Below are 57,102 nucleotides of genomic sequence, written 5' to 3' on the forward strand. Positions count from 1 at the left end.
TCTTGGCGGTGCTGGTGCGGTTCCTCTCAATCTAAATTCCACTCCACCTGTTCCCGTTCTGATGGTTGGTTTGCAGGGGTCTGGTAAAACCACCACCTCTGGTAAGCTGGCCCTGCGTCTTAAAACGCGTGAACGTAAAAAGGTTCTGCTCGCTTCTCTGGATACACAGCGCCCTGCAGCACAGTTGCAGCTTGCGCAGTTGGCAGAACAGGTTGGTGTTACCTCCCTGCCGATCGTGGCCGGGCAGACGCCAGTAGAAATTGCCAAGCGTGCCCTCGATACAGGGCGGCGCGAAGGTTATGATGTCGTTATCCTCGATACCGCCGGTCGTCTTTCCATAGACGAAGCGTTGATGGACGAGGTGCGGCAGATTCGTGATGTCACACACCCGGCAGAAACCCTGCTGGTTGTAGATGCCATGACCGGGCAGGATGCCGTAAATACCGCCAAGGCCTTTAATGAGGCTGTGGGGGTAACCGGCGTTGTGATGACCCGGATGGACGGTGATTCCCGCGGTGGTGCAGCGCTTTCCATGCGCGCCATTACCGGTGCTCCCATCAAGCTGATTGGTACGGGTGAAAAGCTGGACGGGCTGGATGAATTTTATCCAGAACGTGTGGCTGGCCGTATTCTTGGCTTGGGTGATATTGCTGGGCTTGTTGAAAAAGCCGCCGATACGCTTGATCAGGAAGAAGGTGAACGCCTCGCCCAGAAGATGATGGCGGGCAAGTTCGATCTGGATGACTACGCATCCCAGATCCGCCAGATCAACAAGCTAGGGTCTATTTCCGGTATTCTGGGCATGCTCCCGGGTATGGGTAAAGTTAAGGAAGCTTTGGGGGACAAGGATCTTGATACCTCGATCCTGAAAAAGCACCTTGCCATTATTTCTTCCATGACCAAGGCAGAGCGTAAAAACCCTGCCATTATCAAGGCATCGCGCAAAAAGCGTATTGCTGCCGGGTCTGGATCTACAGTTCAGGATGTTAACAAGCTGCTCAAGCAGTTTGATATGATGTCCTCCATGATGAAGCGCTTCAACAAACTGGGCTTGAAAGGTCTCATGCGCCAGGGAATGTCCGCGCTCATGCCGAAAGGAATGGGAGGGGGAGGGCCGCCAGGTGGACCTGGTGGCAATCCTTTCCGCTAAGGCGGTCTATTTCTCGAAGCAGTTTTTCGGGTTTTTTATTTTTGGGTCTGGAGTAACTCCGAATGAGTCTTAAAATTCGTCTTGCCCGCGCAGGTGCCAAGAAGCGTCCGTACTACCACATCGTTGTGGCAGATAGCCGCAGCCCGCGTGATGGCCGTTTCATTGAAAAGGTTGGCGCTTACAACCCAATGCTGCCTTCTGATCACGCTGAACGCGTGCGTCTGACAGAAGAACGCATCAAGCATTGGCTGTCTGAAGGCGCGCAGCCGACAGATCGCGTGGCACGCTTCCTTGGTAACGCAGGTCTGGCACCTAAGCCCGCTTATCGTGAACAGCCTAAAAAGTCTGCTCCGAAGAAGAAGGCACAGGCACGCGCTGCTGAAGCCGCCAAAGCTGCTGAAGCCGCTGCTGCCTAAAGCCTGAAACCATCATGTGCTCAAACCTCATTCTGATGGGCGTTGTTGGTAAACCGCATGGTGTGCGCGGCCTTGTGCGTGTGCGCGCTTATGCGGAAAACCCGCAAACGCTGGAGCAGTGTGGGGCATTGCAGGATGATCAGGGCCGTCAATGGTTCCTCAGTTGGCGTGGGGCGGATAGCGTGGCCGAATTGCGGGATGCCAATGGCACACCGCTGGCCGATCGTGATGCCGCGCAGGCGTTGGTGAACACCAGCCTGTATGTGCCGCGCGCCGCTTTGCCGGAGCCTGAGGAAGAAGAATTCTACCATGCTGATCTGATTGGCATGGAAGCGTTTGAAAACGGTCTTTCTCTTGGTCGTGTTGTGATGGTGCATGATTATGGAGCTGGCGCCAGTCTGGAACTGAGTGATGGTTCTCTTGTTCCGTTTACCCAGGCCTGTGTGCCTGAGATTCATCTGAAACAACGGACAATCACAGTGGTGCGCCCCGAAGAGGTTTCGGGCGAAGAAGGACGCGGCGTTGGTAAACGGCAGAAAACAGAGGTGCAGCCATGAACTGGCAGGCCACTGTGCTCACGCTGTTTCCTGAAATGTTTCCGGGCCCACTGGGGCTTTCCCTTGCAGGGCGAGCGCTGGAAAAAGGCTTGTGGACATGTCGGACGGAAGATCTGCGGCAGCATGGTCTGGGCCGGCATCGTGCAGTGGATGATACACCGTTTGGTGGTGGTGCAGGTATGGTTATCCGCCCGGATGTGGTGGATGCCGCTTTTGCTGCCTCTCAGGCACCAGCAGATGTGCCGCGTGTGTATCTTACACCTCGTGGGCGGCCGTTAACGCAGCAGGATGTGCGGCGTTATGCGGCTGGTTCTGGGGTGTTGTTGCTGTGTGGTCGGTTTGAAGGTGTGGACGAACGTGTGCTGCAAGCGCATGACGTTGAGCAGGTATCCATCGGAGATTACATTCTCTCGGGTGGGGAAACTGCCGCACTGGTGTTGCTGGATGCGTGTGTGCGTCTGCTACCCGGCGTGATGGGGTGTGAGGAAAGTGGCGTAGAGGAAAGTTTTTCCGAAGGGCTGCTTGAATATCCGCACTATACCCGTCCTGCCGAATGGGAAGGGCGCGCTGTGCCGGAAATCCTGCTTTCGGGCAATCATGCCGCCATCGCGGCCTGGAGGCAGAAGCAGGCAGAAGAAATAACGCGGGAAAGAAGGCCGGATCTGTGGTCTGCCTGGCTGGCTCGCAAGGAAAGAAACATGGCTGAAGCTGTGGGCGGGGCCGCACAGACAGACCATTTTGGGGTTTGAGGAAGGATACCGACATGAACATCATTCAGCAGTATGAAGCTGCAGAAATTAAGCGTCTGACAGCAGAGCGCGCTGTTCCGGAATTCGAAGCCGGTGATACGGTGCGCGTTTCCGTTAAGGTGCAGGAAGGTGAACGTACCCGTCTGCAGGCTTTTGAAGGCGTTGTGATTGCCCGCTCCAACAAGGGCCTGAACAGCAACTTCACCGTGCGCAAAATTTCCAATGGTGAAGGTGTGGAACGTGTGTTCCCGCTGTACGCACCTACGGTTGCAGAAATCAAGGTTGTGCGTCGTGGTAAAGTGCGTCGTGCAAAGCTGTACTACCTGCGTGGCCGTAGCGGTAAGTCTGCTCGTATTGCAGAACGCCCGCGTGAAGTGGTTGCTCCGGCAGCCAGCTAAAACCATATAACCGTTCACATCGGTCTGATATGGTTTTTAAAACCCGACTGGCCTATGTCAGTCGGGTCTTTTTGATATATAGGCATACCGCAACAGCATTGGCCCAATAGGTGAGCTAATGCACGTAGCGTAAGAAATATAAAGGAGGAGGGGCATGGGCCCGCGTACGTTGTTCGACAAGATCTGGGATGATCACGTCGTTGAAACTCTGCCGGACGGCACCTCTATTCTTTATATTGACCGGCACCTTGTGCACGAAGTCACCAGCCCGCAGGCTTTTGAAGGCTTGCGTCTGGCAGGGCGTAAACTGCGCCACCCGGAAAAGACTGTGGCTGTGGTTGACCACAACGTGCCAACGTCTGACCGTACCCAGCCGATTGAAGAAGCCGATAGCCGCAACCAGATTGAAACACTGGAACGCAACGTTAAGGAATTCGGGGTTCCGTATTTCCCGCTGCTTTCTGCCAATCAGGGTATTGTGCATGTTGTCGGGCCAGAGCAGGGGATCTCTCTACCTGGCATGACCATTGTGTGTGGTGATTCCCATACCTCTACACATGGTGCGCTGGGTTCGCTCGCTTTCGGTATCGGTACGTCGGAAGTTGAGCATGTGATGGCTACGCAGACTATTCTGCAGCGTCCGGCCAAAAACATGCGCGTTACGGTTGATGGCACGCTTGGTGCTGGCGTTTCGGCCAAAGATATCATGCTGGCTATTATCGGGCATATCGGCACGGCTGGTGGCACAGGGCATGTAATCGAATTTGCAGGTTCCGCCATTCGTGGGCTGGACATGGCAGGGCGTATGACGCTGTGCAACATGGCAATTGAAGCCGGTGCACGCGCAGGTATGGTTGCGCCAGATGAAACCACATTTGAATATGTGCGTGGCCGTCCGTTTGCCCCCAAGGGCGAAGAGTTCGATAAGGCCGTTGCTTATTGGAAAACGCTGGCTTCTGATGAAGGTGCGCATTTCGATAAGGAAGTGACGCTGCGGGCAGAAGATATCAGCCCCAGCCTGACATGGGGCACAAGCCCGGAAACAGTGCTGCCCATTACGGCCACCGTCCCTAACCCTGCTGATGAAGCCGACGAAGCCAAGCGCACCCAGATGCAGCGCATGCTGGACTACATGGGGCTGGAAGCCGGGCAGAAAATTGCTGGCACACCGGTTGATGTTGTTTTCATTGGCTCTTGCACCAATAGCCGTATTGAAGATTTGCGTGCCGCAGCGCAGGTAGCTGCTGGCCGCAAGGTGGCTGAAGGCGTGCGCGCCATGATTGTGCCGGGTTCGGGCAACGTAAAGCGGCAGGCGGAAGAAGAAGGTCTGGACCAGATTTTTCTGGATGCAGGTTTTGAATGGCGTGAGGCCGGGTGCTCCATGTGCCTTGGTATGAACCCGGATCGGCTGACACCGGGCCAGCGTTGTGCTTCTACATCCAACCGTAATTTTGAAGGACGTCAGGGGCCGGGCGGTCGCACACATCTGCTGTCTCCTGCCATGGCCGCGGCTGCTGCTGTGACAGGGTGCCTGACTGATGTAAGGGAGCTGGCATAATGGAAAAGTTTACAACTCTGTCGGCCATTGCGGCAGCTCTGCCAGAAGCCAACATTGATACAGACAAAATTATTCCGGCCCGGTTTCTTAAAACCACGCAGCGCACAGGTTTGGGCAAAAATGCCTTTGATGCCATGCGCTATCTGCCAGATGGTAAAGAAAACCCGGATTTTGTGCTGAACAAGGAACCGTGGCGCAAAGCCGAAATCCTGATTACCTATGATAATCTGGGTTGCGGTTCATCGCGTGAGCATGCGCCTTGGGCACTGCTGGATTTTGGTATCCGGTGCGTGATTGCGCCTTCCTTTGCAGATATCTTCTTCAATAACTGCTTCAAGAACGGCATTTTGCCGATCCGCCTGCCGCGTGAAATCTGCGATCAGCTGATGGCAGATGCCAGCATGGGCAGCAATGCCCGCCTTACGGTTGATCTGCCGCGGCAGGTTATTGTGCGGCCAGATGGGCCGGAAGTGCCTTTTGAAATCGACCCGTTCCGCAAGCATCTGCTGCTGGAAGGGCTGGATGATATTGGCCAGACACTTCAGCACGAAACAAATATCGAAGGGTATGAAAACCGGGAAAACCGGGACAAACCCTGGATGCCTTCCATTCATATTGATTGATTATTCTGGAGCTGCATGATGACTGCACAGAACACAGCCATAAAACTTCTTGTTCTGCCGGGTGACGGTATTGGCCCCGAAATCATGCGGGAAGTCCGGCACGTTATTGATTGGCTGGAAAGCCGCCGTGGCCTGTCCTTCGATATTACAGAAGATGTGGTTGGTGGTGCTTCTCTGGCAGAATACGGTGTGCCTATCCGTGATGAAGTGATCGAGAAGGCATGGGCTGCGGATGCTGTGCTGTTTGGCTCGGTAGGTGATCCGAAGTGGGCGCATGTCGGGTTTGAAAAGCGCCCGGAAGTGGCCATTCTCAAACTGCGGCAGGAACTGGGGCTGTTTGCCAATCTGCGCCCCGCCAAAGTTTTTGATGCACTGGTAGATGCCAGCACGCTTAAGCCGGATGTGGTGCGTGGTCTGGATATTATGATCGTGCGTGAAACGGTGGGTGGTATCTATTTTGGTAACCCACGTGGCATTGAAACCCTGCCGGATGGCAGCAAGCGCGGCATTAACACAGAAGTTTACACCACGGCAGAAATCGAGCGTGTAGCACGTGTGGCGTTTGACTTGGCACGCAAGCGGTCTAACCGTGTGTGCTCTGTTGAAAAATGCAATGTCATGGAAAGCGGCCTTCTGTGGAAGGAAGTGGTCACAGACGTGCATGCCAAAGAATTCCCGGATGTGGAACTCTCTCACATGCTGGCTGATAACTGCGCCATGCAGATGGTGCGTAACCCGCGCCAGTTTGATGTGATTGTGACCGGCAACCTGTTTGGTGATCTGCTGTCTGATCTTGCATCCATGCTGACAGGCAGCTTGGGTATGCTGCCTTCTGCAACGCTGGGTGCTGTGCGTGAAAATGGCAAATTCCCTGCGCTGTATGAGCCCATTCATGGCAGTGCGCCGGATATTGCCGGGCAGGGCATTGCAAACCCAATTGCGCAAATTCTGTCTTTTGCCATGTTGCTCCGTTACTCCCTGAACAAGCAGGAAGAAGCAAACATGATTGAGCAGGCAGTTTCCAACGTTCTGGAAAGCGGTTTGCGCACGGCTGATATCATGAGCGAAGGCATGGCGCGCGTTGGCACATCTGTGATGGGTGAAGCCATTGTGCGGGAGCTGGATAAGCTCCAGAAATAACGCTCTTAGTCAGCGACAAGTTAAAAGGCCGTTCCACTTTAGGTGGGGCGGCTTTTTTTTATGGGCGGCAAGTTATGGAAATATAGCAGACACAAAAAAGGCCGGAACATCCATAGGATGCCGGCCTTTTTTGGATAGAAGGATGGAAAGGCTTAGAAGCCTTCGCGTTCCAGACGCTTACGTTCCATCTTGCGAGCACGGCGCACGGCTTCTGCCGCTTCACGGGCCTTGCGCTCAGACGGCTTTTCGAAGTGCCGACGCAGCTTCATTTCACGGAAGATTCCTTCACGCTGCATTTTCTTCTTGAGCGCTTTAAGAGCCTGATCGACATTGTTGTCACGGACGAGAACGTGCACTTGGTCTCTAACCCCTGTTTCAGAAAAATCCGGGTAACCCGGTTTTTTGTAGATTATACGGAACCGGAACCGTCGCGGCCTTGCGGGGCGCCGATTCCTTTGTTGGCGGCCTCTATAACACGGCCTTTAGACAAGATACAATTTGTTCTTTCGTGTTTAAAATGCACTTCTGAGTGCTTTTATTGTGCAACCTCCATAGAAATGGGGTGAAAAATGGCAGTTCTTGCAATAGCCCGCATGGGGCACCCGGTTTTAAGGCAGCCCGCGCAGGAGGTGCCAGACCCTACAGCCCCAGATATTCAGCGCCTGATAGCGGATATGCGCGAAACTCTGGAAGAAAGCGGTGGCGTGGGGTTGGCTGCGCCGCAGGTTTTTGTTTCCCAAAGGCTTTTTCTTTACAGCGTGCCGCTTGCCCGGAGTGAAGGGGAGGATGATCCATCTTTGCCCGTGCAGGCCTTGATCAACCCGGTTTTAAAGCCGGTTGATGATGAAAAGCTGCTACGGACGGAAGGCTGCCTTTCCCTGCCAGATCTGCGAGGGGAAGTGCCGCGCTATAAGCGGATATGGTATGCCGGGTTTGATCCGCATGGGCAGAAGGTTGAAGGCATGGCCACCGGGTTTCGGGCGCATGTCATGCAGCATGAAATGGATCATCTGGATGGAATCCTCTATCCCATGCGGATGACGGATATGAGCAAATTTGGGTTTGCAAAAGAACTTACACGGTATGGGGCGTAAGGCATGAGCACGGGTGCAGGTAAGATAAGTCAGGCTATTTCATTGGCGGTGGCCACTCTGGCCGCTGGCATTATGCCTGCGCCGTTGGAGCGTGATCCTGCGCGGGATGAAATCCTGCGCAAGATGGCCGCCGTGGCCGGGGAGCAGGGCTGGGGTAAAACTGTGCTGCTGCAAGTGGCAGGCCCAGATGCAGATCTGCTGTTTCCCGGTGGCAGTGCAGAGCTTGTGGAAGCATGGTTCGACCTGTGTGACAGGGATATGCTGGAAGCCATGTGGGATACGGAAGAAGAGTCTCGCTTAAGCCAGCGTGTGCGGCAGGCGCTGCTGTTTCGGCTTCCGGTGGATGAGGCTGTCCGTTCAGCTACGCGTAAAGGCCTCTCTGTTCTGCTGGCCCCGTGTGAGGGAAAAGCACTGCGCCGGAGCATGATGCGCACTATCAATGCCATCTGGCAGGCTGCGCAGGATGACTCCTCGGGGCTAACTTACGTGACCAAGCGCCTGAGCTTGGGCGGTGTGTATGCCTCTGTGCTGCTGTACTGGCTGGCACGAGGTGATAATGAAGCCACTTTGGCAGCCTTTGTTGATAGGCGCTTGGCAGATGTTCTGCGCTTTGGGCGCATTAAAGCCCGTATGGGCGGTCTTCCCTTTATGGCCCGCGCATAAAGAGGAGCCTGCACGCGTATGTCTCTACCTCATGAAACAGCAGGGGCAGATCTGCTCTTTCTGCGGGAAGAACAGTTGCGTCTGGCGCAAACCCTTATGTTTCTGGCATCGCGCGATATGGCGCAGGCTATTGAGCCAGTTCTGGAAGAAGACGGCCTAGGCCACGCACATTATCGGGTGTTGCAGGTGCTGGCATTTAGCCCCGGTATCCCGGTCAGCCGCCTGCAGGCAGTGTTGGGGGTGACAAAACAAAGCCTTGGCCGCACCATGCATGAACTGGAAGCAAGGAAGTATCTGGAAAGCCAGCCGGGGCGTCAGGACAGGCGCCAGCGTCTGCTTTTTTTAAGCCCGGAAGGCAAAGCGGCAGAAGCCAGATTGTTTGCGGTTGTGCGCCAGCGCCTTGTGGCTGCGTATCGAGAGGCAGGTGGCGCAGCCGTGGAAGGGTTTCGGCGCGTGATGCGTGGAATGTTATCCGAACAGAGTCGGTCTGTATTGAATGAAGATGCAGCAGGCAAAAAAGGAGGGCGGCATGGAGCATGAGCGCGAGAGTGTGGAAGAAGATGTCGCCCCGCATGTTATTGTGGTGGATGATGATCCGCGGTTACGGCGGTTATTGCAGCGCTACCTGTTTGAGCATGGTTTTCGGGTCAGCGTAGCAGCCAGTGCAGCAGAGGCACGGCAGACGCTAGAAGGCATTCAGCCGGATGCCATGGTGCTGGATGTAACCATGCCAGGTGAAAACGGCTTGGAACTGACACGTGCACTGCGTGATGAAGGGCAGGAACTCCCCATTCTGCTTCTTACGGCACGCGGAGAACCAGCAGACCGTATTACGGGGCTGGAAGCCGGGGCAGACGATTATCTCGGTAAACCTTTTGAGCCACGCGAACTGCTTTTGCGCTTAAAAGCCCATTTGCGGCGGCATCAACCCGCTCCGGCAACGGATAATCTGCGTATCGTGCGGTTGGGTGATAAGGAGTTTGATCCCGTTCGGCTTATTCTAAGTGGCCCTAATGGCACCATTCATCTTACGGGAGGTGAGGCCGCTCTACTTTCCGTATTGGCGCGCAGGCCCAACGATGTGTTCTCGCGCGAGGAAATTGCCAAGGCGCTGGATATGGCGGAAATCGGGGAACGCGCCGTAGATGTGCAGGTAACGCGCCTGAGGCGGCGTATTGAGCCTGACCCCAAGGAGCCACGATACCTGCATACCATCCGTGGGCGTGGTTATGTGCTTAAACCGGGGCTGTAAGACATAAATCATGCGGCGCAGCGGGCTAAAGCTTTTTCCATCCTCATTCTGGAAATCACGCAGGGTGGAAAAATCCATGCGGCGCGTGCTTCCGCGTTCGCTTCTGGCGCGGTCCTTGCTGATTGTGTTGATTCCCTTGCTGATCACGCAGGGCATCGCGCTGGAAGTTTTTTACGGCAATTTTCTACAAGTTGCCTCGCGCCGTCTTTCAGATTCGGTCACATCAGAAATTGTGCTCTCATTAAACGCCTTGGAGCGTTTAAAAAAACCGGCAGACAGGCAGTGGTTTGTAGAGCAGGCCCAGCAACATCTGCAGTTGGTGGAATCGTGGCATTCTAATGCACGACTTAGGCGTTTTGGCTCCACCCACGTGTTGGGGCCTATGGATGAAGATCTGGCTCGTGCGTTACGAGCCTCTATCAGCTACCCGTTTTTCGTAAACTGGCGAGAAGACCCCCACACAGTCAAAATTTCCATCCAGTTACCTGATGGTGTGCTGGATGTAGAGGCTCCGCGTAAAAGGCTGGATATGGGGCAGATCTGGCTGTTTGTGGCGTGGGCGGTTGGCAGTTCCTTGCTGCTGTTTGTGATTGCCAGCCTGTTCATGCGCAATCAGGTGCGGGCTATACGGCGGTTGGCTCACGCGGCAGAGCAGTTTGGGCTTGGGCGTGATATTGGCCCTATTCGTCCCGCAGGGGCGCAGGAAGTGCGCAAAGCGGCTGTGGCCTTTAACCGCATGCAAGACCGGATTTACCGCTTTGTTTCGCAACGTACGGGGGTTTTGGCTGGTGTATCGCATGATTTGCGCACGCCACTTACCCGCCTGCGGCTTTCTCTGGATATGATGCCCCGTACCGGCATGGTGCGTGCAGAGGATATTCAGCCCGATGTTGAGGACATGATTGGTGACGTGGCGGAAATGGAGCACATGATTGCCAGTTACTTGGCCTTTGCACGCGGGGAAGGGACCGAAAATGTTACGGACACCGAAATAGAGCCTTTTTTGGAAGATGTGGCTGCCGCAGCCCGGCGCGCTGGTGCGCATGTTTTCTCGGTGCGTGTGGCGCCGGGGTTGCGGGTTCATATGCGGCCAGATGCCATGCGGCGTGCATTAACCAATTTGGTGGATAATGCACGCCGCTATGCAAAGCATATCAATTTAAGCGCTCAGGGCCGATCAGATGGCGTTGTGGTGATGGTAGATGATGACGGGCCGGGTATCCCTCAGGAGCACCGTGGTAGCGTTCTACGGGCTTTTGAGAGCGGGCGTGGGGGTGGAACCGGGTTGGGGCTTACAATCTCACGCGATATCGTGCGTGCGCATGGCGGAGAGATGGAATTGCTGGATTCCCCAATGGGTGGTTTGCGCGTCAGGCTGTTCCTGCCGCGCTAGACCCACGGGTGATTACAGAGAGTTGCCTGAACCAAAGTGGCCTGGGCCCTGGTTGTTCATGCCCATGCCGCCAGCACCAGCCGAGCCAGCGCCCATCATGTTCTGCATGGGGTTGTAGCGGCCCACATTCCCCAGAATTTGCTGGAGGATGTTGATTTTTGTGCCCGGTGTGGGGGTGATGCTGTTGATCATGGCCACAGAGCGGGAATCTTTTTTGTTCAATGTACGCAGGCTTTGCAGGTTACCTGCATCATCAAACTTCAGCACCACAACCTGCTGCTTGCCGATTCCCGGAAAATCCATGGGAATCAGATATGTGCTCATGGAAATATAGATCCATGTATTGTCATCAAAGGCCCCTTTTGTGGTGGGGGAGCCTAGCAGATCCAGCGCATCGGCCCGTGTGCTGGCGCCGGGAATAAGCTGGTTGTAATCATCCGCTTCAATCAGGGAGCCACGAGGCGTTGGCGTGGGCCCAAACACGGCGCAGCCAGAAAGCGCTATCACTGCTGCCAGTGCGCCACAGGTGTTACGCAGGCGTGATATTTTATGCTGGCGTGGCTGCTTCATTCGGTTGGGGCTTCCCTAAGCATAACATTTAAGGCATCCGCACATCGCGGCCATGTAACAGTCGGATGCCTCAAACTGATACGAAGCGTCAATTACAGAATGGTTTTTTCCATCCGTTTTTGCACTTTACCCCCTTTAGCTTTCCTTCAAAAAGCCCCAATTAGAAAAAGCGTTGCAGGTGGGCTTGTGCCCGTAAGTGTATGCGCCCCTGTAAACGATCTTCCTCTGCCAGCTCAGGAGGCTGCCATGTCTGAAAAACCAGAATTTTCCCGCCCAATGGCATTGCGCCGAATCGGAGGGCAGGAAACTTCAGTGACGGTGGAAGCAACAGAACAGGAATGCGCAGCGATTGCCCGCCGCCTTGGTTTGCCAAAAATTACACTTTTTCGCTGCCGGTATCTGCTTAAGGCAGACAGGCACAGTGTAGTGGAGGCAGAAGGTGCGCTGGCTGTCCATTATACGCAGACCTGCGTTGTCAGCCTTGAAAACTTTGAGGATGTTCTGGCAGGAGCATTCAATGTTCGGTTTGTGCCTTCTGAACGGTTTGTAGAACCGGATGAGCCTGATCTGGATGCAATTGATGAAATTCCGTATGAAGGTCAGGACATAGATCTGGGTGAAGCCGCGGTAGAGCAGTTTGCTCTTGATCTGGACCCATACCCACATGCGCCGGAAATTGATCTGCCAGAAGGCCTTGTCCTGAGCGAGGAAGAGGCAGAGAAGCTTCTGGAAGAAGGGGAGCAGGATGAAAAGCAGAACCCCTTTGCGGCCCTGTCTCGGCTAAAACCGGGCAAGGCCTGATCTAGGCGCGGTACGGGTTTTCTTTCTGGATTGCTTGCGAAAATGCTTGCCGTCTGCTAGAGGCCCCGGCTCAGTCTGGTGATAAACCTGTGTTGTTGTCTGGTGGGGTGAAAAAACACGCTGCCAGGCGTTTTTAAACCGTTTTTCAAGAGGGGGCTCGGGCTCATGGCTGTACCCAAGAAGAAAACCTCGCCTTCACGTCGTGGCATGCGTCGCAGCCATGAAGCTCTGAACGTGGAAGCTTTTGCTGAATGCTCTAACTGTGGCGAACTGAAGCGCCCGCACCATGTGTGCAGCCATTGTGGCCATTACGATGGTCGTGAAGTGGTTGCTTCCGGTAAGGCACTTAAGGTTGCTGTCCGCGCTTAATAGCGTGGGTTTGCGGTAAAACGCGCATTACAGCGTGATGCGCGTTCTGTGGGAGCAAGGCATCTGCGGTATGGCAGAGAAGCAGGCATGAACAAGACCGAGATTCCAGATAATTCCCTTTCTGAACAGGACGAGGTGTTCAGCCTTGCCGTGGATGGAATGGGAGGTGATGGGGCTCCGGAAGTTGTTGTCGCCGGGCTCGCCGCCGCCGCTGAACGGCACCGAGGCATCAAGGTGCTGCTGCTGGGGGATGAATCCCAGTTGCGGCCTTTGCTGGCAAAGTACCCCAAGGCTGCATCCATATGCACTATCTCGCATACGGATCAGTCTATCCCAATGGATATGAAGCCAACATCTGCTTTGCGGATGCGGCGATCGTCCATGCGCCTTGCCATGGATGCCGTGGCAAGTGGCCGCGCCCGTGGTGTGGTTTCTGCTGGTAACAGCGGTGCCATGCTGGCTTTGGCCAAAATTGTTGTCAAAACCCTTCCGGGTATTTCCCGTCCCGCCATGGCGGCCATCAGCCCTACCATCAAGGGTGATGTGGTCATGCTGGATCTGGGTGCGAATGTGGCGTGTGACTGGCGCAACCTTGTAGAGTTTGCCGTAATGGGTGAAGCTTTTGCCAAGGCTGTGTTAGGGCTGCCTGCGCCCTCTATCGGGTTGCTCAATATCGGTTCGGAAGAGCTGAAGGGTGATGAAAAGCTGCGTGTAGCAGCAGAAGCCCTGCGAGAAAGCCCATTGGCTTCGCAGTTCCACGGGTTTGTGGAAGGGCATGATATTACCGCAGGCACAACCGATGTGGTTGTGACTGATGGCTTTACCGGAAATGTCGCGCTTAAAACCGGGGAAGGGGTGCTTAAAATGGCAACCACTCTCCTGCGGCGCGTATTTAAGCGTGGTATTGTTTCCAAAATTGGATATCTGCTTGTGCGTCCGGGTTTGGAACGCATGAAGGAATGGCTTGATCCACGCCGTTACAATGGGGCCGTTTTTGTGGGCCTGAACGGTGTGGTTGTTAAGTCTCACGGCGGCACGGATGCAGAAGGATTTGCCGCAGCGGTTGATGTGGCAATGGATATGGTGACGCACGGATTTAATGACAGTATTCGTGACCGTCTCTCCCATATGAGTGCACTTCTCTCTCCCCAGCAAAATGCGGAGGAGCGCGAGCCAGCGGTTCCCGTTTCCTGATTGGTGCAAGACTGTCTGATCAGTAGCGGCATGTTGGGTCGCTACCGCATGCTGTTGGCTGATAATGAAAGAACGGTTTATGGCGAAACGTTCGCTTCTGGTAGGGTTTGGCGGTTTCCTGCCAGATCGGGTTGTCAGCAATGCAGAGCTGGCAGAACGTCTTGAAACATCAGACGAATGGATCAAAACCCGCACAGGTATCACCCGCCGCCATCTTGTTGGGCCGAATGATACGGCAGCCAGCATGGGGGCAGAGGCTGCACGGCGTGCTCTGGATTATGCTGGGCTGACGGCTGACGATATTGATGCGGTTTTTGTGGCAACAGCCACGCCAGATCAGGCTTTTCCCGCAACGGCTGTGCGTGTTCAAGCTGCATTGGGCATGAAGCAAGGCTTTGGCTTTGATATTACAGCTGCGTGCTCAGGCTTTATTTTTGCGCTTTCCACAGCAGATGCGTTTATCCGTTCCGGCCAGATTCGGAATGCGCTGGTTATCGGTTCTGAAGTGTATTCCCGCATCATGGATTGGGAAGACCGCACAACCTGCGTGCTGTTTGGGGATGGTGCCGGTGCCGTTGTGCTCTCTGCTTCGGATGAGCCGGGTGATCGCGGCATTCTTTCCACGCATTTACATTCCGATGGCACAGCAGGAGACCTGTTGTATGTGGATGGTGCCGTGGGGCAGCCGGATAAAAGCGGACATCTGAAAATGAGCGGGCGCGATGTATTCCGCCATGCCGTTGGCAAGCTTTCATCCTCTGTAGATGAGGCATTGGAAGCCGAAGGTCTTTCTTACGCAGATGTAGATTGGCTGGTGCCGCATCAGGCCAATATCCGCATTATTGAAGGCGTTGCTAAAAAGCTGAACCTGCCTGCTGAACGGGTGGTGGTCACGGTTGATCGGCATGCCAATACATCGGCCGCATCTGTGCCGTTGGCATTGGATGAAGCCGTGCGTGATGGGCGTATCCAGAAAGGTGACCTGGTTTTGATGGAAGCCTTGGGTGGTGGCCTGACATGGGGTTCCGCTCTGGTAAGGCTATAATTTCAGAACATATTGTAAGCACAACTGCGTGAATGAATTGACGCGGCGTGTAAGCGTGTTACTTTATTTTTATGGAAACTGTCACACGTGCATCCTTGATAGAGCAGATCTATCAGCAGGTTGGCCTGTCTCGTAAAGAATCCTCCGTTCTTCTGGAAGATGTTCTGGAGACGGTGATGGACGCTCTTGAACGCGGCGAAAGTGTTAAAATCAGCGGATTTGGCACTTTTTCTGTGAGGAAAAAAGGCCAACGGAGCGGCCGTAATCCGAAAACGGGTGAGGAAGTTCCGATTTTGCCGCGTTCGGTCTTGGTCTTTCGTCCGAGTCAGCTTCTGCGCGCTGAAGTAAACCACGAAACGCTAGATGCAGAAGCGGAGCATGATCATGACTGATGAGGCGCAGACTTTTTCCGAAACAGGGGGAGAATCCTCTTCTCCCACAGCGGAAAATGTAAGCACGAATTCAGCGCCTTCAGAAAAAGGGCCTTTTGCGTTTCGCACAATTAGCGAAGTGGCAGATGAGCTTCATGTGCCGCAGCATACGCTTCGGTTGTGGGAAACACAGTTTCATCAGGTTCGGCCATTAAAGCGTGGTGGTGGCCGCCGGTATTATCGGCCTGCCGATATAGAGCTTTTACGGCATATTGCAGATTTGCTTTATACTCAGGGCTATACCATCAAAGGTGTGCAGCGGATTCTACAAAACGGTGGAGTGCCTGCTGCCGAAACACCTGCGCCTGAAGCAATCCAACAAGATGAGGCTGAAAAGCAGCCAGAAACTGCCGTAGAAGCAGTTGAGTCATCTGAAGTTGCAGCAGAAGATTCTGAAATTGTAGAAGATTCTTCTCAAAAAGTAGTTGCTGTGGATGATAATGCATCCACAATCCAGCCAGAGCCAGAGCCAGAGCCAGAGCCAGAGCCAGAGCCAGAGCCAGAGCCAGAGCCAGAGCCAGAGCCAGAGCCAGAGCCAGAGCCAGAGCCAGAGCCAGAGCCAGAGCCAGAGCCAGAGCCAGAGCCAGAGCCAGAGCCAGAGCCAGAGCCAGAGCCAGAGCCAGAGCCAGAGCCAGAGCCAGAGCCAGAGCCAGAGCCAGAGCCAGAGCCAATAGTGGTTGCTGAAGATGTTCAGGATGCCACAGATTTGTCGCCAGAAATGGAAGATGCAGTGGTTACATTTGCATCTGTTGAGCCGCATCCGCATATGACGGAACTGGTAGAACAGAACCGTCAGTTGCGTCAGGATCTGGCAGATGTGCTGGTGGAGCTGGAAGAGTTCCGTAAAAAGCTGGTTTCTTAAAAAATTGTGTCTGGGGTGGGTTGTGTTGCAGAAAGCCTCCTGCTAAACACCACTCCACACTTAACGGGCAGTAGCGCAGTCTGGTAGCGCATCAGTCTGGGGGACTGGGGGTCGTGGGTTCGAATCCCGCCTGCCCGATATTTTCTCTGAAAAATCAGTGTTGCAGAACAACCCAAAAGCCTAACTGGCTTTTGGGTTGTTTCCGTATGCCCACCGGCACCACAGAAGATTCAGCGCAGCCATAGCAGCCGGGCCAATAAACAGGCCAATCAGGCCCCATGTTTCTGCACCGCCCAGAATACCCAAAAGTACCCAAAGGAAAGGCAGCTTGGTGCTGCCGCCAATAAGGGCAGGGCGGATAAAATGGTCAGCCGTAAAGATAATCACAGCGCCAATACAAAAGGTTGTAATGGCAGCAACGGAGCTACCCTGCACCAGAATAAGCAGGGACACCAAACCAACAGCTATCATGGCGCAAAAAGGGATCATGGCTGCTACAGCTGTAATCACGCCGAATAGGGCGGGGTGTGGTGCATGGGCAAATACATAAACAACGCCTAGCAGCAGGCCTTCCCCAATACCTACCAGCACCAGCCCTTGAACAGAGCCGTGAATGGACGCAACAATCTGGCGGCCAACGCTTTCTCCACGTTTACCAAAAGCGCGGCATGACACTACGCGGCACTGGCGGATAACGGAAAGCCCATCCTTATAAAGAAAAAACAGGGTAAGGATGGAAAAGCAGAACAATGTGGCGCGATGCGCAACCTGCGAACCCACGGCACGTGTAACTGCCACGCCTTTGCTATCCAGATTGCCCAACATGCCAGAAAGATCACGTGGGTCTGAAAGATGGGCCTCCCACCATTTGCTTATGGCGGCGCTGCCAAAAGGCAGGCGGTGAATGGCATCGGGCACAGGCACCCCATATTCACGCGCGTGAGATACCCATTCCAGTGCGCTCTGGGCCTCTCCTACAGCTTCCAACGTTACAAGTGTAAGCGGTATAACAAATAGCAATGCCATGGCCGCTGTAAACAACAGGGGCAAAAGTGTGCCAGATGCCGCATGGGGCCATTTATTGCAGGCGCGCGTATAAAGCGGCCATGTGGCAATGGCAAAAACGCTTCCCCACGCCAATGCAGGCAGAAAGCCCTGAATTGTGTAAACGGCTACCCCTACAATAAACAGCGCCAGAACTGTACGCGCCATTTCCTGCCCCCGGCGAGAACGCTGGCTTGGTTTGATAAGAGAGCACCGTGGTGAATCCGGAAGAAATTGTGATGGCAATGAATCAGGCATATTCCGGTGTGTTCTCCTACGGGTTCCGCAATAACATTTTATCTTCAGCATACCTTATATGCTGGGGGCGAGCATAAGCTTAGTTATCAAACCATATCGCGCTATGGCGGCCGTGCCTATGCCATAACCAGATATGCCGCATAAGGATCATATTCCCGTATCTTTTTCTGACACTTTCGTTAGTGTCGCGCAGTTTCCTGCGGCGTAGTAAGAACTGATCCTGTCATGCTCAAAAATTTCCTTACCGTTGGCGGCTGGACAATGCTCAGCCGTGTTCTTGGTCTTGTTCGCGATCAGCTTCTGGCTGCCTTTATGGGGGCGGGGGCATTGCAGGACGCCTATCAGGTTGCTTTTCGTCTGCCCAACATGTTCCGGCGTCTGTTTGGTGAGGGCGCATTTAACGCAGCATTTGTGCCGTTATTTTCTTCTGTGCTGACGCGGGAAGGTAAAGAAGAAGCGCAGCTTTTCGCGCGCAGAGCATTAGGTGTCATGCTGGTCTGGCTGTTGTTTTTATGCGTGCTGGGCGAAATTTTTATGCCGCAGGTTCTTAAGGTTATCGCCCCCGGTTTTTTGCAAAGTGGAGAGAGATACGGTCTGGCAGTCAGCCTGAGCCGTATTACTTTTCCTTATCTGGTGTTGATTTGTGCAGCAGCTTTATTGGCTGGCGTTCTTAACGGCTTGCACAAATTTGGCGTGGCTTCGGCGGCATACTTGGCTTTCAATGTGGTGGGTATTGCAGCCATTCTGCTGGCTTCGCCCTTTTTGCCGAATGTTGCCTATGCTGCAGCGTGGGGGGTGACGGCATCTGGTGTTGCGCAACTGGGGTTGTTGTTCTGGGCATGTGAGCATGCGCATTTTGGCCTTACGCCTTTGTGGCCAGCTCTTACGCCACGCATTCGCCTGTTATTGCGCCGCATGGTGCCGGGGTTGATCGGCAGTGGTGTTGGGCAGATTAACCTCACTATTGATACCATTATTGGTACGCTGCTGCCCGCAGGCAGTGTTTCGCTCATGTATTTTGCAGATCGGATTAACCAGTTGCCTTTAGGGGTTCTGGGGGCCGCTGCCGGTACCACGCTGTTGCCTGTTCTGACGCGCCATTTAGCTGCGGGAGAAACAGACGCAGCCCATGCAGCACAAAATCGGTCCATTGAATATGTGTTGCTGCTGACACTTCCGGCCGTAGCTGGTTTGTTGGTATTGGCCGGGCCGATCATGATTGTTCTGTTCGGTCACGGGTCTTTCACCGAGCATGATGCGCTGCTTTCGGCACAATCCTTGCGGGCTTATGCTATTGGCTTGCCCGCTTTTGTGATGGTGAAGGTGCTCTCTCCGGCATTTTTTGCACGGGGTGATACGCGCACGCCGGTTTATATTGGTATTGGCGTTCTACTCCTTAATTTTGCGCTCAATCTGCTGTTTATGAAGCCGCTGGTTCATATGGGGCCGCCTTTGGCGAGCAGTCTGGCTGCATTTATCAATGTGGCTGTGTTGGCGTTTTTGCTGCGGCAAAAAAATGCCTTGCTTCTTGCACCAGAAACATTGGGCGGTATTGGCCGGGTGGGGCTGGGTGCTGCTGTTATGGCCGTGCTTCTTGTTGGGGTGGAAACCTTGTTGCCGCTGCCAGCGCATTTTCTCATGCGGTTGATATGGCTGACAGTTATGGTCGGGGTTGGTGGCGTATTTTATGCCGGTATGTTGCATATGCTGGGGGTTATGGACTTGGCAGATGTACTGGCAGGCCTACGCAGGCGTTTAAACCGTAAACGCGCCTGACCAATATAAAGAATAAGGGGAGCCGGGAATGGTTGAGATTGTTCTGGCGCATCAGGTAGATCTGGCAACATGGCGGGCTGCTACGCGCCATTATGTGCAAAAGCAGGTGCTCCCTGAAAGTATAAGCTGGCGTGTTGCGGGCAAAGGGGAAACACCTTGGAAGCTGCAAGCGCCAGATTCTGCAGATAATGATGAACCTCTTAACCTTCCGCGCAAGTTGGTGACAGTAGTGCTGGAAGCACTGCAGGCGCATCAACCTGAGCGTTTCGCACTTTTATATCGCGTTGTTTATCGTTTTACGCACGGTTTGCTGGATATGGAGGATATGCGGGAAGACCCGGATATCCAGCAGCTTCGAGAGCTTGTGCAAAACGTTAAACAAGAGACAGAGCAGTTTCGTCTGGCTTTTTCGACATTTAGTAATCAACGCCAAAGTAAAAGCCTGCATTACACGCCGCAGAATTATATTGTGGAAGCAAACGGACGCTTCTGCATAGAGCGCGACGCCCAACCGTGGGAGGTTATTACGCCTTACCGGCGTATGTGGTGGGATGGAAACCAACTCCATTTCGCTATGGGTGAGGCAGAGGCCGCGCATGTATCTGCTGATATGTGGCAGAAAGACGGGCAGGGTATCTGGCAGGGGTACCCCAATATTGTGCTGGTACCGACGTTAGAAGATGTTGCGCAGGCATCTTCTCTCGCCTCTTTGTCTGCAGAGGCTATGGATTGTCGAGCCTGCTCCTTATGGCAACCCGCCAACCGCACGGTTTTTGGGGAAGGGGTGGAAAATACGCCCCTTATGTTTGTTGGAGAACAGCCGGGAGATCAGGAAGATCTGGCAGGCCGTCCATTTGTGGGGCCTGCGGGGCAAGTGTTTGATAGAGCACTGGAAGAGGCTGGCATTTCACGTAATCACGTTTACGTGACAAACGCTGTAAAGCACTTTCGCTTCACATGGAGAAACAACAGGCGCCTGCATCAGAAGCCCGATCAGGAGTCTATTGAGGCCTGCCGAATCTGGTTGGATGCAGAGCGTAAGCTCGTACACCCCAAACTGATTGTTATGCTGGGCGTTACGGCAGCGCAAAGTCTTCTCAAGCGGCCCGTTACCATCTCGCGCGAACGCTCTCGTATTTTTCAGTTAGATGAGCAGTGCTCCGGATTGGTAACTGTGCACCCATCCTACTTGCTGCGTCTCCCGAATGAAGAGGCGAAGGCGCGTGAATACACTCGCTTTGTAGAAGACTTACGCTTGGCGCAGAGCTTTATAACGCAATAATCAGACTGATGACCTTGAACGCTTGCTGCCTGCAACAGGCTTGTTCAGGCGCTGATGGAGCTCTTTACCTGTTTTAAAGAAGGGAACGAGCTTTTTGCCAACCTTTACCTGCACCCCTGTTTTGGGGTTGCGGCCAATGCGTGGGTCACGCTCTTTTACAGAAAATGCACCAAACCCACGTAATTCTACGCGGCTACCTTCGGCAAGGCTGCTGGTAATGGTGCCAAATACAATATTTACAAGTCTTGTTGCTTCTTTCAGCTGAAGATGCGGGTTTTTCTGCATCAGGGCTGTAATCAGCTCGGATCTGGTCATCTTAAGTTCTCCCACCCGGCTGTAGTGTGTACAATAATTATACTCAGAACATTCCGTAATGATGAAGAAGACGTCAAGATAGAAAAGTCTGACGGTATGAACCAGAGAAATACCGCCAGACTTTTTTAGCAATCAGTTTCTGCAAATTTTATGCTGCAGGGGACTTCTTGCTGCGGCGGCCACGGCCACCCTGTTCTTCTTCATCCCCAGCGGCATGAATTTTACGGCCAAGGCCGATTTCACGCGCAAGGGTGGAACGACGTTCTGCATAGTTAGGAGCAACCATCGGGTAGTCTGCTGGCAGGCCCCAACGTTCACGGTACTGTTCAGGCGTCATGCCATAAGCGCTCTGCAGGTGGCGCTTGAGCATCTTCAGCTTTTTCCCGTCTTCCAGACAGATGATGTAATCAGGAAATACTGAACGCTTTACCGGCACTGCTGGTTGCAGTTTTTCCGGCTCATTCTGCGGATGTTCAGCAGTTTTCAGCGCCTGATAAATATCACGGATCATGCCCGGGATAAGTGCAGGGTCTGTCTGGTTGTTGGAGACGTGTGCGGAAACGATCTCTGATACCAGATCAAGAAGGGGAGAGTAGTCCTGGTTCTCACTCATGATAAATCCAATAGGAATTTGGTGTGAATATCTGCACTCCATACTCCCTTAACTGTAGTTTGTGAATGGTGAACTCACAATTTCGGCGCATAATTGACCATAAAAGAACATTATTCAAAGCAATGCCTGAAATTTTGCGCGTTCCAAATAATAAACAAACGGTAATATTTGGCGGGTCTGTAATCGTCCGTTCGGGTTTATTGTTCTGCTTGGTGGTATGTGCTCGTTTTATGTAAACGCAGAAATATCATTTCCGGTTCCAATAAATATGTGGCGCTATGATTTTTGAGAATGTTTGGTTTTTACATAATATCCAAGTAAAATATTATAATAATGGATAAATTGAATAAATATTACATGTATGTCTCAGGAAAAAACAATCATACAAGTGATCGGAATATTTTGGTGAATAAAGGTGGTTGAATATAAAAATAAAAAGCCCGCCCTAGAGAATAAGGGCAGGCTTTTTTATTGTGCGATATTTGGTAACGAGATGATGTTTACCGAATACCCAATTCACTCATTAGAAAATCGCGGAAAACAGCAACGCGTTTGGAGCTGCGGAGCTCTTCCGGATAAACAAAATAAGCGTCTACAGTTGGAGTGGTGATTTCCGGCAGGATCTGAACTAGATCCGGAAATTCTTTTGCAGCGTAAGTCGGGATGGACCCAATGCCCAAGCCTGCAGCAATAGCAGAGGCCATAGCAGCCATGCTGTTAACTTCTAGCCGGGCAGTCTGTGTGCTGCCATCGGTGCGGCAGGCCTGTGCCAGCCAGTTAACATGCGCAACCGGAGGATGGTGTTCACCAAACAGCACCAACTGGTGTTCTTTGATCTCCTCCAGAGATTTCGGCATGCCGTATTTCTCGATATAGAGAGGGGCAGCAAAAATTGGCAGGCTAAAATCGGCCAGATGGCGTTGAATCAGGTCTGGCTGTCTGGGTGCATGCATACGCACCGCTACGTCAGCCTCCCGCATGCCTAAATCAAGATCATTATCTTCCAAAATCAGGCAGATATCTATTTCAGGGTTATCTGCTATAAAGCGATGAAGCCGCGGCATAAGCCAACAGTTACCAAAGCCGGTGGTTGTGGTTACGCGCAGCCGCCCGGCTGCCTTTTCCTTACTTTCGGTCAGCAGTGTTTGCGTCATTTCCAGTTTGGAAAAGACTTCGCGCACGGTTTTATGAAGTGTTTCACCCTGTTCCGTCAGGATCAGGCCGCGGGCGTGCCGATGAAAGAGAGGAACCTGAAGGACGTCTTCCAGCGCGGAAATCTGCCGTGATACGGCAGATTGGCTAAGGTTGAGCACATCCCCCGCGTGGGTAAAGGAACCGGCTTCTGCCACTGCATGGAAAACCCGGAGTTTGTCCCAGTCCACGCATGCCTCCTGCAAATTGAATGAAGTTACAAAAACACAGCCGTGTTTTATGCGGTGTATTACGTGCAGGAATTGGCCCCCTTGGTCAAGGGATGAAGCCGTTTTCTGTTAAGTTATCAGGCTAAACCTGCAAGATAACGTTCCGCATCCAACGCTGCCATGCAGCCAGTTCCTGCGGCTGTTACGGCTTGGCGATATGTTTTGTCCTGCACATCCCCCGCGGCAAAGACTCCGGGTACAGAAGTGCGCGTGGTGCCGGGTGTGGTTTCAATATACCCTTCAGCATCCAGTGTAAGTTGATCGCGGAAGATAGCGGTGTTGGGGGCATGGCCGATGGCAATGAACACACCATCTGTCGGGATTGTCTGTTCGCTTCCATCCTGCGTGTTCTTCAGCCGTACGCCGCACACTGTTTCTGGCGTGCCATCGGCCAGAATATCTTCCACAACACTGTTCCAGATAACGGAAACCTTGGGATTGGCAAAAAGTCTGTCTTGCAGAATCTTTTCAGACCGCAAGCTATCGCGCCGGTGCACCAAGGTTACGTGCGCAGCATGGTGGGTGAGATACAGGGCTTCTTCAACAGCCGTATTGCCGCCACCTACAACCACCACATTTTTCCCGCGGTAGAAAAAGCCATCACATGTGGCGCAAGCAGAAACACCAGCGCCTTGGAGACGCTTTTCACTTGGTAGACCCAGCCAGCGAGCCTGAGCACCAGTAGCAACAACAACGGCGCGCGCTTTGTAAATGGTGCCCGAATCACCCGTCAGAAGGAATGGTGAACCCGCTTTGAAATCAACAGATGTAATAATGTCGTATTCAATGCGCGTGCCCACATTCTGTGCCTGTTCAGCCATTTGTTCCATCAACCAGGGGCCTTGTATGGCTGTGGCAAAACCGGGGTAGTTTTCAACTTCTGTTGTAATGGTGAGCTGGCCACCCGGTTGCAGCCCGGCAACCAGAACAGGAGAAAGATTGGCACGTGCCGCATAGATAGCAGCAGTATACCCGGCCGGTCCTGCGCCAATAACGAGCAGATCAGTTGTAATGGTTTCAGCCATATTGGCAGCGCTCCCGCATATGGAAATCCCGCGTACAGGCTGCTGTAATGGGGGCAGTCTGCACGTAACTGTTGGAAGCATATGGCTGCCGCATGGGTTTTGGGCAAGGGCGCGTATCTTTAGGTGTTTGCCGCCGGATGTGCTGCATGGCATATACTCGCGCGAGTTGAATTGGGGTGCATGCCTCTTGTGCAGGATGGATCAGGAAACGTGACAGATCTGGACGCAGTTGATCTTCGCATTGTGGCAGAGCTTCAGAATGATGGCCGCATGACCAATGTGGAGCTGGCCCGCCGTGTCGGTATTTCCGCACCTCCATGTCTGCGTCGTGTCCGGCGTTTGGAAGAAGAACGCATTATCCGTGGCTATCATGCAGAACCCAATGCTGCGGCTTTGGGCTGGCCCATTACCTTTTTTGCGTTGATCGGTCTGGAAAGCCAGAAAGAGGCCATTCTGTGCAGTTTTGAGCAGCAACTGGCCCAATGGCCAGAAGTGCGCGAATGCCACATGATCCGCGGTGGTGGAGATTTTCTTGTTCGTTTGATTGCGCGTGATGCCGCGCACGAAAACCTGCTGACCCGCCAACTGACAGAAGCACAGCACGTGATACGTGTGCAAACCCTGCAAACTATCCGCACAAGTCTGGAGCGTTGGGGCGTGCCTGTGCAGGTTGAGGAGGAAGGGCAGGCCCCGTGATGGACCATCAAGCGGTTTCAACTGAAACCGTTGTAAAGGGGCCGGATATTAGCGTGGTTGTGCCATGCTATAACGAATCGGCAAATGTAGTGCCTCTTGTCAAAGCTCTGGAGCAAGCGCTGACGGGCAGGCGGTGGGAAGTTATCTTTGTAGATGACAACTCGCCCGATCATACCAGCCAACGTGTGCGCGATCTGGCGCGGAATGATGCACGTGTGCGCGGCATTTGCCGCATAGGGCGCCGGGGGCTTTCATCCGCTGTTATTGAAGGCGCGCTTTCTTCATCCGCGCAGGTTGTGGCGGTGATGGATGGAGATCTCCAGCATGACGAATCACGCCTTGGTGCACTGATAGATGCCGTTCTGAACAATACATGTGATGTTGCTGTGGGGAGTCGGCATGTTGAGGGCGGCAATAATGCTGGTTTGGCCAATGCGTGGCGGCATGTGTTGTCTGATGGCGGCATCTGGCTTGCACAACGTGTCTTGCCGGTAAAGCTGACAGATCCGATGAGCGGTTTTTTTGCGTTAAGGCAAGAAACATTCGCCGCAATTGCCCCGCGTTTGTCTGGCACAGGTTTTAAAATCTTGCTGGATTTATTGCTTTCTGCTCCCACCCCCCTGCGTGTGCAGGAGGTGCCTTGCGGGTTTCGCCCACGTGTGGCGGGGGAAAGCAAGCTGGATGCATTGGTTATGCTCCAGTTTGCCGCACTCCTTTTGGATAAGTTTGCCAAAGGTTGGGTGCCTTTGCGGTTTGTCGCCTTTTGCATGGTCGGGCTGGCAGGCGTTGGCACGAATTTGGTGGTTATGCAGTGCGCGCGGTTGGCAGGGGCGCATTTTTCCTTGGCACAAGCCATTGGCACTGTTGCCGCCATGATTCTGAATTTCTTTCTGGATAACAATTTCACCTATCGTGACAGGCGCTTGCGTGGTTGGGCGTGTATGCGTGGGCTTGTTCTCTTTATGTTGGTGTGTTCGGTTGGCGCATTGGCAGATGTGGGTATTGCCCGCATGATTTACGGCCAGAATCATATGCTTAATGAGGCCAGTCTGGCGGGTGCTATTCTTGCTGTGGTGTGGAATTACGCCATGTCTTCAACCGTTGTCTGGCGCTCGTGATCGTAAAAAGTGCAAACCACACGCGTGGTATATGGATGTGCCTGATAGCGCTGGGGCTGCTTACATTGCTCCGGCTCATTCTGGCCGCATGGATTCCGCTTTCTCCTGATGAGGCTTATTACCGCCTCTGGGCCTTAGCTCCGGCAGCGGGGTATCTTGATCATCCCCCCATGGTGGCGCTGTGGATGCGCATTGGCATGTTTTTTGCGGGAGATGCCGCAGAAGGCCTGCGTTTTATGGGGCCTATTTCTGCGGGTATCGGAACGATTCTATTGGTGCAGGCTGCACAGCAATGGCTTCAATCTCCAAAACTGTTGGCGGAAAGTTCCAGCAGGTTCGTAACAGGTCTTAAACCCGGCATTGTGCTTAACAGCACATTGGCCGTGGGGCTGGGCACGCTCATCATGACGCCAGATACCCCGCTGGTGTTTTTTATGGCCCTGCTGTTGTGGAGCGTGAGCAATCTGCTTTCTGGTAAGCATCCAGCATTCTGGTTGCTGGTGGGGCTTTCTGCCGGGCTGGGGTTTGATAGCAAATATACGGCGCTTTTACCTGTAGCTGGCTTGGGTATGTGGTTGCTGGCAACGCATGCCGGCAGACAATGGTTACGCACGCCGTGGCCTTGGCTTGGTGCAATGGTGGCGGTGATATGCATGGCCCCTGTGGTGGAGTGGAATGCCACGCATCATTGGGTCAGCTTTCTCAAGCAGGGTGGTCGGGCAGGGGATTGGCAGCCCACTCGTATGTTCACCTTTATGGGGGAATTGCTAGGCGGCCAGGTTGGTTTGGCATCTCCGCTTATCTTTGTGTTGTTTGTGGTGGCCATAAAATATTTGCTTAGGTTACGGGATCAATTTGCCCAGTTATTGCTGTGTATGATTTTGCTGCCCATGGCTGTTTTTGTGCAGCACGCTATAGGCGCGCGCGTGCAGGCAAACTGGCCTGTTGTGTTGTATCCAGCTCTTGCCTTGTCTGTGGTGTGCGTACCGTATCGGTGGTGGAAAGCAGCCTGCGTGCTTGGCGTTGCCATGTTTGTTGTGGTGGTCGGGCAGGCTTTGTGGGCACCCGCACATCTTTCGCCTCATTTTGACATGACGTTGCGGCAAATGGGCGGCTGGCCCGAATTTGTCCAGACCGTAGAAAAGCAGATTCCGCCAGATAGTCAGCTGATTGCAGATGAATACGGGCTTGCGGGTGAGCTTTCTTTTTACGCTCGGAATCGCAAAGTGCTGGCGGTCGAGTCGAGATGGCAGTTTTTTGCGTTTCCACACTCTACATGTGGGGTGGAGGGCTATTTACTGCGGAGCCGCAGGCGGCATGATCAACCTGATGCGGCGCTTTTTGATGTTCTCGCACAATATCCAGATATTACACGCAGCCGCCGTGGTGCCGTGGCCGATAGTTACGCCCTTTATCGTGTAAGATTGCGCTGCTTGGAAAACGATGCGGTGCGGGAAGATACTGCAATATTACCTGCCAATAAGCGTTAGGCATGTAGGTGCTAGCTTGGTGTTGTTTGCAGCAGGCAGGCAAGGCAGGATACGCTGGCTACAGTTTATTTAGCCAAGAATAACAGGAAACATACCTCAATGGCATCATCCTTACAGGTTGCGGTTCAGATGGACCCTCTGGAGCACGTTAATATCCATGGGGATTCAACCTTTGCGCTTATGCTGGAAGCTCAGAAACGTGGGCATACCTTGTATGTGTATGAGGTGAATTCGCTGGCATTGGGGGAAGGAGCGGTGGAACCAGAGCAGTCTTCCAAAACCCGTGTAACGGCTTTGATGCGCCCAGTGACAGTTCGGCGGGAAGAAGGAAACCATGCCACGTTTGGTGCGCCAACACGCCAGTCATTGGGGGATATGGATGTGGTGCTGATGCGCCAGGACCCGCCTTTTGACATGGCATATATTACAGCCACACACATGCTGGACCACGTGCATGGTATTGGTCCGGGCAAAGCCTTGGTGGTGAATGATCCGCGCTGGGTGCGTGATAGCCCTGAAAAACTCTTGGTCACCCATTTTCCAGATTTAATGCCGCCAACCCTGGTGACGTGGGATATCGAACAGATTCGGGCATTCCGGGCCAAGTGGCACGATATTATCGTGAAGCCGCTTTTCGGGAATGGCGGGAGCGGGGTTTTCCGTATCCGTGAAGATGACCAGAATCTGAATGCGTTGCTTGAAATGCATTTTGCGCGCTCGCGCGAGCCGTTGATGATTCAGCGTTATGAACCTGCCGTAACGGCCGGAGATAAACGTATTATTCTGGTGGATGGGGAACCCATAGGTGCAATCAACCGTGTGCCATCGGGGGAAGATCACCGGTCAAACATGCATGTGGGCGGTGTGGCCAAACAGATTGGGCTGAGTGAGCGTGACCGTGAAATCTGCACGGCTATTGGCCCGTTTCTGAAAGAACATGGCCTGATTTTTGTGGGAATAGACGTGATTGGCCAGTATTTGACAGAAATTAACGTAACGTCTCCCACTGGCCTTCAGGAGCTGGAACGCTTTGATGGTATCAATGGTGCAGGAGCAATCTGGAACTGCATAGAGCGTAAGCTGAACGCAGCGTAAATTTTTAGCCTTTGTTTTGCTTGTGGGAGTCATCCTGTTTGTCGGTAGCTTCCAGATCTGCCAGTGGCGTGTCTTTCCCAAAGCGGTTGTCCAGCCATTCATATATCGGGTCTCGGAAGTAGTAGATGAAAATGCTGGCCCATATGGCGAGAGAGACGATGGCGAGAAGAATTTGAAACATAGCTCTATATTAACACTATCTATTGCACAGTTGCAGCGTAAAAGGAGTATATGCCCTTACACAAGGGCGCTTTTGTGGCGCGTGCCTTGTGCAGAAGAGGAAGACCTTTTGTGGCTCTTGAAGAAATGTCCACCAGCAGGCAGAGAGAGGACATGAGTGACGTTCTCCAAAATTATCCTTCCGGCGGGGGGGATAATCCCGCGCCTCCTCCTTCCCGCTCGGCACTGGATGCGGAGGCTGTCAAAGCAGCCTATCGCCGGTGGGCAAATGTATATGATGTTGTTTTTGGCGGCATCTCCCGGTTTGGGCGTTTGCGTGCTGTAGAAGCCGTAAACGGTCTTCCCGGCACGGATGTGCTGGAAGTAGGGGTGGGCACCGGCTTGGCACTGCCCCATTACCGGCCAGAAAAGCAGATTACCGGCATTGATCTTTCAGCCGATATGCTGGCCAAGGCGCGTGAGCGTGTGCAGCGCGATAAGCTGACAAACGTGAACGGCCTGCTTGAAATGGATGCCGAAGATACGAAGTTTGAAGATGCTTCCTTCGATATCGCCGTGGCCATGTTTGTGGCTTCTGTCGTGCCGCATCCACGCCAGCTACTGCGCGAACTCAAACGCGTTGTGCGCCCCGGCGGTTATATTCTGTTTGTAAATCACTTTTTGGCACCAGGTGGTGTGCGTGGCGCTGTAGAACATGCGCTGGGCCGGGCATCTCACTCCTTGGGGTGGCATCCTGATTTCGCAATGCAATCATTGTTGCCTGATGAGGATATACGGCGCGCCTATATTCAGCCTGTTCCCCCATTAGGGCTGTTTACTTTGGTCACGCTAGAAAATCTGCCTGCATAACCTGTGCGCTCCTGCCAAGGCAGGGGCGTTTCTTCTGCGTGGCAGAAAATGGCATTTGCGCGTATGTAACATTAATATGATGGAACAGTTTTATGCCGTGCCACGCGCCAAGGGCGTAGAGCTGCATGATGCCAGTAAGAAATTGGAAATTGGAGCATGATGGTCGCCCATAACCAGAGCCAACAGAATGAGACATCTGGAAATGGCATGCGTGTTGCCAGAAAAGGAAATGGTACAGGCGCCGCTTACGTGGTGCTGGCCGCTCTGGCAGCATTAGCTGGCGGAGGTGCTTCTACACTTTCTGAAATGGGCATTATGCCTGCTACGGCCGGATGGCATGCTGTTGTGCAGGCTCATCCTGTGCTTATGCTTTTATATGTTGTTGTTCCGGCGCTGCTGGGTGGTTTTGGTTCCCTGTGGCTTCCGCGTGCCGTGCAGCGTTCAGGCGTATTGCTACCCCGGATGAATGATGCCGGTTTTCTGTGTGTGTTTGCTGGGGCGGCGCTCACAGTTACAGGGGCAGAGCTTAAAACTGCCACCTTGCTGTGGTGTGCGGGCACGTTAATGACGAGCATGGCCCTGCTGGTAACCGTGTTTGATAGCCGTGCCGATATGGCAGAGCGCAAACCGTTCTCTCCTTTTGTATGGGGGGAAATGCTGGCAGCCGCTGTTATGCTGCTTACCGTGCCTGTGATGGCCGGGCAGATTGTAAAACACTGGCACGATGCTGCAGCGGTAAATGTAGAAAGCTTTGCTGGCCCCGTGGGGCTGGTGGTGCTGCTTGCCGGTTTTGGTGTGGTGTTTGAAATTAGCGCTCGCGTTGGCAAGTTCTCTGAAAAACCTGTTGCATTCATTATGGCTGCTGCCGCTGCGTCTGGCGTTGTGGCGTGGACCAAAAGCGTTTTTATGCAGGGTACTGAAAGTGCAGGCGCTATGCAGGTTGGCAGCGCCATGCTGGCTTTGTGCTCCTTTGCAGCTACCTGTCTGGCAGTGCTGTGGTTGGCGGGTGCATGGAATGCCCGTGCCTCGCTGCGTGTGCCGTTGCTCTGGGGCTTGGGCTTTATGGGGGTGGTTTCCGGCGGTTGGCTTGTGCAACTGGTGCAGGGAAGTGGCCTGCATTCTGCACTTCAGCTTGGCGCGCTGTATGTTGTGTGCGGTGGTTTCTATCTGTGGCGCGGTGAGGAATGCGGATATTGGTATCCGCAACTTATGGCGTATCTGCATTTTACCAGCACCGCTGTAGCTACAGCGCTGGTGTTTGTGCCGGGTGCACAAATGGTAAGTGGTGCATTTTTTGGCTTGGCAGCCCTCTGCTTTATTGGTGCCGTGGTGATGAGCTTTCGGCGTAACCAGCAGACAACTGCACAGTGGGCCGCAATTTCTGTTCAGGATTCCAAGGGATACCGGGCATGAGTGACAGCGTGGCAACAGCTTCCCTAGAAGCAACAGCAGAACGTCGCCCTCGGTTTAAGGCCGATCAGGTTGGCACCCGTGCGCGGGATTGGATTCAGCTGTTAAAGCCACGTGTGATCTCGCTGGTTGTTTTTACAGGTGCAGCAGGCATGATTGTTGCACCGGGCCACATGAATTTCTTTGTGGCGTTGGTGACCATCTTTTGCATTTGCATGGCCTCGGGTGCGGCTGGTGCTATCAATATGTGGTATGACCGCGATATTGATGCCGTAATGCAGCGTACCATCACCCGTCCTATTCCGGGTGGGCGTATTCCAGAAAATGAAGCATTGGCTTACGGGGTAGGGCTTTCCTGTCTTTCTGTATGCTTAATGTGGATGGCAACCAATACGTTGGCTGCCGGTATTCTGGCGTTCTCCATTTTCTTTTACGCCGTTATCTACACAATGTGGCTTAAGCGTTCCACGCCGCAGAATATTGTGATTGGTGGTGCAGCAGGGGCTTTCCCACCCATGATCGGGTGGGCCGCAGTAACAGGCCATATGGCTGTTCTGCCGGTTGTGATGTTCGGAATTGTCTTTTTCTGGACGCCCCCGCACTTTTGGTCGCTCTCTTTGTATGCCTGTAAGGATTACGGGCGTGCGGGCATTCCCATGCTGCCGGTTGTGCGTGGTGCACGGCATACACGTTGGCAGATCTTTATTTACACGCTGGTGCTGCTAGCCGTTTCTCTGGTGCCATCCTTCATGCATCTGTGCGGTTGGCTTTATACAACCACAGCTTTGGTGCTTGGCTTAGGGTTTGTAGCATGTGCTGTGCGTGTTTTGCTGGAACCGCAGGATGCACAGGGCGTAAGCCTGAAAGGGGATAAAGCGGCCCGTATTTCCTTCCGCTTTTCTCTGGCTTATCTGTTCTTCCTTTTTTGTGGTCTGCTGGCAGATCACTTCCTTCAGGCATGGGTGTAAGTGGTATGAATGCACAGCAGGATGGTCTGCTTGAGCAGACAGAAAAACACAAACGGCAAAAAGAACGTGTGCGCACCATGCTGGGATTTATGATGGTGTTGGCAACCATTATGTTCGGGCTAACTTTGGTTCACCCGTAAGCTTTAGCAGTTAAAGCCAAATAATACTTGCTCACCACAGCGCATGTAGCTGCGTGGTGAGGTAAACGCTTAGCCTTGCTTCTGTGCAGGGCTTTGTGCGTTTAGAAGCGTGTCTTTGCTGATATCTATGCCCTGTGTGCGCAAGCGGGTGAGATCAGCTTCCAGCTCTGCCTGTTTGCGTTTCTGCCAGAATAGAAAAAACACCCCAAAGCAGATTGCTAACGTAACACTGCATGCAGTCACAATTTCAAGCAGCAGCATAACAGCCTATCTCCCGTTAATGTCAGGCAGGCAATAAAAAGCCCCGCCCTTTGAGGTTAAAGGGCGGGGCTATAAAATGCCAGCGCTTACTGACGGGTTTGCTGTATAGCCGAAAGAAGCCAGCGCCCCCCGCGAGAAGGCCGGGTAAAGGTCCACAACTCGGTAATGTTCACCGGCTCGGTAGAACTTCCCTGAATAACCTGCCCCATGGCATTGGTAGTGAGGTCAATCAGGCTGTAGCGCATGGCAACGGTGGCAAAGTCCATGCCGTTTTCACGCCATGCCTCGGCCAGATCACCCTGAATGAAATGCACATCCGAAACAACGTTGCGTGCCCCTTGGCTGGCAAGGGCAGAAAGCTGCTCGTTAAAGTAGGACACCATTTCAGGTGTGGCCATTTGCTGCATGGCCGCAATATTCTGCTGGTTCCACGCTGTCTGAATATCCATCAGCGTTTGCTGGAAGGCCTGATAATCTGCAGTGTTAATCTGCAAGGCAGCATTCCCACCAGCAGAAGGCATAGCCCCCGGCGTTACTCCCGGTGAATTGGCCACACCACCAGCCCCCATGGAAAAGCCGCTGCCACCAGAGCTTTTATTGCCAGTAAAGCGACGCACTAGCCACATGACGATCATGACAACAAAGGCAACCTGAAGCATCAACCCGATCAGGCTGAAAAAGCTATGCATGCCACCAAAAAAGCCATGTCCGCTCAGCAGGCCGAACAAGCCGGCCCCTAAAAACCCACCAGCAAACCCGGTCAGGAATGGGTGCCGAACGCCGGATTGCGCAAAGGGAGCTGCCGGGCGTGCAAATGGTGCTGTTTGCGGCCCATAGTTAGGGGAAGGCGCCGTGCGCGGCGTAATGGAGCGTTCCATTGGAGCCGCACTGTAAGGTGCCGTACGTGTGGGCGGAGGTGCGCTCCATGTTCTGCTGCCACGGCTGCCCATAGAGCCACCTTGGCCGGGGCGGGCATCAGCATGTAGGGCCAAAGGCCCCGCAATAAGGCCGATGCTCAGGAAGGCAGTGAGAACAGGTGCAAGAATGCGGGGTTTCACAGAAAGAATAGTCTCCGGCTAAGAGGTTATGCCCCGGCAATGCTAAGGGCATCTGTACGTAATGTGGGGGCGTCCGTGCCAAAACGGAAGTCCAGATCATTAGCTAACGTAATGGACGCAAAAATATCCAGAAGGTTGCCCGCCAAGGTGAACTCGGCAGCAGATTCAGCAATCTTGCCATCGCGAATCATAAACCCGGAAGCGCCGCGGCTGTAATCACCGGTAAGGCCATTGATGGAAGAACCCATCATCTCGGTAATGTAGAGGCCTTCCTTGATATCCGCCATCAGTTCAGTGGGGGAGAGTGTGCCGGGCTCAAAAAACAGATTGGTGGCAGAAGGGCCGGGCGGACCAGATGTTCCGCGTGCAGCGTGGGCATTGCTTTGCAGCCCAAGCTGGCGCGCACTGCGGCTATCGAGGATCCAGCTTTGCAAAGCGCCATTTTCTACCAGATGCAATGGTGCAACCTGCATGCCCTCGCCATCAAACGGGCGGGAGCGCAGGCCTTTTTTACGGGTGGGATCATCTGTAATGGTAATATCTTTGGCAAAGATGGATTGCCCGAGTTTATCCTTCAAAAAGGATGTGCCCCGCGCAATGGCCGTGCCCGTAATGGCCCCGGCAAAGTGGCCCAGAAAGCTACTAGCTACCCGAGGATGAAACACAACGGGGTAACGGCCAGTGCGGGGTTTAATAGGGTTAAGGCGTGCAATGGCTTTTTCGCCAGCACTTTTGCCAAGCTCTGCCGCCTCTTTCAGATCACGCAGCCAGACTGTGCCGTGGTAATCATAATCACGCTGCATGCCATCGCCAGAACCTGCCAGCACGCATACGGAGTTGGAGTGGTGCGTACGGGTATAGCTTCCGGCAAATCCGGCGGATGTCACCAAAAACACTTCTGTGCGCCCGCAAGAGGCACTGCTGCCAGCACTGTTGGTAACGCCTTTTATGGCCAGCGCGGCTTCTTCTCCAGCGCGAGCACGGGCCAGCAGTTCTTCGGTTGTGGGTTCAGCCGGATCTGCCAGTTCCAGATCATTCTGGGTAAAGCGCCCTTGCTGGGCGAGTGGATTTAACCCGGCGTATTGATCTTCTGGCAGCACGCGGGCCATGGCCATGGCCTGTTCTATCAGCGCATCAAAGCGTGAAGGCTCCGGCGTGGTGGTAGAAAGAATGGCACTTTTTTTGCCAGCAAAAACACGAAGCCCCAGATCCGTGGTTTCAGATCGTTCCAGTTCTTCTGTCACGCCATTGCGGACACCGGCACCGGCCGCCACGCTGCGGACAAATACGGCATCTGCTGCATCTGCCCCAGCCTTGCGTGCGCGGGCAACCAGATCAGAAATACGGTCTAGGGTTTGTTCCGTCATGCTGCCAGTTTCTCCGTAATGATCTGCAAGGAAGGAATGTGCTCAATCGGGCCAAGGGCCGCAAGCGTAGGGGTGCCTGTAAAGATGCGTGAAGCCGCGCGGCAAATATCCCCAGCGTTTACGGCCTCAATTTTGCTAACGGTTTCGGCTGTGGGGATAATCCGGCCGAAAATCTGCAACTGTCGGGCAATCTGCTCACACCGGCTGCCAGTGCTTTCCAGGGACATCAAAAGCGAGGCTTTAAGCTGTGCCCGTGCACGCACCAGTTCTTCTTCCGTCACATAGCGCTGAATCTTGTTCAGTTCTTCCAGCGTTACGGGCACAAGTTCCGCACATTCCTTGGCACCTGTGCCAGCGTAAATGCCGAAGATGCCGCCATCGGTGAACGGTGCATTGAAGGAATAGACAGAGTAAACAAGCCCGCGCTTTTCCCGAATTTCCTGAAACAGGCGGGAAGACATGCCACCACCCAGCACGGTGGAAAGCAGAAGGGCGGGAAAGTAGTCCGGGTCTCCATACCCAAAGGAGGGAAAGCCCAGCACCACATGCGCCTGATCCAGTTCCTTCACCTGCCGGAATTCACCACCGCCATAACGGGCAGAAAGTGTAGCTGGTGCAGAAGATGAGGACAGATTGGCAAAATGCTGCTGCACGCGCTGCACTACGTCTTCATGGTGCAGGTTGCCTGCGGCGGCCACAATCATGTTGTCTGTGGTGTAATGCGCTTTCATGTAGCGCATCAGGGTTTCACGGCTCATTTCCCGGATCAGGTTTTCCGTGCCCAATGTTGGGCGCCCCATGGGCTGGTTAGGAAAAGCTGTTTCCTGAAAATGATCAAAAACCACATCGTCAGGCGTATCATTAGCCTGCCCGATTTCTTGCAGAATAACCCCGCGTTCGCGCTCCATTTCCGCAGGATCGAACGTGGAGTTGGTGAGGATATCACCGATGATATCAACGCCCAGCCCCAGATTTTCCTTCAGAAGCTTGACGTAATAAACGGTCTGCTCCCGCGCGGTGTAGGCATTGATATGCCCGCCAACATTTTCGATTTCCTCGGCAATGCGCAGGGCGGAGCGGCTGGTTGTGCCTTTAAAGGCCATGTGTTCCAGAAAATGGGAAACACCGTTTTCTTCTGCCGTTTCGTGGCGTGTGCCTGTGGCCACATAAGCCCCGAAAGAAACAGTTTCCACCCGTTCCATGCGTTCTGTCACAACAGTCAGGCCGGAGGGCAGGCGGGTAATGTTGATGGGGTCTGTCATTCTTGTCCTGAAAAAGAAAGGCCGCCGGGCAAGGCGGCCTGACACGGGAAAGTAAGATGTGGGGTGTTAGGGAGCGTTTGCCAGTACCGCAGCGCGCACAGCATCTTTAATTGCGCCTGCGGTTGCCGGAACAGTGCGATAACGTTCTTCCCGCTCAAACAGATCTTCCAGATGCACAGGCAGTGCCGGATGAATACCCGTAGCTGCCACCATGGCATCGGGGAACTTGGCCGGATGCGCGGTGGCTTCTGCAATCATGGGCACGCCCGGCTGTCGGAACTTGCGGCCCGCAGCAATGCCAATGGCGCTGTGGGGGTCTGCCAGATAATTGGATTTCTGGTGCAGGTTACGAATTTCCGCTTCCGTCTGCTCATCATCCAGCGCAAGGCCAGAGAAGACGGTGCGAGCATTTTCCCACACTTCTTCAGGCACATCCATATGCCCCGTGGCGCGGAAGCCGGTCATGATGCGTGCGCAGGCAGCAGAATCACGACCCAGAAGCTCAAACAGCAAACGTTCAAAGTTGGAAGAAACCTGAATGTCCATGGAAGGTGAAAGGCTAGGCACCACACCTTTGATGGTCATGTCATTGGCATTCAGGAACCGGGTGAGAATATCGTTCCGGTTGGAACCAACGCACAGATGTTTGATAGGCAGCCCCATTTTGCGTGCAGCCCAAGCAGCAAGAATGTTGCCAAAGTTGCCTGTAGGCACAGCAAAGGAAACTTCACGCTCTGGGGCGCCAAAGTTCAAGGCCGCATAAACATAGTAAGGGATCTGAGCCGCAATACGCGCCCAGTTGATGGAATTGACGGCGGAAAGATGCATTTCCCGGCGGAAAGGCAGATCAGCAAACAGAGCCTTTACCAGGTCCTGACAGTCATCAAACGTGCCTTCAACGGCTAGATTGGTCACGTTGGAATCCAGCACGGTTGTCATCTGGCGGCGCTGCACTTCCGATGTGCGACCTTTGGGGTGCAGGATGATAACAGACAGACGGTCCCGCCCACGGCAGGCTTCAATGGCGGCGGAACCTGTATCGCCAGAGGTGGCGCCTACAATGGTTACGTGGTCATTCCGCTGGGTCAGCACATGTTCAAAAAGCTGGCCGAGCACCTGCATGGCCATGTCTTTGAACGCTAGTGTGGGGCCGTGGAACAGTTCCTGCACAAACAGACCATCTTCCACCTGCGTTAGCGGCACAATGGCTGGGTGGTCAAAGTTGGCATAGGCCTTGGCGCACAGGCCGCGCAGTGTTTCCAGATCAATATCCGGTGCTGCAAACGGGGCCAGAACACGGGCAGCCAGTTCCGGGTAGGGCAGGCCACGCAGGCTTTCCCAATCAGATAGCGAGAATTCGGGCCATGTTTCGGGCAGATACAGGCCGCCATCCTCGGCAAGACCGGTAAGCAGAACATCGGCAAAGGAAAGGACGGGAGCATTCCCGCGTGTGGAAATATAGCGCATGAAGAAACTTATATCCTGAATGGCGAACGCCGCGAAGTGTCCTTTTTAGGGGGAAAGTCTGTAGCCTTTATTGGGGTGGAGGCGTTGTAGGCAGCGTAAGCTGATACACCGTAATAGGCCATGAAATGGAAGGTGTAGCCGCCCCAAAGCCCACGCTATGATCAAGCTGACTGGCCGCTACGTATAAATGCCCATGCCCATCCAAACCGGGTGTGGTGGGCCATTTCAGGCGTTCATCTGTAACCAGCCGGCGCGGAATACGCCCAACTGTGTAGCTGAGGATACTGCCTGTGGTGATGTCAGACCAATAAAGCGTGCCATCATTATCAATGGTCAAACCACCAAGTGCGGGGGTTTTATACCATTGTGTCACGCCTTCTTCAAACGCTGCCGGAGTAACGTCCGGGTCCGTAAACAAAGAGGTGGATACACGATACAGAAAGCCTGCGGGTGGCTGCATAACAATCCATGTGCCATCCGGGCTTACGGCAATCATGCTGGTATCTACGGCAATGGCCTGACCATTTGCATTCAGCAGTGGGCCTGTAGGGGTCTGGATCGGTTTGGTGGCGGTAAGGGCCGGATGATGGTCCAGAAAACGCCGCCCTGATGCAGACGGAATATCAATAAGTAGCAGCCCTGCCACACCAGAATCCGGCACGTAAGCTGTAGAACCATGCACGGCAATGCCGGAAAGAATACTGCCCTGATGCAGCAGATTGGCTTCTATGGGCACAGTGTGGGTCACTGTGTTGGTTGTTGGGTCAATCTGGATCAGGCGCGGGGCCGCAACGGGTGGTTTTTCCCGGTTTGGCACGCCGCTATCCAGCACCCAGATGCTGCCCTCTGCTGTGCGTGTCATGCCTGCAAGGGCTACAAAATGGGTATCGTTTGTGGCCTCACGGTTGTTCCAGTTTGCATCAGGGTATGGGGCAACGCTGCCATCTGTCTGCCTTACCCATAGCTGCGGGCCTGTATTGCCAACCCATGCAGGGGCTTCCAGCAACATCCGGCCATCGGGCAGGGGTAAAACGGCATCCCATATCTGCTGGTTGGACTGCATGAAAGGCACCAGTGCGGAAGCAGGAAGTTCCGGCACTTTGGGCATATGCACGGCCCATGCAGGGTGCCCCATGAATGGAGAGAACAGGGCAGCCGCCAGCATGGCACGGCAAACCGTGCGGCGCGGCAGAACAGAACGCAGGAAAGAATGCTTCATCAGGGGCGTCCGGTCAGAAATCTTGCAAACGGGTGAAAAATGAATGCGGCAGTTTCGGGCCTGCACGGCGTTTGTGCAAACGCGTTCTGTGCGGGGCGGCTGCCCCTCTGCTTCATTCTGGCATGAACAAGAGGGGCGTTGGATGATTATGCGTCTTCCGCACGTTCCACATAACGGCGGTGGATATGGGCCAGATAGGCCGAGGCATCCAGCTTGCGCCCTGTGGCATCTTGCACAATTTGCGGCATGGAGGCACTGCGTGCACGGCCATGCACATTTTCACGCAGCCAGTCCAATAGCGGCGTAAAATCACCTTTTGCAATGGCAGGCATAATTTCTGGCACCTGCTTGCAGGCAGCTTCCCGCAGTTGTGCTGCTGTTAAGGCGCCAAGGGTGTAGCACGGGAAGTAACCGAACAGCCCCTCCGGCCAATGAATATCCTGCAAGCACCCACGACCATCATCCGGCACATGAAGGCCCAGAAGCGCGTGAATGCGCTCATTAAATGCGGCAGGCAGATCAGCCAGAGGCAGGTCACCAGAGATCAGTGCTTTTTCCAGTTCATAACGTACCAGAATGTGGGCAGGGTATGTCACTTCATCCGCATCAACCCGGATAAAGCCGGGCTGCACGTGGGTAAGCAGCCGATGGATATTCTGTGCATCCCAGCCCGCAGTGCCTGCGGGCACATCAAAAGCTGCCTGAAGTTTGGGGGCTAGCCAGCCAGCAAAAGCATTGGAGCGGCACACCTGCATTTCCATCAGCAGGGACTGGCTTTCATGCAGCGTCATGCCGCCAGCCTGCCCAACGGGTTGGGAAAGCCACGTTTCTGGCAGGCCCATATCATACAGGGCGTGGCCTGTTTCATGCAGCACGCCCATCATGGCGGGAATGAAATCATTTTCATCATAACGGGTGGTCAGCCGCACATCATGCGTTGCCCCGCCGCAGAACGGGTGTGTGCTCACATCCAGCCGCCCACGAGTGACGTCAAATCCAAGCTGCTGCATAAGCTGGCGGCCCAGCGCTTCCTGCCGCGGCACGGAAAATGGTCCGGGCAGTGGCGTGGCGGCGGGCAGGCTGTTCTGTTTTTCCAGCACAGTGCCAATCAGTTCAGGCAGTCCGGCGGCAAGCTGTGTAAAAACCGGGTCTATGTCTGTTTGGCGGGTGCCGGGGTCAAATGTGTCCAATAGTGCGTCGTAGGGAGAAAGGCCCAGCTTTTCCCCTGTGGCAACCGCAACTTCACGCGTAAGGCGCAGCACTTCGGAGAGTGTGGGCAGAATGGCTGCAAAATCACCATTCTCGCGCGCGGTACGCCATACCATTTCGCATCGGGCCGTGGCCTGTGTGCTGGCTTCCACCAGTTCTCCGGGGAGGGCCGTTGCATGGGCATGCAGGCGGCGCATTTCTTCCAGGTTGGCACGGCGCCAGATATCATCGCCCGGTTCTGCCTGTTCAAGCAGTTCTGCAACAACTGGGGCTGTTAGAATTTCGTGGCGCATGCCTTCCAGCATGGCCAGATTTTCTGCCCGGCGTTCTGCTGCGCCGGAGGGCATGATCACCTCCTTATCCCAGCAGAGTATGCCTATGGCATCATTCAGGGAGGAAAGGCGGGCAAAGTGGCGTTCAAGGGAAAGATAGGCTTTATTCATAGCGTATATGGTAAAGCATACACGCCGCGCACGGAATGCACTTTGTGAGGCATATCAGATTACAAAAAGGAGCCAGTGATCCCCATGCAGATGGATACGCAGGTGGAATCTGCACTGGTATTGTTGGCGCATGGCAATGCGGAGCAGGCGTTACGTGTTCTGCAAAACTGTTTGCAGCAGAATCCGCACCATGCTGGTGCACTGCATGGCATGGCCTGTGTAGCGCGCGCGGGCGGAGATAACCGTGCCGCAGTGGCCTTGGCTGCCAAGGCAGTGCAGTTACAGGCAGAACCGCATTTTCATATCACGTTGGGTTTGGCACTGCTTGCAGAAGGGCAGGTGGAGGCAGCGCGGGCAACTATTCACGTGGCCGTTCTTGCATCACCAAGAGACCCGCGCGCGCATGATGCCATGGCCTCTGTTCTGGAAGCGCAGCAGCGCATTGCCGAGGCTGAACGTGCTTTACGCACGGCTATAAAATTACGACCGTTAGAACAGGAACGGCATCTGGCTCTGGCCGCTTTTTTGTCACGCCATGGGCAGTTGGAAAAAGCAATAGAGGTTTCTGGCAAGGCCTTGCGGTTGGATACGCAAAACCTGTTTGCACAAAATCTGCATGGCATGATCCTGCACGGGGCAGGCAAATCGGCAGAGGCCGAACCTTATTTTCGAACTGTGGCGGCAGAACTGCCAACATCTGCACCAGCTCTAGCCAATCATGGGGCAGCGTTGTTTGCAACGCGCAGTTATGAGGAAGCCCGGGATGTGCTGGTAAAATCTGCGCAATTTGACCCCAAAGCCGCAGAAACACGCAGTAATCTGGGGCTGGTGCAGATGGCGTTAGGCCGCCTGCAAGAAGCTGCACAGGAACTGCAAGCTGCATGTGCATTACAGCAGAACGATACGCGCCTGATGCTCAATTACGCCACGGTTCTTGCTGATTTGGGTAAACGTGAGCAGGCGGAGGCCTTGTTTTGCAAGGTAGAAAAACAGGCAGGAAACAGCACGGATGCCGCCCGAGCACGTATGAACCGTGGCGTGCTGTATCTGGCCGAAGGTCGATTTGCTGAGGGCTGGAAGCTGTTTGAAGCGCGCCAGCACCTTGTTGCACCTCCGGCTTGTGCCGCCGGGTTACCTCAGTGGGATGGTGCTCCGCAGGAAAAGCCTGTGCTGCTCTACGCAGAGCAGGGATTAGGCGATGTGTTGCAGTTTCTGCGTTATGTTTCTCCGGCGGCTCAGCGTGTTCCGGTTTTGCTGTATGTGCCGCAAAGCATACGCAGTTTTGTGCTGCAGATGGAGTTGGCACGTCTGCCGCATGTAACAATATGCACCAGCCAGCATGCGCCAAAAGCCGTAGCAGCTTGCGGCCTTATGAGCTTGCCTGATGTGTTGGGAATGGAAGCGCCATTTGCATGGCGGCCCGATATTGCGGGGCTTCAAAAGTCAAATCCCGGCAAGAAAACCGTTTTGCGTATCGGGCTGTGTTGGGCGGGTAGTTCAACGTATCAGTTTGACCGCAGGCGCTCACTCAATCCGCAACTATTAGAACCGTTGGGGCGGTTGGATAATGTTGTGTTTCAGTCTCTCCAAAAACATACGGAAGGGCAGCAGCCTCCATTCCCGATAGAGAAATTACCGCAAGGTGATGTGCTGGAAACAGCTCGTGTTATGGCGGGTCTGGATGTGATGATAACCGTAGATACGATGATAGCGCATCTGGGTGGTTTGCTGGGTGTGCCTGTTTTGCTGCTTGATCGCCTTGGTGGGGACTGGCGCTGGGCTGCGGGCTCTACCATGACACAGCCAGATGGAGAGGTGCGCAGCCTGTGGTATCCTTCCGTTAGGGTTATTCGTCAGCCACAGGCGGGTGAGGGCGATGCCCCGTGGCAGCCCTGCATCGTAACCGTTGTGCAGATTTTGCAGAAGATGGCTGAAAAACGCACGGATATGGTGCTCTAAAGGCTGTTGCCGCTATGTGAGAGCACTTTATGATAGCGGCATGACACGCATTTCCTCCAAAGGCGCTACGCCAGCAATGGCGCAGTGGTTCACCCTCAAGGCCGAAAATCCTGAAGCCCTGCTGTTTTTTCGCATGGGCGATTTTTACGAACTGTTTTTTGATGATGCCACGGCCGCAGCGGCTGCGCTGGATATTGCTCTAACAGCACGCGGCACACATGCGGGGGAACCGATTCCCATGTGTGGGGTGCCAGTGGCGGCAGCTCCGGCTTATCTTGCGCGTTTGATCCGGCGCGGCTTCCGGGTGGCGGTGGCAGAACAGACTGAAACACCCCGCAAAGGCAGGCCCGCAAACAAGGGGCCTCTGGCGCGTGGCGTTGTAAGGGTGATTACCCCCGGCACGCTAACAGAAGATGAACTGCTGGAGCCTGGGCGCTCCAACCTTTTGCTCGCATTGGCGCTCACAGCGCCACAAACAAAGGGGAAAGGCAAAAAAGCCGAGGCATCCTTTGCCGATACAGTTATTGGCGCCGCGTGGATTGATGTTTCAACCGGGTTGTTTGAAACCGAAAGCCTGACGGGCAAAGGGCTTCCTGCGCTTTTAGGCCGTCTGGACCCTGCGGAAATTCTTGCACCTGCCGTTCTTAATCTGGCGGATTATGAAGCCCGCCGCGCGCCAGAAACCGTGGCATCGGGCGCAGATACGGCACGCCAGCGTCTGGCTAGTGCTTTTGATGTGGCCAGCATAGAAGCCTTTGGCACCTTTACCGATGAAGAAAGTGTGGCCGCTGCCATGGCGGTGGAATACGTTCAGCGCAGTCAGGCAGGCAAGCTGCCGCGTCTGGCACATCCTGTTCCGCAAAATGAAAGTGGTATTCTGGGCATAGATCCGGCCACACGCGCCAGTCTGGATATCTTGCGTGCGCGGGACGGAGGGGATGAGCACACACTATTTTCTGCGGTAAACCGTACGGTCAGTGCCGCAGGGGCACGTATGCTGGCAGAATGGCTGGCAGCCCCACTTACACATGCAGGCCAGATAGCCGCACGGCAGGAAGGCTGGTGGTGGCTGAAGGAAGATGCGTTGCGGCGCGAGGCGTTGCGCGGAACACTTAAAAAAGCTCCAGATATTGCACGTGCGCTCGGCCGTTTATCCCTTGGGCGTGGGCAACCGCGAGATCTGGCCGCTATGCGCGATGGCCTTATGGTGGCGCGGGAGGCTGCGCGTATTCTCACGGCTGCTGATGCTTCATTGCCTCCGGCGTTATATCAGGCGGTTACACGTTTGGGTGGCGGGCAGGCGCTGGAGGCCGAACTGGCGCGCGCGCTGGCGGAAAACCTTCCAGCTAGGCTGGATGATGGCGGTGTTATTGCGCAGGGCTATGATGCCAAGCTGGATGAATACCGTGGATTGCGGGATGATTCACGCCGCCTGATAGCGGGCTTACAGGCCAAATATGCCGCGCATTATGGGCTGAACAGCCTTAAAATCCGCCATCATGCGCAGCTTGGCTATGTGATGGAAGTGCCCGTAGCAGCCAGCGCCAAACTTAAGGACAAGCCAGAACTTATCTTGCGGCAGGGCACAGCCAGCAATGCGCGTTTTGCTACAGAAGAACTCTCAACGCTGGATGCCCGCATAACCGAGGCCGCAGAAAAAGCATCCCAGCGTGAAAAAGAACTGTTTGGCGCGTTGGTTGAACAGGTTTTGGCGGAACGCAGCATGCCTGTTCTGGCGCAGGCTTTGGCTGTGCTGGATGTTTTGCAATCCTGCGCAGATCTGGCTGGTAATGGCACATGGTGCCGGCCAGAGGTGACGGAAGATTTTGCCTTTGCGCTGGAAGGATGCCGCCACCCGGTGGTGGAAGCCGCCTTGCCAGCAGGTACGCGTTTTACACCCAACACGTGTGATCTGGCACCGCAACAGCGCGTTATGCTGTTAACGGGGCCGAATATGGCCGGTAAATCCACCTATCTGCGCCAGACAGCACTGGCGGTTATTCTGGCGCAAGGTGGTTTTCCCGTTCCGGCTGATAGAGTGCGAATCGGGGTGGTGGATCAGCTTTTTTCCCGCGTAGGGGCTTCGGATGATCTGGCGCGTGGGCGCTCCACCTTTATGGTGGAAATGACGGAAACCGCCGCCATTCTTAACCAGGCTGGCCCGCGTTCCCTTGTTGTGGTGGATGAGATCGGGCGCGGCACGGCCACGTTGGATGGTTTGGCAATTGCATGGGCTGTGCTGGAGGCTTTGCACTCAAGCGTGCGCTGCCGTGCAATCTTTGCAACGCATTTCCATGAACTTTCGCGCTTGGTGGATACACTCCCGCGGCTTTCCCTGCATACTATGGCGGTGCGGGAATGGCGGGGGCAAATTGTGTTTTTGCATGAAGTGCTTGCAGGATCAGCCAAAAAAAGCTGGGGTGTACACGTTGCGCGATTGGCTGGTGTACCGCACGCTGTGGTGGACCGGGCCGGGCGCCTGCTGCGGGAGTTGGAACGTGCTGAAAATACAATACCCGAACCGCTTCCGTTGTTTGACACGCAGAAGACATTACCCCCTGAGCCCCAAAATACGTTAAGTAAACGTTTGATGGACATTGACCCAGATAGCCTGACCCCACGCGCAGCGCTGGATCTTCTGTACGAATTGCGCAAGGAAGCCGCGCAGGAAGAACACGCACAGGCAGCAGGCTAGATACCATGACGCCAGACCCCATTCAGGAGCAGAACTCGCCTCTCATGCCCACCCCTTCCGTAGAGCCTGCCGCCGCGCAGCAGTCCGACATGACCATGCTGGCAACCCTAACGCCAGAAATGCTTTCTGCGTGTCTGACGCGGGAATTAAGAGACGCAACACCGGAAGATGCGGCTATTCCTGAACGGGATGATGCCGTTGCCATTTTCCGCCGGCATCTGGGGCGCTATCAGGCAGATATACGTAACCGGTTTGAGCGGCATGAGCTTAAAGGCGCTGGGGCAGCCAAAAAAATAGCTGTTTTTACCGATGTTATGGTGCGCGCCATTGTTGATCTGGCCGTACGCGCCACTATTGGAGCAGGCATTGTAGAAAGCGGGGTGCTTCCCAGCTTTGCCATAGCCGCGACAGGTGGTTATGGGCGCGGGCTCTTGGCGCCGTTCAGCGATATTGATCTGCTGTTTCTGGTGGCGGAAGAAAGTGCAGAGCGCGCACATCCGCTGATTGAATACGTTCTGTATTTTCTGTGGGATCTGGGTGTGAAGGTGGGGCATGCCACCCGCACCATCAATGAATGTATTGAAGAAGCTAAAAAAGACACCACAGTGCGCACCGCGCTGCTGGATGCACGTTTGTTGGCCGGGGATTCTGCCCTTTTTGCCACGTTTGAGGCCCGCTACATTCTGGCTTGTGTGGATGCAGGTGCCGCTGGTTTTATTCATGACAAGCGCCGTGAACGTCTGGAACGTCACCGGCGGTTTGGTGATAGCCCATATCTGGTAGAGCCCAACATAAAGGAAGGGCGCGGGGGGCTGCGTGATCTGCAAACCCTGTATTGGATGTGCCGCAACACTTTTGGCACGCGCCACGTCAAAGACTTGCTGGTCCCAGAATTTATCTGGATGGGCTTGCTAACAGAGCAGGAAGCTGCACGCGCCCGCCGATCTTGGGACTTTTTGTGGACGGTGCGCCTACACCTGCACTACGTGGCGGGGCGTGCGGAAGAACGGCTGACCTTTGATATGCAGCCCGTTATTGGTGCACGCATGGGGTATACCCGGCATGGGCGGCAAAATGGGGTGGAGCGCTTTATGCGCCATAACTTCCTGACAGCACGGGAAGTTATGCGGTTAACCCATGTTCTGGAACCCGCAGTGCTGCGGCAGGCTCAGGGGCCGGTTGCTAATGCTGCCAAGCCAGATGAAGCCATGCGGCAAGCCGGATTTACCCTGCTTGACGGACAAATTCTGCCTGATCGTGGCGTAAGTTTCGATCAAGAACCCATTAAAATGATGCAGATTCTGGATTGGGCGCGCGTGCGCCGCCGTCCGCTGCATCCGTTGGCCCGGCATCAGCTTATCCGGTGGGAACGCAGGGCCACCAGTCTGCGGGATAATCCGGAAGCTTCTCGCATTTTCCTTGATCTGCTGTGTGGTGATGAGTCCGTCGTGGAGCAAAAGCCACGTCGCCGCCCCGCAACGGCTGCTGTGCCGTCTGTAGTGGAAGAAAGTGGTCTGTCTTACTCTGCGGCCTATGGGGAATATCCGCCCGCAGGGCATGCACACTGGCTGCACATTCTGAACGAAACCGGCATTTTTGGCCGCCTGATTCCAGATTGGGCGCGTATTGTCGGGCAGATGCAGTTTGATACGTACCATGTGTTTACTGTGGATGAGCACACCATAGAAGCCGTGCGTATTCTGGATGAAGTGGCTTCTGGTCGCATGGCGGATGAAATCCCCATTGCTTACGAACTGGTAAAAGGGCTGCATTCCAAACGGGCGTTGTATATGTCCGTTCTACTGCACGATGTTGCCAAAGGGCGGGGTGGGGACCACTCCGAAATTGGGGCGGAAATTGCGGCTGAACTCTGCCCGCGTCTTGGCATGTCCGGTGAAGAAACAGAAACTGTTTCATGGTTGGTGCTGCATCATCTGTTGCTCAGCCATACGGCGTTTCAGCGCGATATTGATGACCCCAAGACTATTCTGGATGTAGCAGACATAGTGCAGTCTCCAGAACGGCTGCGTTTGCTGCTACTGCTGACTATTGTGGATATGCGTGCCGTAAGCTCCCGCGTGTGGAACGCATGGAAGGCCACGCTGCTGCGTGAGTTGTATGTGCGTGTGGCAGAAGTTCTGGCCGGTGGCCTGGCTACTACGGAACGAGATGTGCGTGTGCGGCATGCCAAGGAAATTACGGCCGACATTCTGACAGAAGAAGGTGTTCCTCAAAAAGATATCGAACGCTTTTTGGGGCTGGGCTATGCAGGTTACTGGCTTTCCTTCGATTATGAGACACATCGCCGCCACGCACGGCTTATCCGTGCGGCAGATGCCAAGGATGCACCGCTTACAGTAGAAGTGCTGCCTTTGCCTGCGCGTGGGGTTACGGAAGTGACCATTTACACGGTGGACGTGCCGGGCCTGTTTTCCAAAATAGCAGGGGCCTTGGCATTGGCCGGAGCTTCCATTGTGGATGCGCGCATTCATACCATGACACACGGTATGGCGCTGGATACGTTCTGGATTCAGGACACCTCCGGCCAAGCGTATGAAGAAACGCACAAGCTTGCCCGTCTGGCATCGCTGATCGAGCAGGGGCTAAGCGGCCATATTGATATTAGTGAAGAAATTGCGCGAGCCGGATTTGGGCACATGCCCATGCGCATGCGCGCTATTCATGTGCCGCCGCGCGTGGTGATAGATAATGGAATTTCCAACACCTACACCGTTATCGAAATCAACGGGCGCGATCGTCCCGGCCTGCTGCATGATGTAACGGCCGCCATGAGCCGTGAGAACCTGCAAATTGCCTCTGCCCACATCACCACCTATGGCGTGCGGGCAGTGGACGTTTTTTATGTGAAGGACCTGTTTGGTCTGAAAATCACGGATAAAAAACGTTTGGAGGAAATCCGTGAGCGCTTGCTGGCCGGGCTAAAAGAAGCAGAAGCCGAGGCCAGCGCTTGTGCAGATGCGCGCTATTCAGCCTGAAATATCAGGCTGAAACAGGATGATGGCCGGGGCTGGCTGCGGAAAGACCGTGGTTAAGCCCCGCCCGTAGCTGCTGGCCTGCGGGTGTGTGGGCGTCTATCAGGCCGTGGCGCAGGAACAGATCAATCAGCACCAGATTGACGTTGAATTTAAATTCATCCGTATCGCGCACAATCTGAAACACTTTAGCCAAAGGCAGCAGAGCGAAAGATTCCACCTCGCCGTCTGCAGCTTCTGGTTTGAAGTCTTCAGGTAGATAGAGATCATAGCAGACTAAAATATCCCGCCTGAGCCCTTCAGGCCGCTCCATGGCATAAACTAGGTGCCCTGTTTCCTGTGCCTGAGCCACAAGATCGTGGGGGATGCTGGCTTCTTCCGCTGCTTCCTTGATCAAGGCTTCACGCGGTGTGTGGCCAGCAGGTACGCCGCCAGCTACCAGATGGTCCAGCTTGGAGGGATCCAGCCGCTTGTTTGCGGCACGACGGCCTGTCCATAGGTGCAGGCCATCTGCTTTGCGCACCAGCCCGTTCATGTGCACGCCTGTGGCAACCAGCCCAAAAAGAGGCAAAGCACCGCGGTCAATGCGGGCAATGGCGGGTTCCCCAACGTCTGTTCGCACATCAAACAGCTCGTGGTGGGAGCGGTAAAAACCTTCCTGCGCCAAAGCTTCACCCAAAGCTTCCAGTTTGCTTGGGTCTGGCAGGTTAAAGCTGGTTGCACGGTTGCCCAGACCTTCTTTTTCCAGCCTGTCAAATAGTTCTGGCGTAATCCATCCGGCAGCAGTACCCGCCAGAGAAAAAGGGGCACGTTTGCCAGGAATGATAGCAGTGTTGCACTGCTTGAGATGCCGAAGAAAAGGCGTGATGTCGGAAGACATGGAAACAAAATCCTGTTGAACTGTGCCTAGCGTGTCTGGGGCTGTTATCGGGTGTGGCAAAGGCGGTGGCAAGGTGTGGCGGGGTTGCAAAATGCGCCCAGCATGGCACATGCGGGTTATGCCACCACGTCGCGCGGCTGCCGGGCCGCTCAAAAAGCCGGTTTCCATAACACTTTCGCGTTTGCTGCCATATTTGTGGCCACAGGAAAATCGTGCCCTGCGTTGGCGGGTTGTTCTGGTTCTTGTGGTCATGCTTGGGGGCGAGCTGGCCACACTGGGCATTCCGCTGGTTTATAGCCGTGTGGTGGATCGGTTTACGCACCCGCATTCTCTGGCTATGGCGCCTGCGGCTTTGATTCTTTGTTACGGATTGGTGCGGCTGGTTTCTGCGGCCCTTACCAATTTGCGAGATGCGTTATTCGCACCAGTTCGGTTCCGGGTGGCAAGGCAGGCGGCTTACCGCAGTTTTGAGCACATGCATGCGCTTTCCTTGCGCTTTCATCTGGATCGCCGCACCGGAGGGGTCACACGCGCTATTGAGCGCGGCACAGAGGCGGTGGAAACACTGCTGCGGATGATCATGTCCATTTCTCCCACCATCTTGCAGGCAGCACTGGTGATGGCGGTGATCTGGCGTGTTTTCAACTGGCAGTATGTGGCGCTTATGGCGCTGATGATTGCGGCTTATATTCTGTTTACCGTGCGGTTTACATCTTGGCGGCTCGGAATCCGGCGCGAGATGAATGAAACCAACAGCGAGGCCACAGGCAAAGCGCTAGACAGCTTGCTGAACTACGAAACCGTAAAATATTTTGGGAACGAGAAGCACGAAGCCCAAAGATATGACAGCGCCCAGGCGCGTTATGAACAGGCTGCAAAAAAAACGCAGTATTCCTTGGGTTTCCTCAACTTTGGGCAAGCCGCCATTATTGCCCTGTCTCTTACCGCCATAATGCTACTAGGTGGGCATGATATTGAGGCCGGGCGCATTACGGTTGGCGAGTTCGTTATGGTCAACACGTATCTGCTGCAGCTTTATGGGCCACTGAATTTTCTGGGTTCCGTTTATTCCGCCATTCGTACCGCATTGGTTGATCTTGAGCACATGCTGGGGCTGACGGAGGAAGAAGTGGAAGTGGCAGATCCTGCGCATCCTCTCCCTATTGCCACACGCTTGCAGGTTTCTGCACCAGCGCGCGTGGCGTTCAGAGATGTGCATTTTGGATACCGGCCCGAGCGTGAAATTTTGCACGGTATCAGCTTTGAGGTGGAGCCGGGCCGCAAGGTTGCCATTGTGGGCACCACAGGGGCAGGGAAGTCCACTATCAGCCGGTTGCTGTTCCGATTTTACGATGTGTGGTCGGGTGCTGTGCTGGTGGATGGGCACGATGTGCGTGATTACCGGCAGGCAGATTTGCGTGCGGCCATTGGTGTTGTGCCGCAGGATACCGTGCTGTTTAACGAGAGCATTGGCTACAACATTGCCTATGGGCGGCTGGGGGCTACGCCTGCAGAGGTGCAGCACGCGGCCCAACTGGCGCAGATACATGATTTTATCATGTCCTTGCCTGAAGGGTATGAAACACAGGTGGGTGAGCGCGGGTTAAAACTTTCTGGCGGAGAAAAGCAGCGTGTGGCCATTGCCCGCACGATTTTGAAAGACCCACGCGTTCTTGTGCTTGACGAGGCCACGAGTGCGTTAGACACACATACTGAAAAAGAAATACAGGCAGCGCTTAAAACGGTTTCAGCACGCCGCACAACGCTTGTTATCGCCCATCGTTTGTCCACCATTGTGGATGCAGACGAAATTTTGGTTATGGCCAAGGGGCATATTGTTGAGCGCGGCACGCATGCAGCCCTGTTGGCCCAGAATGCGGTGTATGCATCCATGTGGGCCGCTCAGGGGGGAGAAAGCGGGCAGGAGACGTGATAAAAGGCGTAGGCCTGCTGGTAAGGCTTGGCTGTGTCTGACGAATCGCGCGCCCGCAGATGATGTGGGCCGCAGAAAAATGAAGGATCAAAAGAGATGACCGAAACAGCAGGGCAGACTCCCGAAGCAGGCCCGAACATGGATGTGCCCGAAGATCTGGCGCGGTGCGATATGGTCATTCAGCACGCCATTGAGCATCTGCGGAATGAAAAATATCCTCCGCTGGCAGTGGCCTCTGCTCTTCTGGGTAATTCTGTAGGTATTCTTGCCCAGATTATGGACAAGGACACCGTTTTGCGCATTCTCGACTCAGCCGCCCAGAGCGTTCGATCAGGTGAAGTACATGCGTCTGTTCGGGCACAGACCGGGCAGGAAAACGAGAAAGCCTGAGCACAACCCTTGACTGAAAGCCGTGGCTAAGCCATAAGCCGCGCCAATCCTGAATGTGGTCGCCGGGCGCTTGTCTCGGCCCTCTGTTCCTATTTTGTATAAGACAAGGATGAGACAATGTCCCGTCGTTGCCAGATTACCGGCAAAGGTGTGCTGACCGGAAACAACGTCAGCCACGCTAACAATAAATCCCGCCGTCGCTTCCTGCCTAACCTGCAGGATGCTTCCTTGGTTTCTGAAACTCTGGGTTCTGCCGTGCGTATGCGCGTAAGTGCCCGTGGCCTGCGCACCATTGAACACAATGGCGGTCTGGATGCATTCCTGCTGAGCACGCCTAACCGCAAGCTTCCTGAAGAAGCACAGGTCATCAAGCGCCGCGTTCTGCGCGCTCAGGCCAAAAAACAGGCAGCCGCAGGCGCCTGATTCAGGGGTTTACCTTATTCAGTGGAGCCGGCTCTATTCACTTCGTGGGGTAGGGCCGGTTTCTGCGGTGTAGATGTCTGGCAAGGTGTCAGGCATCGTCGTCTATCGGCCGGTTTCCGGCAGCCGGGTTTCCTGAAGATTTTAACATCACAGGTGCCAATACGGTGCACGGCGGCCACAGGCGCGAAGGGATTCCCATTCGCGCCTGACCTGTTTTCTGGAGGTTTTCGTGTCCGCCACATCCGATCTGTCCAAGATTCGTAATATCGGTATTACCGCGCATATTGACGCAGGTAAGACGACCACGACCGAACGTATGCTGTACTACACCGGCGTGTCCCATAAAATTGGTGAAGTGCACGAAGGTAATACCACGACTGACTACATGGCTCAGGAACGTGAACGTGGTATTACCATTACGTCCGCTGCCGTGACCTGTGAATGGGCAGGCCACCGTATCAACATTATTGATACGCCCGGACATATCGACTTCAACATCGAAGTGAACCGCTCCCTGCGCGTGCTCGATGGGGCCGTGTTCATCATTGAAGGTGTGGCTGGTGTGCAGCCGCAGTCCGAAACCAACTGGCGTCTGGCAGACCGCTACAAGGTGCCTCGGATCATCTTCATCAACAAGCTGGACCGTACCGGTGCAGACTTCTACCGCGCATTTGATACGCTGAAAGAAAAGCTGGATATCGTTGCTATCCCGCTGCAGCTGCCAATTGGCGCAGAAGACAAGTTTGTTGGTGTTGTCGACCTGGTGGAAATGAAGGCCATCGTCTGGGAAGGCGGTGAACTTGGCGCGAAGTTCCATGACGAAGAAATTCCGGCTGACCTGAAGGAAAAGGCTGCAGAAGCACGCCAGAACCTGCTGGATACAGCTCTGGCTGTTGATGATGCAGCCATGGAAGAATACTTCGAAAAGGGTGACGTTTCTGTTGAAACCCTGAAGCGCTGCATCAAGAAGGGTGCCATTTCCGGTGAATTCCGTCCGGTTCTGTGCGGCACGGCGTTTAAGAACAAGGGCGTGCAGCCTCTGCTCGATGCCATCATCGACTACCTGCCGGCTCCGAATGACGTTGAAGGTATTCGTTGCGCTCCGCCGGAAGGTGAAGAAGAAGACGAAAAAAACCAGCCCATCATTCCGGTTGACCCCAATGGTAAGTTCGCTGGTCTGGCCTTTAAGATCATCAACGATAAGTACGGCACGCTGACCTTTGTGCGCGTTTATCGTGGTGTGCTCAAAACCGGTGATACGGTTCTGAACACTACCAAGGGCCACAAGGAACGTATCGGCCGTATCTATCAGATGCATGCTGACAAGCGTGAAGAACTGACAGAAGTGCACGCTGGTGACATTGCTGCGTTTGTGGGCCTGAAAGACTCCCAGACAGGTGATACACTGGCAGATCCGGCAGATCCGGTTGTTCTGGAACGTATGTCCTTCCCTGTTCCGGTTATCGACATCTCCGTCGAACCGAAAACAAAGGACGCAGTGGAAAAGATGACACTGGCCCTGCAGAAGCTGGCTGGTGAAGATCCCTCCCTGCAGCTCAAGACCGATCAGGAAACAGGCCAGACCATTCTGTCCGGCATGGGTGAACTGCATCTGGACATCATTATCGACCGTCTGCGTCGTGAATATGGTGTGGATGCAAACGTGGGCGCACCGCAGGTGGCATACCGTGAAACCATCACGCAGCCGCATACGGAAACCTACACCCATAAAAAGCAGTCTGGTGGTTCCGGTCAGTTCGCTGAAGTGAAGATCGAGTTCCAGCCGGTTGAACGTAACGAAGGTATCCTGTTCGAAAACAAGGTTGTTGGTGGTGCTGTTCCCAGAGAATACATCCCGGCAGTTGAAAAGGGTATTCGCGTTCAGTCTTCCACAGGTGTGCTGGCAGGCTTCCCGACAGTGGACTTCAAGTTCACGCTGCTTGACGGTAAGTACCATGACGTTGACTCGTCCGCTCTGGCGTTTGAAATCGCCGGTAAGGCCTGTTTCCGCGAAGGTATGAAAAAAGCTGGTCCAGTTATTCTGGAACCGATCATGGACGTGGAAATCACCACCCCGAACGATCACGTTGGTGACGTGGTGGGTGACCTGAACCGTCGTCGTGGCATGATCCAGAGCCAGGAAACCTCCGGTTCCACCGTTATGGTTCGTGCTTATGTGCCGCTGAAAGAAATGTTCGGTTACATTTCTCATCTGCGTTCCATGACGAAGGGCCGTGCTTCCTTCACCATGCAGTTCCATCACTACGATCCGGTGCCGCGCAACGTTGCTGAAGAAATCATGGCTCAGTCCAAGTAATTTCAGCCGTTTTTCGGTTTCGGAATATAAAGGCCGCTCCCTGCAAAGGGGGCGGCTTTTTTATTGTGCAAAACCAGATTACGTTGCGTGCGCTAAATACAAAGCGGCATGTTACGGCATAACCCGAGTATTTGTGATGGCGCAGAAAAGAAACGGAAAGACAAGCAAGATGCCAAAGCTGTTTGAATGTGCAACCGATGAGACAGCGCAGAAAACACGGGTAAACCGGCGTGCGCTTATGCAGCTTGCGCTGGGGGGCATGGCATCGGGCCTTGTTGGGCATAAAGCTTTTGCACAAGCGCCTTCATTGGCCTTTGCTTCTTCTTCCGTAGATAAAATGCCGCCCATCAACGGGGTATATGATTGGCGTGCTCTGCCTCCCACACCGTTGGCGCTGGAAGCTGAAAGTGGTGGCTTGCCGGTTGATACGGGCATGGTGCCGGCACAGGGTAAGGCCCAATTATATTACGCATCGGCCGGGGAAGGTGTGCCCGTCATGCTGCTGCATGATGGTTTGGCAAACTCCAATTATATGGGAGATCTTGCCCGTGCACTGTTGCGCGCCAGGTGCCGTGTGATTGTTGTGGATATGCGCGGGCATGGGCGCAGCACAATGGGCGCTTTGCCTTTGGGGTATGATCTGCTGGCCGATGATGTGCTGACAGTTATGGCGTTCCTGCACCTCCGGCGCGTCGCCTTGGTAGGGTGGGGTGATGGTGCCGTGCAGGCGCTGGATGTTGGTATGCGGCATCCCAGTAGTGTCAGCCGGATATTTGCGTTTGCACCGTGGAGCACTCCAGATGGTCTGCTCTCTCGTGCAGGGGATATCCCTGCTTACAAATCCTTTATGGAAAGAACGCGGCAGGAATACAGGCAGCTTTCCTCTACGCCGCATCGGTTTGGGGATATGGAAGCCGCAGTGCAGGCCATGCGTGGCAGGCAACCTAACTGGACAGATGCAGATCTTATGCGGGTAACAGCACCGCTATGGGTTGCTGCTGCCGATCATGATGGTGTTGTGGGGCGTGTTCAGGCCGAGCATATGGCCGCTACGGTAGAAGGGGCGGGGCTTTTGGTGTTGCCCAATACCAGCCACTTTGCCTTTTTGCAGAATCCGCAGCTATTTACGTTGGCAGTAGAAAGTTTTTTGGGCGGACGGTAAACCATATGGGGCTGCCGTTAAGGCAGCCCCTTTCCGGCCAAAGGGCCCTCAGCCAAAAGCGCCAATATTGTGCATGATGGCGACGCTGATTTCACGAATAAGTTCAAACATCCGTTGCATGGGTACAAAGATGTCTCTGTGCTCTCGCTCGTAAATACCTTCTTCGCGCGGGCCACGTGGTTCATGAAAATCAAGGTTGGTTGGGCCCGTGCCGGTGGGGAAGATATGCTCAAGCTCTTCCAACACTGCCGGAATATCCAGACACAGTATGTGCTGCATCATGACATCATGGTTAAAGCCGCCACGTGGCATGAAGAAGGGTACACGGCATGCCAGCAGCCATATCTGCTCAATAAGCATAATACGAATGGCGTGCAGAAGCCGGATCTGTGGTTCCGTGCGCGGTGCATGTTCCCACGCTTCTCTCAACGCAAGATGGTCGGCCTGAATACGGCGGAACATGGTGAGTAGTTCGGCAGACAGATCAAGCTTTTCCAGATCCTGCATCAGGGAGAGAAAAGCCTTCCGGCGTGCTGGCGTTTTTTCCTCTGTGGCGCGGTCGAGCCAGAAGCCGGGGTCTAGCAAACAGACAACGCTTTTCAGCACCTTATCATCCGAGCAGCTCAGGCCATGCTGGGCAAAATCCAGAGCACGATGAAAGCGCGGGCTGGATGTGCGGAATGTTTCAAAGGTTTCCGGGTGGCGGCGTACGGCTGCCCCCAAGCCCTGCAAGGTGTTGGCGCACCATCCGAGCTGCTGAAGAATTGCGTTGTTAGGGATGGCGCGGAGCTGGCTGGGGTGGGTAATGCGCTTGTGGGTGGCGCTTTCTGCACTTTGACGAGCAGGGGGACGAGAGCCGGTTCTATCAATAAGGGATGGCCCAAAAGCGCCCAGCAGCGCAGCATAACCGGGGTCTTCCACCAGTTTTTTCATGCCCTCGCTAATGCTGGAGAAGAAATCAGCCGAAAAATCAGGCTGATCATAAATGGGGTCTTCTTCCTGCCGTAAGGGCAGAAATAGGTTTTCCGCAATAGTGGCCAGCGTAGCGCCTGCCAGTTCTGGCGTGCCAAAAAGCAGATAACCATCACCACCCTGAAAAGCCGTTTCCTCACGGCAGGCAATGCCGGTGGTTTTAAACCGTGCACGCACATGCGGCGGAGAAAGGTAATCCAGCCGATCCGCCATACGGAAGGGGTGCGCGCCGCGACCAATGCTTTCACCGTGCGTATCAAAAAACACCACGGTGATATCCTGCATGTCCCACCGCACCAGCAGATCATGAATACGCAGGCGCAGGCGCTCTATCAGATACGTTGCCGCCAATTGGCCAACATATCGGCCAGAATCGGAATATCCAAACTGGAAGCAGATACGGCCAATACGGCGGATATAGGCACGCCATGCGGGAGAGCGCAGGGCTTCTTCCACAATGTGCTCACCGTTCATGAGCGCATCTTCGGTTTCAAACAGCGGCGAGATTTCAATTTTATCCGCCACACCAAAGCAGGAGGCCACCCACAGGGCCGAGAGCAACGTGTAACCGGTTTCTGTTTCTGCAATCAGGAAACGAACAGGTGTATCGGAATCGATAAATTTGACCATTTGCGCAATGGTCATCATCAGCCGTCCAGCACTGGAGGGGTCGCTCAGCAGCGCGCCAAAGTCCACAGGAACAGGTGTTACAGCTTCCAGCGCTTCGTTAATCTGGTTCAACAATGCCCGACGATGTGCCGGGTTGTTGGGGTCATCCAGCAGGTTCAGCTTCTGGCGAACGAAGTTGTGTATCTGGGAGGCATTAAGTCGCACATGCGTATGCGCAAGGCCCAGCCCATGCGCCACAAAACCCGCCCGGGCCACTGCTAGTGGAATGCGTGCAGAGGGTGGTGCGCTATTGATGGCGGTTTCAAGCAAGCCATCCAATTCTGCTGCGTGTGTGAGTGCTGTGTCGCGCTGAGAAACCAGAAGTTTTGCAAAATGGGCTACAGCCTGGGCATCACTTGGGCCAGCAGGAACGGCGCTAATCTGTTCCTTTACGCAGGCAATAGCCCGTTGCAGCTTTTCTGTTAGCTCTGGGGCTAGCAAGCCCTCGTGCATGATCTGGCTTTCCAACCGCATCAGT

At 54.4% G+C, this 57,102-nt stretch carries 54 protein-coding genes and 1 tRNA gene (2 of these 55 cut by a window edge); 38 read left to right on the forward strand and 17 right to left on the reverse strand.

The genetic code is table 11. The features are described 5' to 3' along the window. The 8 genes from ffh to leuB form a co-directional block, all read left to right on the forward strand. Positions 1-1,150, forward strand: partial view of a signal recognition particle protein gene (ffh, locus tag FCN51_RS23580; RefSeq protein WP_014456997.1) — the 3' portion only. Its footprint begins 254 nt before the window's first position; the window shows 1,150 of its 1,404 coding nt (coding positions 255-1,404); the start codon falls outside the window, past its left edge; its stop codon occupies positions 1,148-1,150. A 62-nt stretch (positions 1,151-1,212) separates the two neighbouring features. After that, entirely contained in the window at positions 1,213-1,566 is a 354-nt protein-coding gene (gene rpsP / locus FCN51_RS23585; RefSeq protein ID WP_003623956.1) for a 30S ribosomal protein S16, read from the forward strand. A gap of 14 nt (positions 1,567-1,580) precedes the next feature. Further along, the gene (gene rimM / locus FCN51_RS23590) at positions 1,581-2,123 is read left to right on the forward strand and encodes a ribosome maturation factor RimM (protein WP_160257019.1); all 543 of its coding nucleotides are present in this window, start codon (positions 1,581-1,583) and stop codon (positions 2,121-2,123) included. Continuing rightward, entirely contained in the window at positions 2,120-2,872 is a 753-nt protein-coding gene (gene trmD / locus FCN51_RS23595; protein WP_003623954.1) for a tRNA (guanosine(37)-N1)-methyltransferase TrmD, read from the forward strand. Before rimM ends, trmD begins: the two co-directional genes overlap by 4 nt. A 14-nt stretch (positions 2,873-2,886) precedes the next feature. Further along, a complete protein-coding gene (gene rplS, locus FCN51_RS23600; protein ID WP_003623953.1) occupies positions 2,887-3,270 on the forward strand; it encodes a 50S ribosomal protein L19 in 384 nt (127 codons plus the stop codon). Positions 3,271-3,424: 154 nt separating this feature from the next. Next, on the forward strand, positions 3,425-4,828 hold the full coding sequence (leuC, locus tag FCN51_RS23605; protein ID WP_003629628.1) for a 3-isopropylmalate dehydratase large subunit: 1,404 nt from the start codon (positions 3,425-3,427) through the stop codon (positions 4,826-4,828). Further along, positions 4,828-5,451: a 3-isopropylmalate dehydratase small subunit gene (gene leuD / locus FCN51_RS23610; RefSeq protein ID WP_160257020.1), complete on the forward strand. Its 624-nt coding sequence runs from the start codon at positions 4,828-4,830 to the stop codon at positions 5,449-5,451. Before leuC ends, leuD begins: the two co-directional genes overlap by 1 nt. A gap of 15 nt (positions 5,452-5,466) precedes the next feature. Then, positions 5,467-6,591 carry a 3-isopropylmalate dehydrogenase gene (gene leuB, locus FCN51_RS23615; RefSeq protein WP_003629629.1) on the forward strand — a complete coding sequence of 375 codons (1,125 nt, stop codon included), beginning with the start codon at positions 5,467-5,469 and terminating at the stop codon, positions 6,589-6,591. Between the two features lie 152 nt (positions 6,592-6,743). On the opposite strand, the gene rpsU is transcribed toward leuB, so the two are convergent. Next, a complete protein-coding gene (gene rpsU / locus FCN51_RS23620; protein ID WP_003623949.1) occupies positions 6,744-6,947 on the reverse strand; it encodes a 30S ribosomal protein S21 in 204 nt (67 codons plus the stop codon). A gap of 213 nt (positions 6,948-7,160) precedes the next feature. Between rpsU and def the strand changes: the two genes are divergently transcribed. The 5 genes from def to FCN51_RS23645 are packed head-to-tail and all read left to right on the forward strand — an operon-like array spanning position 7,161 to position 10,993. Beyond that, positions 7,161-7,685 (forward strand): peptide deformylase, encoded by a 525-nt coding sequence (gene def / locus FCN51_RS23625; protein ID WP_014456993.1) that lies wholly within the window; start codon positions 7,161-7,163, stop codon positions 7,683-7,685. A gap of 3 nt (positions 7,686-7,688) precedes the next feature. Further along, entirely contained in the window at positions 7,689-8,348 is a 660-nt protein-coding gene (locus FCN51_RS23630; RefSeq protein ID WP_014456992.1) for a ubiquinone biosynthesis protein COQ9, read from the forward strand. 18 nt (positions 8,349-8,366) lie between these two features. Next, positions 8,367-8,888: a MarR family winged helix-turn-helix transcriptional regulator gene (locus FCN51_RS23635; protein WP_014456991.1), complete on the forward strand. Its 522-nt coding sequence runs from the start codon at positions 8,367-8,369 to the stop codon at positions 8,886-8,888. Next, the gene (locus FCN51_RS23640; RefSeq protein ID WP_003623943.1) at positions 8,878-9,600 is read left to right on the forward strand and encodes a response regulator; all 723 of its coding nucleotides are present in this window, start codon (positions 8,878-8,880) and stop codon (positions 9,598-9,600) included. The genes FCN51_RS23635 and FCN51_RS23640 overlap by 11 nt, the downstream gene beginning before the upstream one ends. Before the next feature lie 10 nt (positions 9,601-9,610). Beyond that, entirely contained in the window at positions 9,611-10,993 is a 1,383-nt protein-coding gene (locus FCN51_RS23645) for an ATP-binding protein (protein ID WP_003623941.1), read from the forward strand. Between the two features lie 12 nt (positions 10,994-11,005). On the opposite strand, the gene FCN51_RS23650 is transcribed toward FCN51_RS23645, so the two are convergent. Then, positions 11,006-11,563 (reverse strand): outer membrane protein assembly factor BamE, encoded by a 558-nt coding sequence (locus FCN51_RS23650; RefSeq protein ID WP_003623939.1) that lies wholly within the window; start codon positions 11,561-11,563, stop codon positions 11,006-11,008. A 246-nt stretch (positions 11,564-11,809) separates the two neighbouring features. Here FCN51_RS23650 and FCN51_RS23655 point away from each other — a divergent pair, with 246 nt between their 5' ends. The 7 genes from FCN51_RS23655 to FCN51_RS23685 all read left to right on the forward strand — a co-directional run bounded on the left by FCN51_RS23655 (position 11,810) and on the right by FCN51_RS23685 (position 16,403). Next, positions 11,810-12,364: a DUF177 domain-containing protein gene (locus tag FCN51_RS23655; protein WP_014456988.1), complete on the forward strand. Its 555-nt coding sequence runs from the start codon at positions 11,810-11,812 to the stop codon at positions 12,362-12,364. Between the two features lie 165 nt (positions 12,365-12,529). Further along, the gene (gene rpmF, locus FCN51_RS23660; protein WP_006116507.1) at positions 12,530-12,733 is read left to right on the forward strand and encodes a 50S ribosomal protein L32; all 204 of its coding nucleotides are present in this window, start codon (positions 12,530-12,532) and stop codon (positions 12,731-12,733) included. Between the two features lie 87 nt (positions 12,734-12,820). Then, entirely contained in the window at positions 12,821-13,927 is a 1,107-nt protein-coding gene (plsX, locus tag FCN51_RS23665) for a phosphate acyltransferase PlsX (protein WP_003623933.1), read from the forward strand. A gap of 64 nt (positions 13,928-13,991) precedes the next feature. After that, on the forward strand, positions 13,992-14,972 hold the full coding sequence (locus FCN51_RS23670) for a beta-ketoacyl-ACP synthase III (RefSeq protein WP_003623931.1): 981 nt from the start codon (positions 13,992-13,994) through the stop codon (positions 14,970-14,972). Positions 14,973-15,043: 71 nt separating this feature from the next. Further along, positions 15,044-15,364 carry an integration host factor subunit alpha gene (locus FCN51_RS23675; RefSeq protein ID WP_003623929.1) on the forward strand — a complete coding sequence of 107 codons (321 nt, stop codon included), beginning with the start codon at positions 15,044-15,046 and terminating at the stop codon, positions 15,362-15,364. Next, positions 15,357-16,265: a MerR family transcriptional regulator gene (locus tag FCN51_RS23680; RefSeq protein WP_160257022.1), complete on the forward strand. Its 909-nt coding sequence runs from the start codon at positions 15,357-15,359 to the stop codon at positions 16,263-16,265. Before FCN51_RS23675 ends, FCN51_RS23680 begins: the two co-directional genes overlap by 8 nt. A gap of 64 nt (positions 16,266-16,329) precedes the next feature. Next, positions 16,330-16,403: transfer RNA gene (locus tag FCN51_RS23685), tRNA-Pro, on the forward strand. A gap of 42 nt (positions 16,404-16,445) precedes the next feature. Here the strand turns inward: FCN51_RS23685 and FCN51_RS23690 are convergent. Further along, a complete protein-coding gene (locus FCN51_RS23690) occupies positions 16,446-17,618 on the reverse strand; it encodes an AI-2E family transporter (protein WP_160257023.1) in 1,173 nt (390 codons plus the stop codon). A 174-nt stretch (positions 17,619-17,792) separates the two neighbouring features. Here FCN51_RS23690 and murJ point away from each other — a divergent pair, with 174 nt between their 5' ends. Together murJ and FCN51_RS23700 are read left to right on the forward strand one after the other, a co-directional pair. Continuing rightward, positions 17,793-19,343, forward strand: a complete 1,551-nt coding sequence (gene murJ, locus FCN51_RS23695) for a murein biosynthesis integral membrane protein MurJ (RefSeq protein WP_160257024.1) — start codon at positions 17,793-17,795, stop codon at positions 19,341-19,343. A gap of 28 nt (positions 19,344-19,371) precedes the next feature. Next, positions 19,372-20,625, forward strand: coding sequence for a UdgX family uracil-DNA binding protein (locus tag FCN51_RS23700; RefSeq protein ID WP_160257025.1), 1,254 nt, complete (start codon positions 19,372-19,374; stop codon positions 20,623-20,625). Here FCN51_RS23700 and FCN51_RS23705 read toward each other — a convergent pair whose 3' ends face one another. The 4 genes from FCN51_RS23705 to trxB form a co-directional block, all read right to left on the reverse strand. Then, on the reverse strand, positions 20,626-20,940 hold the full coding sequence (locus tag FCN51_RS23705; protein WP_003624040.1) for an integration host factor subunit beta: 315 nt from the start codon (positions 20,938-20,940) through the stop codon (positions 20,626-20,628). It abuts the gene before it with no gap. 148 nt (positions 20,941-21,088) lie between these two features. Further along, positions 21,089-21,595: a MucR family transcriptional regulator gene (locus tag FCN51_RS23710; protein ID WP_014456983.1), complete on the reverse strand. Its 507-nt coding sequence runs from the start codon at positions 21,593-21,595 to the stop codon at positions 21,089-21,091. A 458-nt stretch (positions 21,596-22,053) separates the two neighbouring features. Next, positions 22,054-22,935 (reverse strand): LysR family transcriptional regulator, encoded by an 882-nt coding sequence (locus FCN51_RS23715; RefSeq protein ID WP_160257026.1) that lies wholly within the window; start codon positions 22,933-22,935, stop codon positions 22,054-22,056. A gap of 116 nt (positions 22,936-23,051) precedes the next feature. Further along, on the reverse strand, positions 23,052-23,999 hold the full coding sequence (gene trxB / locus FCN51_RS23720; RefSeq protein ID WP_003624047.1) for a thioredoxin-disulfide reductase: 948 nt from the start codon (positions 23,997-23,999) through the stop codon (positions 23,052-23,054). Positions 24,000-24,179: 180 nt separating this feature from the next. Here trxB and FCN51_RS23725 point away from each other — a divergent pair, with 180 nt between their 5' ends. The 4 genes from FCN51_RS23725 to gshB all read left to right on the forward strand — a co-directional run bounded on the left by FCN51_RS23725 (position 24,180) and on the right by gshB (position 28,398). After that, on the forward strand, positions 24,180-24,695 hold the full coding sequence (locus tag FCN51_RS23725) for an Lrp/AsnC family transcriptional regulator (RefSeq protein WP_003624051.1): 516 nt from the start codon (positions 24,180-24,182) through the stop codon (positions 24,693-24,695). Next, positions 24,695-25,813, forward strand: a complete 1,119-nt coding sequence (locus FCN51_RS23730) for a glycosyltransferase (RefSeq protein WP_160257186.1) — start codon at positions 24,695-24,697, stop codon at positions 25,811-25,813. Before FCN51_RS23725 ends, FCN51_RS23730 begins: the two co-directional genes overlap by 1 nt. Continuing rightward, the gene (locus FCN51_RS23735) at positions 25,810-27,303 is read left to right on the forward strand and encodes an ArnT family glycosyltransferase (protein ID WP_160257027.1); all 1,494 of its coding nucleotides are present in this window, start codon (positions 25,810-25,812) and stop codon (positions 27,301-27,303) included. The genes FCN51_RS23730 and FCN51_RS23735 overlap by 4 nt, the downstream gene beginning before the upstream one ends. A gap of 99 nt (positions 27,304-27,402) precedes the next feature. Further along, positions 27,403-28,398 (forward strand): glutathione synthase, encoded by a 996-nt coding sequence (gshB, locus tag FCN51_RS23740; RefSeq protein ID WP_003629901.1) that lies wholly within the window; start codon positions 27,403-27,405, stop codon positions 28,396-28,398. Between the two features lie 4 nt (positions 28,399-28,402). On the opposite strand, the gene FCN51_RS23745 is transcribed toward gshB, so the two are convergent. Next, positions 28,403-28,579, reverse strand: a complete 177-nt coding sequence (locus FCN51_RS23745) for a hypothetical protein (protein ID WP_014456978.1) — start codon at positions 28,577-28,579, stop codon at positions 28,403-28,405. A 50-nt stretch (positions 28,580-28,629) separates the two neighbouring features. Here FCN51_RS23745 and FCN51_RS23750 point away from each other — a divergent pair, with 50 nt between their 5' ends. The 4 genes from FCN51_RS23750 (at position 28,630) to FCN51_RS23765 (ending at position 31,945) form a co-directional block, all read left to right on the forward strand. After that, complete coding sequence (locus FCN51_RS23750; protein WP_003624060.1) at positions 28,630-29,427, forward strand: class I SAM-dependent methyltransferase; 798 nt, start codon at positions 28,630-28,632, stop codon at positions 29,425-29,427. A 156-nt stretch (positions 29,428-29,583) separates the two neighbouring features. Next, a complete protein-coding gene (locus FCN51_RS23755; protein WP_160257028.1) occupies positions 29,584-30,840 on the forward strand; it encodes a cbb3-type cytochrome c oxidase subunit I in 1,257 nt (418 codons plus the stop codon). Beyond that, positions 30,837-31,805, forward strand: coding sequence for a heme o synthase (locus tag FCN51_RS23760; RefSeq protein ID WP_003624066.1), 969 nt, complete (start codon positions 30,837-30,839; stop codon positions 31,803-31,805). The genes FCN51_RS23755 and FCN51_RS23760 overlap by 4 nt, the downstream gene beginning before the upstream one ends. A 5-nt stretch (positions 31,806-31,810) precedes the next feature. Continuing rightward, positions 31,811-31,945 carry a hypothetical protein gene (locus FCN51_RS23765; protein ID WP_259286332.1) on the forward strand — a complete coding sequence of 45 codons (135 nt, stop codon included), beginning with the start codon at positions 31,811-31,813 and terminating at the stop codon, positions 31,943-31,945. Between the two features lie 69 nt (positions 31,946-32,014). Here the strand turns inward: FCN51_RS23765 and FCN51_RS23770 are convergent, their stop codons facing one another. The 7 genes from FCN51_RS23770 to FCN51_RS23800 form a co-directional block, all read right to left on the reverse strand. Further along, positions 32,015-32,206: a hypothetical protein gene (locus tag FCN51_RS23770; RefSeq protein ID WP_160257029.1), complete on the reverse strand. Its 192-nt coding sequence runs from the start codon at positions 32,204-32,206 to the stop codon at positions 32,015-32,017. Positions 32,207-32,292: 86 nt separating this feature from the next. Continuing rightward, entirely contained in the window at positions 32,293-33,264 is a 972-nt protein-coding gene (locus FCN51_RS23775; protein ID WP_020944148.1) for a Tim44 domain-containing protein, read from the reverse strand. Between the two features lie 26 nt (positions 33,265-33,290). Beyond that, entirely contained in the window at positions 33,291-34,631 is a 1,341-nt protein-coding gene (locus FCN51_RS23780) for a TldD/PmbA family protein (protein WP_160257030.1), read from the reverse strand. Continuing rightward, the gene (locus FCN51_RS23785; protein ID WP_160257031.1) at positions 34,628-35,893 is read right to left on the reverse strand and encodes a M16 family metallopeptidase; all 1,266 of its coding nucleotides are present in this window, start codon (positions 35,891-35,893) and stop codon (positions 34,628-34,630) included. The genes FCN51_RS23780 and FCN51_RS23785 overlap by 4 nt, the downstream gene beginning before the upstream one ends. Positions 35,894-35,959: 66 nt before the next feature. Then, positions 35,960-37,360 carry a threonine synthase gene (gene thrC / locus FCN51_RS23790; protein WP_003624073.1) on the reverse strand — a complete coding sequence of 467 codons (1,401 nt, stop codon included), beginning with the start codon at positions 37,358-37,360 and terminating at the stop codon, positions 35,960-35,962. A gap of 67 nt (positions 37,361-37,427) precedes the next feature. Further along, complete coding sequence (locus tag FCN51_RS23795; protein WP_160257032.1) at positions 37,428-38,579, reverse strand: L-dopachrome tautomerase-related protein; 1,152 nt, start codon at positions 38,577-38,579, stop codon at positions 37,428-37,430. A 146-nt stretch (positions 38,580-38,725) separates the two neighbouring features. After that, positions 38,726-40,231: a carboxypeptidase M32 gene (locus tag FCN51_RS23800; RefSeq protein WP_160257033.1), complete on the reverse strand. Its 1,506-nt coding sequence runs from the start codon at positions 40,229-40,231 to the stop codon at positions 38,726-38,728. 75 nt (positions 40,232-40,306) lie between these two features. Here FCN51_RS23800 and FCN51_RS23805 point away from each other — a divergent pair, with 75 nt between their 5' ends. From FCN51_RS23805 to FCN51_RS23815, 3 genes are read left to right on the forward strand one after another with little or no spacing between them, the layout of a single operon-like run. Next, positions 40,307-42,190 (forward strand): tetratricopeptide repeat protein, encoded by a 1,884-nt coding sequence (locus tag FCN51_RS23805; protein ID WP_160257034.1) that lies wholly within the window; start codon positions 40,307-40,309, stop codon positions 42,188-42,190. A gap of 40 nt (positions 42,191-42,230) precedes the next feature. After that, on the forward strand, positions 42,231-44,885 hold the full coding sequence (gene mutS / locus FCN51_RS23810) for a DNA mismatch repair protein MutS (protein WP_160257035.1): 2,655 nt from the start codon (positions 42,231-42,233) through the stop codon (positions 44,883-44,885). A gap of 5 nt (positions 44,886-44,890) precedes the next feature. Further along, positions 44,891-47,881 (forward strand): [protein-PII] uridylyltransferase, encoded by a 2,991-nt coding sequence (locus tag FCN51_RS23815; RefSeq protein WP_160257036.1) that lies wholly within the window; start codon positions 44,891-44,893, stop codon positions 47,879-47,881. 4 nt (positions 47,882-47,885) lie between these two features. On the opposite strand, the gene FCN51_RS23820 is transcribed toward FCN51_RS23815, so the two are convergent. Next, positions 47,886-48,758 (reverse strand): NUDIX hydrolase, encoded by an 873-nt coding sequence (locus FCN51_RS23820; protein ID WP_160257037.1) that lies wholly within the window; start codon positions 48,756-48,758, stop codon positions 47,886-47,888. A gap of 181 nt (positions 48,759-48,939) precedes the next feature. Between FCN51_RS23820 and FCN51_RS23825 the strand changes: the two genes are divergently transcribed. The 5 genes from FCN51_RS23825 (at position 48,940) to FCN51_RS23845 (ending at position 54,983) form a co-directional block, all read left to right on the forward strand. Then, positions 48,940-50,691 carry an ABCB family ABC transporter ATP-binding protein/permease gene (locus FCN51_RS23825; RefSeq protein ID WP_173402450.1) on the forward strand — a complete coding sequence of 584 codons (1,752 nt, stop codon included), beginning with the start codon at positions 48,940-48,942 and terminating at the stop codon, positions 50,689-50,691. 96 nt (positions 50,692-50,787) lie between these two features. Next, positions 50,788-51,081: a hypothetical protein gene (locus FCN51_RS23830; RefSeq protein ID WP_003624084.1), complete on the forward strand. Its 294-nt coding sequence runs from the start codon at positions 50,788-50,790 to the stop codon at positions 51,079-51,081. A gap of 117 nt (positions 51,082-51,198) precedes the next feature. Beyond that, positions 51,199-51,504: a 50S ribosomal protein L28 gene (rpmB, locus tag FCN51_RS23835; protein ID WP_003624085.1), complete on the forward strand. Its 306-nt coding sequence runs from the start codon at positions 51,199-51,201 to the stop codon at positions 51,502-51,504. Positions 51,505-51,733: 229 nt separating this feature from the next. Then, positions 51,734-53,821, forward strand: coding sequence for an elongation factor G (gene fusA / locus FCN51_RS23840; protein WP_014456963.1), 2,088 nt, complete (start codon positions 51,734-51,736; stop codon positions 53,819-53,821). Between the two features lie 136 nt (positions 53,822-53,957). Beyond that, on the forward strand, positions 53,958-54,983 hold the full coding sequence (locus FCN51_RS23845) for an alpha/beta fold hydrolase (protein ID WP_160257039.1): 1,026 nt from the start codon (positions 53,958-53,960) through the stop codon (positions 54,981-54,983). 48 nt (positions 54,984-55,031) lie between these two features. Here FCN51_RS23845 and FCN51_RS23850 read toward each other — a convergent pair whose 3' ends face one another. Next, a protein-coding gene (locus FCN51_RS23850; RefSeq protein WP_160257040.1) for a phosphoenolpyruvate carboxylase crosses the window boundary here: on the reverse strand, positions 55,032-57,102 show its 3' portion. The gene runs 728 nt beyond the window's last position; only the last 2,071 of its 2,799 coding nucleotides appear in the window; its start codon lies beyond the right edge, outside the window; the stop codon is at positions 55,032-55,034.

It is taken from the genome of Acetobacter pasteurianus, from assembly GCF_009914215.2.
Lineage (GTDB): Bacteria > Pseudomonadota > Alphaproteobacteria > Acetobacterales > Acetobacteraceae > Acetobacter > Acetobacter pasteurianus.

Bases quoted from the DNA above. Each gene is read 5' to 3' on its own strand.
- rpsP (WP_003623956.1), top strand. From the start codon at position 1,213: ATGAGTCTTAAAATTCGTCTTGCCCGCGCAGGTGCCAAGAAGCGTCCG.
- rimM (WP_160257019.1), top strand. From the start codon at position 1,581: ATGTGCTCAAACCTCATTCTGATGGGCGTTGTTGGTAAACCGCATGGT.
- trmD (WP_003623954.1), top strand. From the start codon at position 2,120: ATGAACTGGCAGGCCACTGTGCTCACGCTGTTTCCTGAAATGTTTCCG.
- rplS (WP_003623953.1), top strand. From the start codon at position 2,887: ATGAACATCATTCAGCAGTATGAAGCTGCAGAAATTAAGCGTCTGACA.
- leuC (WP_003629628.1), top strand. From the start codon at position 3,425: ATGGGCCCGCGTACGTTGTTCGACAAGATCTGGGATGATCACGTCGTT.
- leuD (WP_160257020.1), top strand. From the start codon at position 4,828: ATGGAAAAGTTTACAACTCTGTCGGCCATTGCGGCAGCTCTGCCAGAA.
- leuB (WP_003629629.1), top strand. From the start codon at position 5,467: ATGATGACTGCACAGAACACAGCCATAAAACTTCTTGTTCTGCCGGGT.
- def (WP_014456993.1), top strand. From the start codon at position 7,161: ATGGCAGTTCTTGCAATAGCCCGCATGGGGCACCCGGTTTTAAGGCAG.
- FCN51_RS23630 (WP_014456992.1), top strand. From the start codon at position 7,689: ATGAGCACGGGTGCAGGTAAGATAAGTCAGGCTATTTCATTGGCGGTG.
- FCN51_RS23635 (WP_014456991.1), top strand. From the start codon at position 8,367: ATGTCTCTACCTCATGAAACAGCAGGGGCAGATCTGCTCTTTCTGCGG.
- FCN51_RS23640 (WP_003623943.1), top strand. From the start codon at position 8,878: ATGGAGCATGAGCGCGAGAGTGTGGAAGAAGATGTCGCCCCGCATGTT.
- FCN51_RS23645 (WP_003623941.1), top strand. From the start codon at position 9,611: ATGCGGCGCAGCGGGCTAAAGCTTTTTCCATCCTCATTCTGGAAATCA.
- FCN51_RS23650 (WP_003623939.1), bottom strand. From the start codon at position 11,563: ATGAAGCAGCCACGCCAGCATAAAATATCACGCCTGCGTAACACCTGT.
- FCN51_RS23655 (WP_014456988.1), top strand. From the start codon at position 11,810: ATGTCTGAAAAACCAGAATTTTCCCGCCCAATGGCATTGCGCCGAATC.
- rpmF (WP_006116507.1), top strand. From the start codon at position 12,530: ATGGCTGTACCCAAGAAGAAAACCTCGCCTTCACGTCGTGGCATGCGT.
- plsX (WP_003623933.1), top strand. From the start codon at position 12,821: ATGAACAAGACCGAGATTCCAGATAATTCCCTTTCTGAACAGGACGAG.
- FCN51_RS23670 (WP_003623931.1), top strand. From the start codon at position 13,992: ATGAAAGAACGGTTTATGGCGAAACGTTCGCTTCTGGTAGGGTTTGGC.
- FCN51_RS23675 (WP_003623929.1), top strand. From the start codon at position 15,044: ATGGAAACTGTCACACGTGCATCCTTGATAGAGCAGATCTATCAGCAG.
- FCN51_RS23680 (WP_160257022.1), top strand. From the start codon at position 15,357: ATGACTGATGAGGCGCAGACTTTTTCCGAAACAGGGGGAGAATCCTCT.
- FCN51_RS23690 (WP_160257023.1), bottom strand. From the start codon at position 17,618: ATGCTGAAGATAAAATGTTATTGCGGAACCCGTAGGAGAACACACCGG.
- murJ (WP_160257024.1), top strand. From the start codon at position 17,793: ATGCTCAAAAATTTCCTTACCGTTGGCGGCTGGACAATGCTCAGCCGT.
- FCN51_RS23700 (WP_160257025.1), top strand. From the start codon at position 19,372: ATGGTTGAGATTGTTCTGGCGCATCAGGTAGATCTGGCAACATGGCGG.
- FCN51_RS23705 (WP_003624040.1), bottom strand. From the start codon at position 20,940: ATGACCAGATCCGAGCTGATTACAGCCCTGATGCAGAAAAACCCGCAT.
- FCN51_RS23710 (WP_014456983.1), bottom strand. From the start codon at position 21,595: ATGGAGTGCAGATATTCACACCAAATTCCTATTGGATTTATCATGAGT.
- trxB (WP_003624047.1), bottom strand. From the start codon at position 23,999: ATGGCTGAAACCATTACAACTGATCTGCTCGTTATTGGCGCAGGACCG.
- FCN51_RS23725 (WP_003624051.1), top strand. From the start codon at position 24,180: ATGCCTCTTGTGCAGGATGGATCAGGAAACGTGACAGATCTGGACGCA.
- FCN51_RS23730 (WP_160257186.1), top strand. From the start codon at position 24,695: ATGGACCATCAAGCGGTTTCAACTGAAACCGTTGTAAAGGGGCCGGAT.
- gshB (WP_003629901.1), top strand. From the start codon at position 27,403: ATGGCATCATCCTTACAGGTTGCGGTTCAGATGGACCCTCTGGAGCAC.
- FCN51_RS23745 (WP_014456978.1), bottom strand. From the start codon at position 28,579: ATGTTTCAAATTCTTCTCGCCATCGTCTCTCTCGCCATATGGGCCAGC.
- FCN51_RS23750 (WP_003624060.1), top strand. From the start codon at position 28,630: ATGCCCTTACACAAGGGCGCTTTTGTGGCGCGTGCCTTGTGCAGAAGA.
- FCN51_RS23755 (WP_160257028.1), top strand. From the start codon at position 29,584: ATGATGGTCGCCCATAACCAGAGCCAACAGAATGAGACATCTGGAAAT.
- FCN51_RS23760 (WP_003624066.1), top strand. From the start codon at position 30,837: ATGAGTGACAGCGTGGCAACAGCTTCCCTAGAAGCAACAGCAGAACGT.
- FCN51_RS23765 (WP_259286332.1), top strand. From the start codon at position 31,811: ATGAATGCACAGCAGGATGGTCTGCTTGAGCAGACAGAAAAACACAAA.
- FCN51_RS23770 (WP_160257029.1), bottom strand. From the start codon at position 32,206: ATGCTGCTGCTTGAAATTGTGACTGCATGCAGTGTTACGTTAGCAATC.
- FCN51_RS23780 (WP_160257030.1), bottom strand. From the start codon at position 34,631: ATGACGGAACAAACCCTAGACCGTATTTCTGATCTGGTTGCCCGCGCA.
- FCN51_RS23785 (WP_160257031.1), bottom strand. From the start codon at position 35,893: ATGACAGACCCCATCAACATTACCCGCCTGCCCTCCGGCCTGACTGTT.
- thrC (WP_003624073.1), bottom strand. From the start codon at position 37,360: ATGCGCTATATTTCCACACGCGGGAATGCTCCCGTCCTTTCCTTTGCC.
- FCN51_RS23795 (WP_160257032.1), bottom strand. From the start codon at position 38,579: ATGAAGCATTCTTTCCTGCGTTCTGTTCTGCCGCGCCGCACGGTTTGC.
- FCN51_RS23800 (WP_160257033.1), bottom strand. From the start codon at position 40,231: ATGAATAAAGCCTATCTTTCCCTTGAACGCCACTTTGCCCGCCTTTCC.
- mutS (WP_160257035.1), top strand. From the start codon at position 42,231: ATGACACGCATTTCCTCCAAAGGCGCTACGCCAGCAATGGCGCAGTGG.
- FCN51_RS23815 (WP_160257036.1), top strand. From the start codon at position 44,891: ATGACGCCAGACCCCATTCAGGAGCAGAACTCGCCTCTCATGCCCACC.
- FCN51_RS23820 (WP_160257037.1), bottom strand. From the start codon at position 48,758: ATGTCTTCCGACATCACGCCTTTTCTTCGGCATCTCAAGCAGTGCAAC.
- FCN51_RS23830 (WP_003624084.1), top strand. From the start codon at position 50,788: ATGACCGAAACAGCAGGGCAGACTCCCGAAGCAGGCCCGAACATGGAT.
- rpmB (WP_003624085.1), top strand. From the start codon at position 51,199: ATGTCCCGTCGTTGCCAGATTACCGGCAAAGGTGTGCTGACCGGAAAC.
- FCN51_RS23845 (WP_160257039.1), top strand. From the start codon at position 53,958: ATGGCGCAGAAAAGAAACGGAAAGACAAGCAAGATGCCAAAGCTGTTT.